The 57,671-nt window shown below is 58.1% G+C and carries 47 protein-coding genes and 2 pseudogenes (1 of these 49 running past the window's edge); 31 read left to right on the forward strand and 18 right to left on the reverse strand.

What is annotated here, in order from left to right; genetic code table 11:
- The 5 genes and pseudogenes from ACVWYZ_RS08230 to ACVWYZ_RS08250 form a co-directional block, all read left to right on the forward strand.
- Positions 1–192 (forward strand): annotated as a pseudogene (locus tag ACVWYZ_RS08230) (RNA-guided endonuclease TnpB family protein); the annotation flags it as partial.
- An 84-nt stretch (positions 193–276) separates the two neighbouring features.
- A complete protein-coding gene (locus ACVWYZ_RS08235; protein WP_457466759.1) occupies positions 277–1,617 on the forward strand; it encodes an NAD(P)/FAD-dependent oxidoreductase in 1,341 nt (446 codons plus the stop codon).
- 106 nt (positions 1,618–1,723) lie between these two features.
- Entirely contained in the window at positions 1,724–2,590 is an 867-nt protein-coding gene (locus ACVWYZ_RS08240; protein WP_457466760.1) for an LmeA family phospholipid-binding protein, read from the forward strand.
- Positions 2,591–2,814: 224 nt separating this feature from the next.
- On the forward strand, positions 2,815–4,410 hold the full coding sequence (locus tag ACVWYZ_RS08245) for a hypothetical protein (RefSeq protein ID WP_457466761.1): 1,596 nt from the start codon (positions 2,815–2,817) through the stop codon (positions 4,408–4,410).
- A gap of 77 nt (positions 4,411–4,487) precedes the next feature.
- Entirely contained in the window at positions 4,488–5,405 is a 918-nt protein-coding gene (locus tag ACVWYZ_RS08250; protein ID WP_457466762.1) for a methylenetetrahydrofolate reductase, read from the forward strand.
- Here the strand turns inward: ACVWYZ_RS08250 and dapB are convergent.
- From dapB to rpsL, 6 genes are all read right to left on the reverse strand, one after another.
- On the reverse strand, positions 5,402–6,262 hold the full coding sequence (gene dapB, locus ACVWYZ_RS08255) for a 4-hydroxy-tetrahydrodipicolinate reductase (protein WP_457466792.1): 861 nt from the start codon (positions 6,260–6,262) through the stop codon (positions 5,402–5,404). The genes ACVWYZ_RS08250 and dapB overlap by 4 nt on opposite strands.
- A gap of 121 nt (positions 6,263–6,383) precedes the next feature.
- Complete coding sequence (gene rpsJ, locus ACVWYZ_RS08260) at positions 6,384–6,701, reverse strand: 30S ribosomal protein S10 (protein WP_011432557.1); 318 nt, start codon at positions 6,699–6,701, stop codon at positions 6,384–6,386.
- Between the two features lie 124 nt (positions 6,702–6,825).
- A complete protein-coding gene (tuf, locus tag ACVWYZ_RS08265) occupies positions 6,826–8,055 on the reverse strand; it encodes an elongation factor Tu (protein WP_457466763.1) in 1,230 nt (409 codons plus the stop codon).
- 31 nt (positions 8,056–8,086) lie between these two features.
- Entirely contained in the window at positions 8,087–10,210 is a 2,124-nt protein-coding gene (gene fusA, locus ACVWYZ_RS08270) for an elongation factor G (protein WP_011432555.1), read from the reverse strand.
- A gap of 152 nt (positions 10,211–10,362) precedes the next feature.
- The gene (gene rpsG / locus ACVWYZ_RS08275) at positions 10,363–10,833 is read right to left on the reverse strand and encodes a 30S ribosomal protein S7 (RefSeq protein WP_011432554.1); all 471 of its coding nucleotides are present in this window, start codon (positions 10,831–10,833) and stop codon (positions 10,363–10,365) included.
- 83 nt (positions 10,834–10,916) lie between these two features.
- The gene (gene rpsL, locus ACVWYZ_RS08280; RefSeq protein ID WP_011432553.1) at positions 10,917–11,324 is read right to left on the reverse strand and encodes a 30S ribosomal protein S12; all 408 of its coding nucleotides are present in this window, start codon (positions 11,322–11,324) and stop codon (positions 10,917–10,919) included.
- 209 nt (positions 11,325–11,533) lie between these two features.
- Between rpsL and ACVWYZ_RS08285 the strand changes: the two genes are divergently transcribed.
- Positions 11,534–12,238, forward strand: coding sequence for a ComF family protein (locus tag ACVWYZ_RS08285; protein WP_457466764.1), 705 nt, complete (start codon positions 11,534–11,536; stop codon positions 12,236–12,238).
- Here the strand turns inward: ACVWYZ_RS08285 and ACVWYZ_RS08290 are convergent.
- From ACVWYZ_RS08290 to ACVWYZ_RS08300, 3 genes are all read right to left on the reverse strand, one after another.
- Positions 12,216–13,241, reverse strand: a complete 1,026-nt coding sequence (locus ACVWYZ_RS08290; RefSeq protein WP_457466765.1) for an HD-GYP domain-containing protein — start codon at positions 13,239–13,241, stop codon at positions 12,216–12,218. The genes ACVWYZ_RS08285 and ACVWYZ_RS08290 overlap by 23 nt on opposite strands.
- 194 nt (positions 13,242–13,435) lie before the next feature.
- The gene (locus ACVWYZ_RS08295) at positions 13,436–14,374 is read right to left on the reverse strand and encodes a prohibitin family protein (protein WP_457466766.1); all 939 of its coding nucleotides are present in this window, start codon (positions 14,372–14,374) and stop codon (positions 13,436–13,438) included.
- 85 nt (positions 14,375–14,459) lie between these two features.
- On the reverse strand, positions 14,460–15,263 hold the full coding sequence (locus ACVWYZ_RS08300; RefSeq protein ID WP_414413669.1) for a prohibitin family protein: 804 nt from the start codon (positions 15,261–15,263) through the stop codon (positions 14,460–14,462).
- 248 nt (positions 15,264–15,511) lie between these two features.
- Here ACVWYZ_RS08300 and ACVWYZ_RS08305 point away from each other — a divergent pair, with 248 nt between their 5' ends.
- Complete coding sequence (locus ACVWYZ_RS08305) at positions 15,512–15,787, forward strand: hypothetical protein (protein ID WP_457466767.1); 276 nt, start codon at positions 15,512–15,514, stop codon at positions 15,785–15,787.
- A gap of 182 nt (positions 15,788–15,969) precedes the next feature.
- On the opposite strand, the gene ACVWYZ_RS08310 is transcribed toward ACVWYZ_RS08305, so the two are convergent.
- Positions 15,970–18,246: a ComEC/Rec2 family competence protein gene (locus ACVWYZ_RS08310; RefSeq protein ID WP_457466768.1), complete on the reverse strand. Its 2,277-nt coding sequence runs from the start codon at positions 18,244–18,246 to the stop codon at positions 15,970–15,972.
- Positions 18,247–18,517: 271 nt separating this feature from the next.
- Between ACVWYZ_RS08310 and cphA the strand changes: the two genes are divergently transcribed.
- The 3 genes from cphA to ACVWYZ_RS08325 all read left to right on the forward strand — a co-directional run bounded on the left by cphA (position 18,518) and on the right by ACVWYZ_RS08325 (position 22,731).
- Positions 18,518–21,214, forward strand: a complete 2,697-nt coding sequence (cphA, locus tag ACVWYZ_RS08315; protein WP_457466769.1) for a cyanophycin synthetase — start codon at positions 18,518–18,520, stop codon at positions 21,212–21,214.
- A 322-nt stretch (positions 21,215–21,536) separates the two neighbouring features.
- Positions 21,537–21,737, forward strand: coding sequence for a hypothetical protein (locus tag ACVWYZ_RS08320; protein WP_011432545.1), 201 nt, complete (start codon positions 21,537–21,539; stop codon positions 21,735–21,737).
- A gap of 139 nt (positions 21,738–21,876) precedes the next feature.
- Positions 21,877–22,731, forward strand: coding sequence for a prepilin peptidase (locus tag ACVWYZ_RS08325; protein ID WP_414521757.1), 855 nt, complete (start codon positions 21,877–21,879; stop codon positions 22,729–22,731).
- A 269-nt stretch (positions 22,732–23,000) separates the two neighbouring features.
- On the opposite strand, the gene ACVWYZ_RS08330 is transcribed toward ACVWYZ_RS08325, so the two are convergent.
- The 3 genes and pseudogenes from ACVWYZ_RS08330 to ACVWYZ_RS08340 all read right to left on the reverse strand — a co-directional run.
- On the reverse strand, positions 23,001–23,399 hold the full coding sequence (locus ACVWYZ_RS08330; protein WP_414388491.1) for a DUF6883 domain-containing protein: 399 nt from the start codon (positions 23,397–23,399) through the stop codon (positions 23,001–23,003).
- A 78-nt stretch (positions 23,400–23,477) separates the two neighbouring features.
- Positions 23,478–27,440: a magnesium chelatase subunit H gene (locus ACVWYZ_RS08335; RefSeq protein WP_457466770.1), complete on the reverse strand. Its 3,963-nt coding sequence runs from the start codon at positions 27,438–27,440 to the stop codon at positions 23,478–23,480.
- A 241-nt stretch (positions 27,441–27,681) separates the two neighbouring features.
- Positions 27,682–27,849, reverse strand: a pseudogene (locus ACVWYZ_RS08340) (tyrosine-type recombinase/integrase); the annotation flags it as partial.
- 293 nt (positions 27,850–28,142) lie between these two features.
- Between ACVWYZ_RS08340 and ACVWYZ_RS08345 the strand changes: the two are divergent.
- The 12 genes from ACVWYZ_RS08345 (at position 28,143) to ACVWYZ_RS08400 (ending at position 41,108) form a co-directional block, all read left to right on the forward strand.
- Positions 28,143–28,463, forward strand: coding sequence for a hypothetical protein (locus ACVWYZ_RS08345; protein ID WP_457466771.1), 321 nt, complete (start codon positions 28,143–28,145; stop codon positions 28,461–28,463).
- 20 nt (positions 28,464–28,483) lie between these two features.
- Positions 28,484–29,323, forward strand: coding sequence for a VWA domain-containing protein (locus ACVWYZ_RS08350; RefSeq protein WP_457402124.1), 840 nt, complete (start codon positions 28,484–28,486; stop codon positions 29,321–29,323).
- 11 nt (positions 29,324–29,334) lie between these two features.
- Positions 29,335–30,099 carry a protein phosphatase 2C domain-containing protein gene (locus tag ACVWYZ_RS08355; protein ID WP_414388693.1) on the forward strand — a complete coding sequence of 255 codons (765 nt, stop codon included), beginning with the start codon at positions 29,335–29,337 and terminating at the stop codon, positions 30,097–30,099.
- Between the two features lie 7 nt (positions 30,100–30,106).
- Positions 30,107–31,759 (forward strand): hypothetical protein, encoded by a 1,653-nt coding sequence (locus ACVWYZ_RS08360; protein ID WP_457466772.1) that lies wholly within the window; start codon positions 30,107–30,109, stop codon positions 31,757–31,759.
- Positions 31,760–32,017: 258 nt separating this feature from the next.
- The gene (locus ACVWYZ_RS08365) at positions 32,018–32,242 is read left to right on the forward strand and encodes a hypothetical protein (protein WP_414329510.1); all 225 of its coding nucleotides are present in this window, start codon (positions 32,018–32,020) and stop codon (positions 32,240–32,242) included.
- Positions 32,232–32,567: a putative toxin-antitoxin system toxin component, PIN family gene (locus ACVWYZ_RS08370; RefSeq protein WP_414329508.1), complete on the forward strand. Its 336-nt coding sequence runs from the start codon at positions 32,232–32,234 to the stop codon at positions 32,565–32,567. Before ACVWYZ_RS08365 ends, ACVWYZ_RS08370 begins: the two co-directional genes overlap by 11 nt.
- Before the next feature lie 203 nt (positions 32,568–32,770).
- Positions 32,771–33,061: a nucleotidyltransferase family protein gene (locus ACVWYZ_RS08375; RefSeq protein WP_457466773.1), complete on the forward strand. Its 291-nt coding sequence runs from the start codon at positions 32,771–32,773 to the stop codon at positions 33,059–33,061.
- Positions 33,051–33,389: a HepT-like ribonuclease domain-containing protein gene (locus ACVWYZ_RS08380; RefSeq protein WP_414343083.1), complete on the forward strand. Its 339-nt coding sequence runs from the start codon at positions 33,051–33,053 to the stop codon at positions 33,387–33,389. Before ACVWYZ_RS08375 ends, ACVWYZ_RS08380 begins: the two co-directional genes overlap by 11 nt.
- A gap of 47 nt (positions 33,390–33,436) precedes the next feature.
- Positions 33,437–33,709: a hypothetical protein gene (locus tag ACVWYZ_RS08385; protein ID WP_457466774.1), complete on the forward strand. Its 273-nt coding sequence runs from the start codon at positions 33,437–33,439 to the stop codon at positions 33,707–33,709.
- Positions 33,710–34,090: 381 nt separating this feature from the next.
- Positions 34,091–35,962: an excinuclease ABC subunit UvrC gene (uvrC, locus tag ACVWYZ_RS08390; protein WP_457466775.1), complete on the forward strand. Its 1,872-nt coding sequence runs from the start codon at positions 34,091–34,093 to the stop codon at positions 35,960–35,962.
- Positions 35,963–36,172: 210 nt separating this feature from the next.
- Positions 36,173–39,382, forward strand: coding sequence for a PAS domain S-box protein (locus ACVWYZ_RS08395; RefSeq protein WP_457466776.1), 3,210 nt, complete (start codon positions 36,173–36,175; stop codon positions 39,380–39,382).
- A gap of 49 nt (positions 39,383–39,431) precedes the next feature.
- Entirely contained in the window at positions 39,432–41,108 is a 1,677-nt protein-coding gene (locus tag ACVWYZ_RS08400; RefSeq protein WP_457466793.1) for an NAD+ synthase, read from the forward strand.
- A gap of 232 nt (positions 41,109–41,340) precedes the next feature.
- Here ACVWYZ_RS08400 and ACVWYZ_RS08405 read toward each other — a convergent pair whose 3' ends face one another.
- Together ACVWYZ_RS08405 and ACVWYZ_RS08410 are read right to left on the reverse strand one after the other, a co-directional pair.
- Positions 41,341–41,493, reverse strand: a complete 153-nt coding sequence (locus tag ACVWYZ_RS08405) for a chlorophyll a/b-binding protein (RefSeq protein WP_011429120.1) — start codon at positions 41,491–41,493, stop codon at positions 41,341–41,343.
- A 117-nt stretch (positions 41,494–41,610) separates the two neighbouring features.
- The gene (locus ACVWYZ_RS08410) at positions 41,611–42,495 is read right to left on the reverse strand and encodes a penicillin-binding transpeptidase domain-containing protein (protein ID WP_457466777.1); all 885 of its coding nucleotides are present in this window, start codon (positions 42,493–42,495) and stop codon (positions 41,611–41,613) included.
- Positions 42,496–42,614: 119 nt separating this feature from the next.
- Here ACVWYZ_RS08410 and ACVWYZ_RS08415 point away from each other — a divergent pair, with 119 nt between their 5' ends.
- From ACVWYZ_RS08415 to carA, 9 genes are all read left to right on the forward strand, one after another.
- Positions 42,615–42,839, forward strand: a complete 225-nt coding sequence (locus ACVWYZ_RS08415; protein WP_011432873.1) for a photosystem I reaction center subunit IV — start codon at positions 42,615–42,617, stop codon at positions 42,837–42,839.
- Between the two features lie 50 nt (positions 42,840–42,889).
- Entirely contained in the window at positions 42,890–43,759 is an 870-nt protein-coding gene (locus tag ACVWYZ_RS08420) for a DNA-formamidopyrimidine glycosylase (protein WP_457466778.1), read from the forward strand.
- Positions 43,760–43,820: 61 nt separating this feature from the next.
- A complete protein-coding gene (locus tag ACVWYZ_RS08425) occupies positions 43,821–44,429 on the forward strand; it encodes a pentapeptide repeat-containing protein (protein WP_457466779.1) in 609 nt (202 codons plus the stop codon).
- 89 nt (positions 44,430–44,518) lie between these two features.
- Entirely contained in the window at positions 44,519–45,115 is a 597-nt protein-coding gene (locus tag ACVWYZ_RS08430; protein WP_457466780.1) for a response regulator, read from the forward strand.
- A 141-nt stretch (positions 45,116–45,256) separates the two neighbouring features.
- Positions 45,257–52,621, forward strand: a complete 7,365-nt coding sequence (gene hpsA, locus ACVWYZ_RS08435) for a hormogonium polysaccharide biosynthesis protein HpsA (RefSeq protein WP_457466781.1) — start codon at positions 45,257–45,259, stop codon at positions 52,619–52,621.
- A gap of 63 nt (positions 52,622–52,684) precedes the next feature.
- Positions 52,685–53,428 carry a prepilin-type N-terminal cleavage/methylation domain-containing protein gene (locus tag ACVWYZ_RS08440; RefSeq protein WP_414357416.1) on the forward strand — a complete coding sequence of 248 codons (744 nt, stop codon included), beginning with the start codon at positions 52,685–52,687 and terminating at the stop codon, positions 53,426–53,428.
- Positions 53,429–53,499: 71 nt separating this feature from the next.
- Positions 53,500–54,591 carry a PulJ/GspJ family protein gene (locus ACVWYZ_RS08445; RefSeq protein ID WP_457466782.1) on the forward strand — a complete coding sequence of 364 codons (1,092 nt, stop codon included), beginning with the start codon at positions 53,500–53,502 and terminating at the stop codon, positions 54,589–54,591.
- A gap of 40 nt (positions 54,592–54,631) precedes the next feature.
- Complete coding sequence (locus ACVWYZ_RS08450; RefSeq protein WP_457466783.1) at positions 54,632–55,174, forward strand: pilus assembly FimT family protein; 543 nt, start codon at positions 54,632–54,634, stop codon at positions 55,172–55,174.
- A 61-nt stretch (positions 55,175–55,235) separates the two neighbouring features.
- Positions 55,236–56,438: a glutamine-hydrolyzing carbamoyl-phosphate synthase small subunit gene (carA, locus tag ACVWYZ_RS08455; protein ID WP_457466784.1), complete on the forward strand. Its 1,203-nt coding sequence runs from the start codon at positions 55,236–55,238 to the stop codon at positions 56,436–56,438.
- 49 nt (positions 56,439–56,487) lie between these two features.
- On the opposite strand, the gene ruvC is transcribed toward carA, so the two are convergent.
- The 3 genes from ruvC to ACVWYZ_RS08470 all read right to left on the reverse strand — a co-directional run.
- On the reverse strand, positions 56,488–57,036 hold the full coding sequence (gene ruvC / locus ACVWYZ_RS08460; RefSeq protein WP_457466785.1) for a crossover junction endodeoxyribonuclease RuvC: 549 nt from the start codon (positions 57,034–57,036) through the stop codon (positions 56,488–56,490).
- Positions 57,011–57,529 carry a CDP-diacylglycerol--glycerol-3-phosphate 3-phosphatidyltransferase gene (pgsA, locus tag ACVWYZ_RS08465; RefSeq protein WP_457466794.1) on the reverse strand — a complete coding sequence of 173 codons (519 nt, stop codon included), beginning with the start codon at positions 57,527–57,529 and terminating at the stop codon, positions 57,011–57,013. The genes ruvC and pgsA overlap by 26 nt, the downstream gene beginning before the upstream one ends.
- A 78-nt stretch (positions 57,530–57,607) precedes the next feature.
- Positions 57,608–57,671: the 3' portion of a nucleoside hydrolase gene (locus ACVWYZ_RS08470; protein WP_414382892.1), read on the reverse strand. Its footprint extends 872 nt past the window's final position; the window shows 64 of its 936 coding nt (coding positions 873–936); its start codon lies off the right edge, out of view; the stop codon is at positions 57,608–57,610.

The following is a 57,671-nucleotide window of genomic DNA, read 5'->3' on the forward strand; positions in this document are numbered from 1 at the left end:
TTTAAGTGTGGACACTGTGGATGGGAAGGGGATGCGGATTTGAATGGTGCGAATGTGATTGCGCTTTTGGGGGCTGTCGTAAACCAGCCTAGAGGCTCGTGGTTGGCTTGCCAACTGCAGGGCTACCGTTCGCGCCAGCGGGCCGGAGGCCTTAAGCCCGCCCTGTACTGCGAAGCAGTCAGGGTTGGGTAGTTTACCACTTGTCCTGCGACCGGTCGCCTCAGCGGTACCGAGCACTTCGGCGTTGCCCAGCAAGATGTTCTTCCCATTGCTCGTATGAGAAAGGGCCTTTATCCTGCCAGCACCTACGATCCTGCCTGCCCGGTCGGCAGCTACTGGGACAGCACGATAGCAGATCCCGGTTGGCGGCATCCGGCACCTTTGCAAGCGCAGGTGGGCGCGGAGGTGGTCATTGTGGGGGGAGGATTGACGGGGCTATCGACGGCTCTGCACCTGGCCCGCGACCATGGCATTTCTGCCTGCCTGCTGGAGGCGGGATCCCTGGGTTGGGGGGCCTCGGGACGCAACGGTGGCTTTTGCGGGGTGGGGTCGAGCCACCTTACCCACACCCAGATGGTGCGGCGGGTGGGGCTGGCGGAGACGGAGCGCTACTACCGGGATCAATGGCAGGCAGTGGAAACCGTTCAGGAGCTGGCGGCCAGCGAGGGCTTCTCCCTAGAGGCTCAGGGACAGGGCTGCTATGCAGTGGCCCATCGTCCACAGGCATGGTCGGAGTTAGAGGCCGAGTACCAGATCTGTACTCAGGTGGCGGGCTACCCGGCCCAGCTCCTCAACCCCAAAGAGCTGCGGGAACGCGGCTTCAACAGCCAAGAGAACCACGGCGCTTTGCACATCGGGGTGGGGTTTGGCCTCAACCCCCTCAAGCTCACCCAAGGACTGGCCCAAGCGGCCCACCGGTGGGGGGCGAAGCTGTACAGCGGCAGTCCGGTCACGGCCTGGGGAAAGGTGGGATCCCAACACATCTGCCACACGCCGGGAGGAACGGTGCGCGCTCGGCACTTGGTCATTGCCACCAATGGCTACACCCCAGAGGCCCTGTATCCCCAACTGGCGGGATCCCTGCTGCCGGCACTGTCCAACATCCTGGTCACCCGACCTCTGACGCCTCAGGAGCAGAAAGCGCAAGGGTGGTGGAATCCGACGCCACTCTACGACATGCGGCGGCTGCTGTTTTATTACCGCCTACTGCCGGATGGGCGTTTGCTGTTTGGGGGGCGGGGCGGCACCCGCGATACCCCGACGGAGCGACGGCAGTTGCGCACTTGGATGACCCGACAGCTCTATCGTCTTTTCCCTGCTTGGGAAGGGGTGGAGATCGAGTATGCCTGGAATGGACTGGTCTGCCTTTCTCGACAGTTTCACCCCCACATCGGCCCTTCGCCGGCGGATCCCAGCCTATGGTATGGCCTGGCCTATCACGGCAGCGGTGTAGCCACGGCGGTGTGGGCGGGCAAAATGCTGGCCCAGGAGATTGCCGGGATCCCTTCTCAGATGAGCGCTCTGTTTCGCCAGCCGCCCCGCGCTTTCCCTTTGCCCTGGTTACGGCTGCACTATCTGCGGCTGGGGTATCTCTGGTGGCAGTTGACGGATGGATAGCCTCTCCAAGTGTGCGGGGGATCCCTCTGTTCGGCGGAGAAGTCCTGCCCTAGTCTGGTTGTAGTTGGGTGGAAACCATCGCTTGTCGTTGCTCCTGAGGTATCCAGTGCTGCTCACGTCTTGCCATCGGCCTGCTCCAGATCCGTCTCCTCTCGAAGCCCAATCGGCAGCCTGTCGCCGCCAACGGCTCTCGCAAGCGGGGCAGCGGCTAGGGTTTGCATTGCTGCTCAGCCTACCCACCATGTTTTGGCCTTGGCCCGGATTTGCCCAAATTGCCGGATCCCTTCTCAGCCCTTTGGTGGCGGCTTGGATCCGTTCTGAGGTGCAGAGGGTCGATAACCTGCAAGTGCAAATTGTCGGCTCTGACGCCCAGATTTTGAATGGGCAGATCCCTCAGGCCCAGGTGTCGGGAGACAACCTCAGCTATCAAGGCTTTCAGGTCAGCCATCTGCGGCTGCGGGGCCAGGATATTCGCCTCAATGTGGGCGAAGCCATCCAGGGACGGAGCCCGCTGCAGCTATTGGCCCCTGTGCCGGTGCAGGTGAGTTTACGCCTCACCGAGGAAGACCTGAACCGCACCCTTCAGGCTCCCCTCATCCAAGCCCAACTGGCCCAGGCCCAGGTGCAGTTGCCCGTTGGGGGCCAAGTGGTGCCCTTTCTCATCCGCCAGCCTCAGGTCACGCTGGAACAGGGTCGGCTGCGCATCCAGGCTAACCTGACCACTCCGGAAGGGGTGGAAGCGCCGGTGACGGTGCTGACCGGCCTAGAAGCCCAAGGCCCCAACCGGTTGCGGCTGGTCAATCCCCTTTGGGTGAGCGAAGGCCAAGAGATCCCCATCCCCGGCCTGGCCGATTTCCCCATTCAGTTGGATCCGGGCGTGCGCATCGACCGCTTGGAGTTGCAGCCCGGCCAAATCCTCTACGAAGGGATCCTGACCATTTACCCAGAAGTCGCAACCGTGCCGCAGGGATAGTTCGCCTGGGCAGGACGGAGACCTTTCCCGTTCAGCAACGGGTGTGATCGGGATCAATCTCAAAGGGTGTGCCTCTGGGCGAGGATCCCTCTAGCAACCGGAGGGAAAGGGATCTTGCTGGCCGTTTGCGTTGGTGCCCCGTCGGGAACCGCACCGTCCACAAGACGAGAGCGGCATCGACTCCCTTCGGTAGCCGGGCAGGAGTGGTGTATTGAGGTGAGATCATGATCCAGCCATCCAACTGCAAACTCGACCCCTGGGTCGCGGTAGCGGCGCGGAGCACTTGCGGCTGGGCGCTGCTGCTGATTTTGTCGGTTGGTTTTTTGGGGGGATGTGCTGACGACCCAGTTTCCACGGTGCCTCTGGACGGCACGGCTGCCGGCACCCGCACGGCCACTCCTGAGGGCCGAACCTTCTCCGATATCTCGCCCGGTCGGGATCCCCGTCTGAAGCATCTTTGGGCCAGCTTTGTCATCAGCCCCCAGCAATTGCAATCTGCCCGCGAGGCTTCTGTCTCTCTCCATCCGCAGGCCATTTTTCCCTGCACCGACTGCGAAAGCCTGCCGGGATCCCCGCCCCCCACTGCTTCCCCCGCTCCAGGCACCTACCGATCTGACCAGCTCACCTTCTCCTTCCGGGTTGAGCCCAATGAGACGTCCACCCGCCTCAGGGGTAGCTTTCACCTGGATACCACCACGCCTCTGATCCACCCCGGCGCAGGGGTGCGCTTGGTAATCCAACGGGCTTTCTGGGGGGAAGACCCGCTGGAACCGCTGCCACCTCCCCAGGACTTTCACCCTCAGCAGATCATCCGAGGCCAGTTCCAGGAGCGCAGTTGGATCCTCCCTTTCTCCCTGCCGCATCCCCCTGCCGGTGAGGTCTTGCCGCCGCTGCGGCTGGAGGTTGTTCTCACCTCGCCAATCCCACCCGATTCCGCCCCCTTTCTGCGGGGTAGGCCGCTGCCGCCACCTCCGGGTCGGCTGTATCACGGGGTCGCTTGGCCGGGCATTCCCACTTGGGATCAACTCCTCGCCTATCGCCAGGCCATCGGTCAACCCCCCGCCTGGGCAGCCGTGGATCACCTCTGGGATCCCCGCCAGGACTTTCCACAGCAGTTGGCCAGTCGCCTGCGGGAAAGCGGCTCAGTCCCCTACCTGCGCCTGCGGCTAGATCCAGCCCAACTTTCTGCCTTGGCCAATGGGGATCACGATGAGACCTTGCGCTCTTGGGCCCGCGGGATCCAGCGCTTTGCCACCCCCATCATCCTGGCCGTCGTTGTTGGCGACGGGGATCCCGAACGCGCTCGCGGTAGCGGTGGGGAGCCCTTTGGTGGGACGGAGTCCTCGCTGCAACAACGGGCTTACCAACACCTGATGCAAACCCTGCGCTCTGTTCGCGTTAGCGGGACGGAGTCCCCGGCCAATTTGCTCTGGGTGGTGGAGCTGGACGGAGAAGATGCCAAGGCCGTGTCCACCTGGGCTCGGTTCCCTGAGATGGACTGGCTGAGCCTACAGGTAACGGGGGATCCCGCCGCTTTTGAACCGCTGTACCGCCGCCTTGAGGCCCTCAACCCGGAAGTGCCTGTGGTGATCCGCGGGCCAGCCCTGGGCTCGGAAGCCTCTCAACCTCTGCTGGAAGGTCTGGAGGCGCAGCGCTGGCCTCAGGTGATCGGCTGGAGCTGGGCCTTGAGCGGAGACGGGATCCCTCCTGCAGCAGCACAGGATTGGCGGCAGCATCTGCAACAGGGGGATCCCAAGATATGGCTGGGGGAAATGCGGGTGCAACTCCCGCCCAGCCCCCTTCCCTCGCCCAAGCTCTGAGAAAGGGCGCCCTGTCTGGAAAAACCTCCCGGAAAAGTCGATAATAAGCCAGCCGTTTTACCTTTCCTTCAGGAATTGTGGCCCTGATCCCCTCATCACCTCCCCTGTCCCGCTTCGCCCAGGCCATCCAGCGGGGGGAATTTCTGCTCACCGCCGAGATTACCCCCCCCAAGGGATCCGACACCAGCACCCTGCTGTCTCTGGCCCAGCAGCTCAAGGGGCGGGTGCATGCCATCAACATTACGGACTCCAACCGAGCCATGGCCCGCATGAGCCCGTTGGCAGCTTCGCTGCTGTTGCATCAGGCAGGCGTTGAACCGATCCTGCAGTTGGCCTGTCGGGATCGCAACCGCCTGGCCCTCCAGGGGGATCTGTTGGGGGCCTCAGCTCTCGGCCTGCGCAATGTGTTGGCCCTCACCGGGGATCCCATCCACATCGGCGATTGCCCCGATGCCCGCCCCGTATTCGATCTGGAGTCGGTGCGCCTGCTGCAGCTTATCCAACGGCTGAACAATGGCCTCGATTGCAACGGCAAACCTCTCCCGGATGGGGGCACGCATCTGTTGCCGGGGGCAGCAGTAGAACCCCAATCGGGCAGCTTTTCCGGCCTGGAGCGGCGCTTCCACCGCAAGCTGGAAAACGGAGCCCAATTTTTCCAAAGCCAGATGGTTACCGACTTTGAGCAACTGGAGCGCTTCATGGATAAGTTGGGCCGTCCCGCCGGCAAGCCCATTTTGGCCGGCATCTTTTTGCTCAAGTCGGCCAAAAATGCCGAGTTTATCAACCGCAACCTGCCAGGAGTGAAGATCCCAGACGGGATCATCCGGCGGCTGGCCAACGCCGCCCACCCCCTCGAAGAAGGGATCCGCATTGCCGCCGAACAGGTGCGTCAGGCCCGCCAGATCTGCCATGGGGTGCATCTGATGGCCGTCAAAGCCGAGCACCTCATCCCCCGCATTCTGGATGAGGCCGGGATCCCTCCCCTGACCGGCTAGCTCAACACTTGCTCCAGCCCGTAGACCAAACCTTTGAGCTGCAGCACCTTGCGGATCCCCAGGATCACTCCCGGCATAAAAGCTATCCGATCCGTGGTGTCGTGTCTCAACGTGAGGGTTTGCCCCATCCCACCAAAGATGACCTCCTGGTGGGCAATCAACCCCGGCAGACGAACGCTGTGAATGGGAATGTTGGGGCCAGAGAGCCCTCCCCGCGCACCGGGGATCAGCTCTTTTTCTTCCACTGAGGACTCCGTCCCGCTGTCGCGAACGGGCGGGTTAAAGGTTTTGCCCAATTGTCCCAGCCGTTGGGCCGTCTGCAGAGCCGTGCCGCTGGGGGCATCCGCTTTGCGGTTGTGGTGCAGCTCGATGATCTCGACATGGTCAAAATACTGCGCTGCCTGCAGCGCCATCTGCTGCAGCAAAATCATGCCGATGGCAAAATTGGGCGCGATTAAACAGCCCACACCCGACTTGTCCGCCAGATCCCGCAGCCGCTCCACCTGCTCCGGCGTCAGGCCCGTCGTCCCCACCACCGGACGCACGCCAAAGGCAATGGCCGAGCGAACATGTTCAGAGGCCGACCGAGGATGGGTAAAGTCCACCATTACGCCGCGGCTGCTGCGCTGCGACAACCTCAGCAACTGCCCCGGCAGGTCGTCGGTAATCTCCACCCCCAGGGATCCCAGGCCCAGCACCTCGCCAATATCCGAGCCCAATTGCGAGCGGGCTACTGCCCCCACTAGGGTCATGTCGGGCGTCTGGGCAACGGCCCGCACCACCTCCCGCCCCATTTTGCCCAAGGCCCCCACCACCAAAACCGGAATGGGGGATTGGGCCGCTCCTGGAGTTGCCAACCCCTGAGAGGGGTCTGCACCACTATCGCGATCGACCGGATCAACCGATGTTGTCACCCGCTGCTGCCCTCATCCAAGCTCTACGCAACAACTGGGAAGGAGAGGGATCCCTGCAGATCCATCACAGCTTCACCTCAATATCTACTCCTGCCGGCAGATCCAGCTTCATGAGAGCATCGATGGTTTTGGAAGAGGGGGAATAGATGTCGATAATGCGCCGGTGGGTGCGGGTTTCAAAATGTTCCCGCGAGTCCTTGTCGATGTGGGGGGAGCGCAGCACACAGTAGATGCGGCGCCGAGTAGGCAAAGGAATCGGGCCAACCGGCACGGCGTCGGTACGACGAGCCGTATCCACGATTTTGTCGCAGGAAGTATCCAGCAGCCGATGATCGTAAGCCTTCAGGCGGATACGAATTTTCTGTTGAGTCAAGGTAGGCATGGCCGGAGAGCAATCCAGAAAAAGGGGGACTCAAAAAAGCTGGCAGGGAAAGTGCTCCGCGCCACTATCGCAACTGAGTTGGTCTGGGGCCGTCGGCACTCAATCCCTGCCAGGAAAAAGCAGCTTACTTCAGGATCTTGGAGACAACACCCGCTCCGACAGTACGGCCACCCTCGCGGATAGCAAAGCGCATCCCCTGCTCAATGGCGATGGGCTGGATCAGCTCCACCGTCATCCTGACGCGGTCGCCGGGCATCACCATCTCTGGCTGGGATCCGTCATCAGCCGTGAAGGAAGAGATGGTGCCGGTTACATCGGTGGTGCGCACATAGAACTGAGGACGATAGCCGGCAAAGAAGGGCGTGTGGCGACCTCCCTCCTCTTTCTTGAGGACATACACCTCAGACTCGAAGCTGGTGTGAGGAGTAATGGTCTTGGGCTTGGCCAGCACCATGCCGCGCTCCACTTCGTTCTTCTGAATGCCCCGCAACAGCACACCAACGTTGTCGCCGGCGATCCCTTCGTCGAGGGTTTTCTGGAACATCTCCAGGCCGGTAACGGTGGTAGAGCGAGTTTCTCGCAGGCCCACCAGTTCCACCGTTTCGCCCACCTTGATGCGACCCCGCTCGATCCGGCCCGTGGCCACCGTACCCCGACCGGTAATCGAGAAGACATCCTCCACGGCCATCAGGAAGGGCTTGTCCACATCCCGCTCCGGCGTGGGAATGTAGGAGTCTACCGCATCCATCAGCTCATAGATTTTGTCCACCCAAGGATCTTCGCCCCGCTGGGTTTTGGGGTTGGCAGTCATCCGTTCCAGAGCTTTCAGCGCCGATCCTCTAATGATGGGGATGTCGTCGCCGGGGAAGTCGTATTTGGAGAGGAGCTCCCGCACTTCCAGCTCCACCAACTCCAGCAGCTCTGGATCGTCCACCATGTCTGCCTTGTTCAGAAAGACCACCAAGCTGGGCACCCCTACCTGACGGGCCAACAGGATGTGCTCCCGTGTTTGGGGCATGGGACCATCAGCTGCAGACACCACCAAGATGGCCCCATCCATCTGAGCCGCGCCTGTGATCATGTTCTTCACGTAGTCGGCGTGGCCGGGACAATCCACGTGGGCGTAGTGACGGTTGGCAGTCTGATACTCGACGTGGGCGGTGTTGATGGTAATGCCGCGAGCTTTTTCCTCTGGCGCTGCGTCGATCTCGTCGTACCTTTTGGCTGTGGCCTGACCCAAAGCAGCCAAGGTGGTGGTGATGGCAGCCGTCAAGGTGGTCTTGCCGTGGTCAACATGGCCGATGGTGCCAACGTTGACATGGGGTTTGGTGCGTTCAAACTTAGCGCGTGCCATGAATCATCACTTCCTTTTTGGTTTCAGTCAGCTACTCATTTCCTTTGTTTTTGGCAATGATGGCTTCGGCGATACTGCGAGGAACTTCCTCGTAGTGGCTGAACTCCATCGTGAAGGTGCCTCGACCTTGGGTCTTGGAGCGAATGTCGGTGGCATAGCCAAACATCTCCGCCAAGGGAACTTTGGCATTGACTTTGGTAATGCCGCCTTCTGTATTCATCCCCTCCATCTGGCCGCGGCGGGCGTTGATGTCCCCGATGACATCCCCCACAAAGGCTTCAGGGACTTCCACCTCGACCTTCATCATCGGCTCCAGCAAGGTAGGGCTTGCCCTGCGAGCGGCCTCCTTCAGAGCCATCGAACCGGCGATCTTGAAGGCCATTTCGCTGGAGTCCACCTCGTGGTAGGAGCCATCCACCAGGGTGGCGCGGATGTCAATCAGGGGATAGCCCGCCAGCACACCGGATTCGCAGGCTTCTCGGATCCCTTGCTCGGCTGGCCCAATGTATTCTTTGGGCACAACGCCACCCACAATCTTGGAAACGAACTCAAATCCTGTACCCGGCTCCGCCGGCTCTAGGTCGATAACCACATGGCCGTACTGGCCGCGGCCACCACTCTGGCGAACAAACTTGCCTTCCACGCGGCTAACCGGCTTGCGAATGGTTTCGCGGTAGGCCACCTGTGGGTTACCAACATTGGCTTCTACGTTGAACTCCCGCAGCATCCGATCCACCAAGATCTCCAGGTGCAGCTCGCCCATCCCAGAGATGATGGTTTGATTGGTCTCAGGATCCACAGACACGCGGAAGGTGGGATCCTCCTTGGCCAGGGCCTGCAGGGCCTTGGAGAGCTTATCGATATCGGCTTTGGTTTTGGGTTCTACAGCCACCGAGATCACCGGCTCTGGGATGAACAGTGACTCTAGGATCACCGGCGCATTTTCGTCGCAGAGGGTGTCCCCAGTAGTGGTGTCCTTGAGGCCCACCACAGCTCCCAGATCTCCTGCCCGCAGCTCATCCACGTCCAAGCGTTCATCCGCCTTCAGCACCACCAGCCGCGAGATTCGCTCTTTCTTGTTTTTGGTGGAGTTGAGCACATAAGTACCTTTGGTCAACACCCCCGAGTAGACGCGAATGAAGGTGAGATCCCCGTACTTATCGCTCATCAACTTGAAGGCCAGTGCGGAGAAGGGCTCATCGTCGCTGGCGCGGCGGGACACTTCTGATCCATCCGGCAGCACCCCCTTGATGGCCGGAATATCCACAGGCGAGGGCAGGTAATCCACCACCGCATCCAGCAGCATCTGGACTCCCTTGTTCTTGAAGGCAGAGCCACACAGCATGGGCACAATTTGGCCGCTGATCGTGCCTTTGCGCAGACCCGCCATCAAGTCGGCTTCGCTCAGATCTTCTTCGGCGAAGTACTTCTCCATCAGAGCCTCGTCCGTCTCGGCCACTGCTTCCACCAGCTTGGCCCGATACTCCGCCACGAGATCTTTCATCTCCTCGGGGATGGGGGCCGGACGAATGTCTTTGCCGATCTCATCCATATAAATGCGGGCTTGCATCCGCACCAAGTCAACAATGCCGCAAAACCCGTCTTCGGCACCGATGGGCAGTTGGATGGGCACAGCATTGGCCTTGAGGCGCTCCCGGATCTGGTTGTAAACCTTGAGGAAATTGGCCCCCATGCGATCCATTTTGTTGACGAAGGCAATGCGGGGCACATTGTAACGATTGGCTTGCCGCCAGACGGTCTCAGACTGAGGCTGCACGCCGCCCACCGAGTCAAAGACGGCGATCACCCCATCCAGCACCCGCATGGAGCGCTCAACTTCAATGGTGAAATCGACGTGCCCAGGAGTATCGATGATGTTGATGGTGTACTCCGGTGCGCCGGAGAGGGGCTGGGAAGGATTGGCGGGATCCCGCTTAGTCCAACGGGTGGTGATGGCCGCAGCGGTGATGGTGATGCCCCGCTCCCGCTCCTGGGCCATCCAATCGGTGACCGCAGTTCCGTCGTGAACTTCGCCAATTTTGTGCACCAGACCGGAGTAGAAGAGAATCCGCTCTGTGGTCGTGGTCTTGCCAGCATCGATGTGAGCCGCGATGCCGATGTTTCGGACTCGTTCTAGGGGAACTGTGCGTGCCACGTCAACCTCCCAATCCTCGTCGCCCTGCGACTTGGGCAAACTAAAAAATCCTTTACAATTCTAATCTTTTTTGCCGATTTTCTCCACCTCACTCGAACTCTGGGTGGGCAGAACAGGGATCCCAAAAGTCTCCACTGCTCCACCAGGCTAATTCAGTAGCGGTAGTGGGCAAAGGCTTTGTTGGCCTCGGCCATGCGATGCACCTCTTCCCGCCGTCGAATGGCGCTGCCGGTTTCGTTGGCTGCATCGATCAGCTCATTGGCCAACTTGGCGGCCATGGTGCGACCTGGACGAGTGCGCGAAAAGGTCACCAACCAGCGCAGCGCTAGGGAAGTGCCCCGTTCTCCTCTCACCTCCACAGGCACCTGATAGGTGGCTCCGCCCACCCGGCGGGCTTTTACCTCTACCAATGGGGTGGCGTTGCGAACGGCATTTTCCAGCAAGGGCAGCGGGTCTTGGCCGGTGCGCTCCCGCACAATGTCCAGAGCTTCATAGAGGATCCTGGCAGCCAGGGATGCCTTACCCCTCATCATCAACTTGCGGATCAGCATGGTAACCAGACGGCTCCCATACTTGGGATCCGGGGGCACATCACGACGAGGGGCACGGTTGCGGCGAGACATAGGAGCTGGGTTGCTTGTTCAGATGGGGATGGCAGAAAGAAAGATGACGAGTGGGATATGGAGGATTGAGGGTGAGGGCAAAGCTATTTTTTCTTGCCGGCGGCGGCTGGAGCTTGGCCCGGCTTGGGCCGTTTCGCCCCGTATTTGGAGCGGCCTTGTTTGCGGTCTTTGACCCCTGCAGCGTCGAGGGTGCCCCGGATAATGTGGTAACGCACGCCGGGCAAATCCTTAACCCGCCCACCGCGAATCATGACCACAGAGTGCTCTTGTAGGTTGTGGCCGATGCCGGGAATGTAAGCGGTGACCTCAAAGCCAGAGGTGAGGCGAACGCGAGCCACTTTTCGCAGCGCTGAGTTGGGCTTTTTGGGCGTTGTCGTGTACACTCGGGTGCAAACCCCCCGCCGCTGTGGACAAGCCTTCAGAGCAGGGGACTTGGTTTTGCGAGCGGCAACACTGCGCTCCTCGCGGATCAGTTGCTGAATGGTGGGCATGAGTTGGCAGAGAAGGTCACGGCTTAAATTTTAAATTATCCGGTTGAATTATCCGGCGATATCGAATCCTAGCAAGGCGGGATCCCGGCGTCAACTTGGGGATGGACTGCTGGGCTGTTAGCCTGGCCGAGTCTGAATTTCGGCCTCGTTCCCCCCTTGCCTCAGCTTTTTAGGAGACTCTGCACACCAGAAAGGATCCCTAGCAGACGATGGGCTGGTTAGATTGGTGGATTGTGCCTCCATGTCCGCTTTGCCAACGCCCTGCCAAGGCCGTGTTTTGTCAAGACTGTCAGAGACGGTTGCAGGCGGAACGCCTTGCCACCTGGCCAGTCACCACTGATCCTTGGCCGCTTTACGCCTGGGGGATCCACCGGGGGGCGCTGCGCAGGGCTATCTACTGCCTGAAGTACGAGGGACAACGGCGCATTGGCTCGGTTTTGGGAGAATGGCTGGGATCCCGCTGGGTGGAAAGCCGACAGCCGTCTTCAGGCTCCCGTAGGGCCTATGGCTTGGACTATACGGTGGTGCCCATCCCGCTTCATGCGGAGCGCCTGCGGCAACGGGGCTACAACCAAGCCGCCTTGATCAGCCAAGCCTTTTGCCAGCGGACAGGTCTGAGACATTGGCCTGAGGCTCTGGTGCGGGTGCGGGCCACAGCGGCTCAACATGAGCTCAACCCGCTGCAACGACAGCACAACTTGGCCGGGGCCTTTGCCCTGAAACAAGTTCCGGCCACACCGGTGTTGCTGGTGGATGACATCTACACCACCGGCTCTACCGTTCAAGCCGCCCAGCAGGTGTTGGCCGCTGCCGGGATCCGTGTAGCCGGGGTAATCGTTGCCGCTCAAACCCCAAAAGCCGCCTCTCCAGACTGGCCCGGCCCTCCAGACCCTATCCCGCCTCCACCAAATTAAAGGCGGTGACAAACATAAAGTCACAAAACTCGCGCACCAAGTTCGGATCCCGCCAGCCCTTGCGGGTTTCCTCCCGCAGCACTTCCAGGGCCTGTTCGGCGGTCAGGGCCGGTTTGTAGGGGCGAGAGGAGATCAGAGCGTCGAAGATGTCGATCACCTGAAAGACGCGGGCCAACAGGGGAATCTCTTCGCCTGCCAGCCCATCCGGGTAGCCGCTGCCATCCCAACGCTCGTGGTGGTGGCGGATGATCGGCAGCACATCCTGCATGGTGCGCAAGCCCCGACAAATGTCTTCGCCGATCAACACATGGGATTTCATGATCTCCCATTCTTCCGGGGTATGCTTGCCCTGCTTGCACAAAATCGCATCCGGGATCCCGACTTTGCCGATGTCGTGCAGGTAGCCGCCCCAGCGCAGGGCCTTGATCTGTTGACGAGACAGCCCCAAGTAACGGCCAAACTGTTCCCCCATGGCCACCAAGCGTTCGCAATGGTCACCCGTGGTGGGATCCCGACTTTCCACGGCGCGGGCAATGGCAAACAACACCTTGGCAGCGTGATCCAGGTCTTCGTTCAAGCGCTTTTGGTGGATGGATGAGCGTACCCGCGCCAGCAGCTCCACGTGATCGAAGGGCTTGGTCAAAATGTCGTCGGCCCCCACCTGCATCCCCATCAGGCGATTGGAGCGGTCGGTCAGGGCAGTGATCAGCACAACGGGGATCAGGCGGGTCAGCTCATTGGCCTTCAGTTGCCGGCAGACATCGAACCCGCTCATGTTCGGCATCAGCACATCCAACAGCACCAAGTCTGGCCGAAGCCGCTCCACAGCCTCCAAAGCCTCTTCGCCGTTGGTGGCCTCGCTCACGCGGAAGTGGGCCGACCGCAACAGCTCACCGATGTAGAGGCGGCTGCTGGCCTGATCGTCCACCACCAAAACATGATCCGCCTCCGCCAGCTTCGGGTTTAGACGGGGAAAGGGGGTGTGAGTCAGGCGGGAGTTCATGGCGGCCAAAATCTAGTCTTGCATCGAGTACGAGCTTTCCCCCTCAGCCGGATTCGGCGCAACCCCACAGGGGATCCCAGTCCAAACACTTGGCGGTAGGATGCCAACAAACTCAAACGGCATCCCTCAGCCCTCGTATCTAGACACACTCTACACCCAGGTTTTTAAGACTGTACTCCGCAACTTTGCTGAACCTACTGCCCTCTTTGCAGGGCTGCCTGATGGGGATCCACATTGAGAAACACGGTGGCATCTCCCTCGACGCGGATGATGCGCAAACGGGGCAGCGAGCCCGTCGGGTTTTGGATGCGCTCTTGCAGCTTCTCGTAGAACAGCAGATCCGCCAGTTGCGCGTTCTGCGCTGCCGCTTGTCCTTTCAGCTCAATGGCCCGCTGGTTGGCCGCCGCCAAGATCAGCAGCCGCTCGGTCTCTTTTTCCTGAATTTGCGCCCGCACTGCCGCCGTTTGTGCTGTAATCGAGGCCACCTGTTTGCGTTCAATCGAGTCTCTTAAGGCTTGTGGGAAATTGGGGTTGCCCAGAAACAGGCCCTCCACCTGCACCAGAGGCAGGGTTTGGCCATCGCGGTTGACAGTAGGCATCTCTTGGCGAATCAAGTCCAGCGCTCGTTGTTCGATGGCAGCCCGCTGGCTTTTCCGGTAAAAGTCTTCCGAATTGAAAGAGGCGGAGATATCCCGGATTTTGGAGCGCACCACCGGCACCACCACCGTGGAAAGATAGTTCTCGCCGATGCTGGCGTGCAGCTCGTCCAAAGTGGCGAGGTTGGGCTTGAGGGCAATGGCCACATCGATGGCAAAGGCTTGTCCATCGGCGGTGTTCACGGTGATGGCGTTGCTGATGGCATTGGCCGAGGCAGGGTCGTTGGTAAACTCCCAAACGCGGGTGAGCACGGTGTAGGTGATCGGCGTCTCGATCCCTGGAATCCGGAAGATGACCCCCGGCAATTCTACCCGCCCCTTTTGCAGCCCGGAAAAGGTATTGAACACTACAGTGGCATGTCCGGGCAAAGTGACGTACAGGCAAGCGCGGAGCACTCCCAGGGCCGCCAAGACGGCGATCCCTCCTACGGTTAACCAACCCACTCTGCTTTGGGGTGCTTCTCCTGTTGGATACATGGCGGCTGCTCCCGTTTTAGGGTCGGTGAGAAGAGCTGAGGAAATTGGGGACAGGCTAAAAGGATTGATTTCCTAATTGAGTTATCTATTTGGTGATCAAAGTTTCCAGACGGGATCCCAGTACCGCGGCTTTCACCACCTCTAGGTACTGCGGATTTTGGGTGAGGGCCTGTGCTTTGGCTCTCAATTGACCGGCTTCTGCCTCCGCTTGAGAAATGATGGCGCGGGCATCTTGGCGGGCCTGCTCGATCTCAAATTGCTTTTGCGCCAGTTGATTTTCGGCAATGGTTTTTGCCTCAATGGCCGCTACAAAATCAGGATCGAAATCCACATCCCGCAGCAGAAAATCCAAAACCTCGATGCCGTATTCCTTCAGCAGAAGAGCCACCCGTTCGCGGATTTGGCCCTGGAGCAGCGGACGCTCCGTGGAATACAGAGCCTGGGCAGAAAAGCCGCTGGTCTCATTCAGAATGACCGACCGGACGATGGGGGCGATGCGATCCAGGTAATTTTCCCCCAGTTGCGTATAGACCTTGGGGGCGTCCACAATGCGAAACTGCAGCGTCGCCTCAGCTGCAATCTGCTGCCCATCCTGAGAAAGGGCCACCAGCCGCGGCGCGTAGGCAGTCGGGTCGTTGTCCTTCCAGGTGAGGGCCTGCGTTTTTACATCGAAGGTAACCGTGCGCGAGACAAAAGGCGGCACCCAATGGAGACCAGGCTGCAAAGCCATCGGGCTCACCCCCCCTCCCCAGGTGAACACCACCATATTTTCTCCGTTGCCCACCAGTCGCAGCGGCCTGCCCATCGCCACCAGGATCAACACGGCTCCGGCAAGGGTGGCCTTGGGCAACCAGCGACCAACTCGCCTTTCCCAACCTTCTGCTCGCATCTCCCCATCTCCTGCGCATGCAGCCATTCTCGCGGCTGTGGGGAAATGAGGCTGAGAAATCGCCGCTATCTTTTAAGTTTTCTCCAGGGATCCCGCGAGAGATCCCGCGCTTGCTTACCCACTGTTCTCAACGATGTCGAGAACTCTACAAAGTTTACAAAAGATTACTTCATACTTTGCAAAGACCCGTGACGGACAAGCGAAAAGGGAAGAAGATTAAAACATAATAAAGATTTGGGTTGCCGTTCATGCTACCTACTGTCAACTACGAGCGGCGGGACATCCAAGTGCCACTCTCGTGCATCCCCGTTGCCGCCCGGGCCTTGATCCGGCAGGGGGTATCCGTCTGCTGGCGGGAAGAAAGCCTGTCTGCCTTGATTCGTCTGGGATCCAAAGGAGCCGCCGACCGAGCCGCCATTCTGCTGGTGGAAATGAGCCTCATGGGCCAACCGGAAGAGCTAAAAAACTGGCTGGAGATGTGCTGGCAACTGCCCGCTTGTTTCAGGGAACCGCTGCAGGTGTAGGGGTACCCTCTGTGGACGAATGCGGGATCGGCTTCTGTAGCTATTCCTCTGTAGCTACTCTGAACATGTCTAAGACATCCCCCGCCGCCTTGCCCTGCTAGCCTCTCTCCCACTTTGTTTGGGAAGCTGCAAGCTTTTTTGCTCGAATTCTACCGAGTTTGTACCCCAGACTACAGCGCTGCTCAATCCAATTGTGACCTCAAGGTTTGCACTCCCCGCCGCGACCAGCTTACCGCTCCAGACCGATCGGCTACGTAGAGGGGTCGTTGTTTCTGCCGAAACCAGGCAGTCACTGCTTCGCTGACAGAGCCAGAGCTAATGCCCGCCTGCACCTGAAAGCGCTCCAGGAGATCCAAAATCAGGGATCCCCCGTCCCACCACAGCCAGTCGATCTGGGCCGGCATCAGCGGGGATCCGGTTAGCTCGGCTTGCACATGGGTGCCGGCAGAGCCCAGCAGCAGCCAATGGGATCCCTCAGCCTCCAGTGTCAACACCAGGGGATTGGTGTAGACAGCTTGCAGCCGCAGCCGCTCCGAGAAAGGCATCCGATCGCCTGGCTGCAGCACCTGATAGGGGATCCCGGCAGCTTGCACAGCACTGAGGGAGCGCAGGTAACTTTCGGAAGCCGCATTAGCCCCTCCCCCATCCCAGAATTGCCCAATCGCGTTGGCGGGACGTACTCCTTTGGAGAAAGCCGACAGCAGGATCTCCCAGCCGCCATTGGCAGAGCCGACAGAGGTCATGGCCACCGCCCCGTCCAGACGGCGCAGGCCCCGCTGCCGCAAAAAGGGCACTACTGTGCGTTCTGCCAAACGGGGATCCCCGCTGTTGAGCAAGAGGTGGCGCCCTTCCGCTTGAATGGCCAGGATGGGAATTCGTCCACTGGCCAGGGCGGTGATCTGAACGGCTGGCCCCGGCCACATCCTTGGACCCAGGAGGATGGCGGCCATGATCAGGGCTGTGCCCTGCCAGCGGAAAGCCCGTTGCCACCGTGGCCAAAAGGTCACGGCCACCAGCGCGCCGTAGAGGAGCAAGCACTGGAGCAGAGAAACTCCGCCGGTGTAGTAGGAGCTGAAGGGCCAACCGGCTATCCAGTTCACCCAGTTGATCAAAGGCGTGAGAAGCAGCCCTAGGGGCCTTGCCAGCAGGGATCCCAGCCCCGGCCAGAGCAAAGCCCCAAACGCCACCCCGAACCCCGCTACCAGCAGCGGCACTAGCAGAATCAGCAGCAGCGGGTTGGCCAGCAGCGAGTAGGTGGGGATGCGGCCAAAGATGGCCACCTGCAGCGGCAAGGTCCAGATCTGGGCGGCCAGAGGAACGGCCAAGGCGGTGGCCACTGCCGGGGGCAAAAAGTCCAAGCGGGAAACAATGGGAGCTGTCCCCACCAGCAGGCCCAGGGTGGCGGCGAAGCTGAGCTGGAACCCCAAATCCGTAATCCACATGGGCTGATAGATTAGCAACACCACCGCCACCACCAGCAACGTGCCCAGCGGATTGAGCCTAACTTTTCCCTGCAGGCGCGGCTCCGTCAGCACCACCATGGCTGCTGCCCCCATCAGTGCTGCCCGCAACACCGAAGGGCTGAACCCCGTGAGGGCGATATAAAGCCCCAGCACTGCCAGAATGATCCCCTGCTGCAGGCGCACCGCCAGCCGGCGCGTCAGGACAAACACCACCCCCACCAACAGCGACACATGAAACCCAGAGGCGGCCAGCGCATGGGCCATGCCGATTTCCCGGAAGGCATCCTGCAAGTCGAAATCCAATTGGGCGGCCCGGGATCCCAGCACCAAGGAAGCCAACAGATTCCCCTGCCGCTCTCCTAGCCCGGCGATGAACGCTTCCCGCACCCGCCGCCGCAACACCCAGCCCCCCCAACCTCTTCCCCCCGGCTGCAGGATCACCTCACGGGCGCTGAAGCCGGCAAAAGCCCCCTGGCGCTGCAGGTAGGCTTGAAAATCAGAGCTGCCCGGGTTCAAGGCCGGACTGGGAAGGTACAGGGATCCCGTCAGGCGCACCCGTTGGTTGGGGTGGAGATCCTTGTCCTGGAGGGCCTCAGGGCCGGTGGTGACGTAGAGCTTGCCGCTGACCTGGCGGGTCGTGGAGTCGGCGTTGAGCACCTGCTCTGCTCTCAGCCAAAATTGCCGCCGTTCGCTGCGGGTGGGACGAGGTTCCGAGAGGACGGTGCCCACCAAGTTCATCTGCTGCTGGGGGGCCAACAGACTGATATCCGTCGGCCCGGGAAAAGGCTGCCGCCAACCCAGGTAACCCCAAGCCAGACACCCCACCAGCCCCATCGCCAGCCAAGTGCGGGCCAAACGCAGTCGCCGCCGGCACAGCAGGGATCCCGCCAGCCCCAATCCCAGAGGGATCCCCCAGCCCCACCCGGCAGCCTGGGGCCAAGCCCGCACCAGCAGGCCCAAGATCCAGCCCAACCCCAGCAGATAGGTTCTTTCCATGTGCCCCAGACCCGTCTGCCCCCCACTGTACCGATGTGGTCAAGCGGGATCCATTGCGTTGTCTTAACCTTGCTCGCCTGCCGAAAGAATTGTACCGAAAGAATTGTATTAAAGGATACTCTTTCTCGACCTTGGCAAAGGGAGTGTAGATTAGGGCTGGTCGCGCCAGCGGGATGTAGTCCTTGGCAGTTTCCTGCGCCGGCATCCTGAAAACGACCCTAAAACGACCCTAAGTTATCTGTCCCCTTCCCCGCTGTTTCCCCTAGACCCTATGCGCATCCGATCCATCCGCGTTCTCAGTGGCCCCAACTACTGGAGCATCCGTCGTCATAAGCTGATTCAAATGCGGCTTGATCTGGAAGACTTGCAGGAGCGACCCACCAACACCATCCCGGGTTTCAAAGAAAGGTTGGAGGCCCTGTTGCCGGGACTGTGGGAACACCAGTGCTCCCGCGGCTGCTATGGGGGATTCTTGCAACGGGTGGAAGAGGGCACCCTCATGGGCCATGTGGTGGAGCATGTGGCCTTGGAACTGCAGACTCTGGCCGGCATGAAAGTGGATTTTGGCCGCACCCGCGAAACCTCCACCCCCGGCACCTACAACGTCGTGTTCGAGTATCAAGAGGCAGAGGCCGGGCGCTTTGCGGCCAAAGCTGCAGTCTACCTCTGTCAGGCTTTGGTGGATGGAGAAGACTACCGCCGCGACCTAGAACTGGACATTCAAGAGTTGCGAGAGATCCGAGAGAACGTCCGCTTCGGCCCCAGCACCCAAGCTTTGCTGGACGAGGCCGCCCTGCGCGGGATCCCCTATCTGCGCCTCAACAAGGGATCCCTGGTGCAACTGGGGTACGGCGTCTACCAAAAGCGCATCGAAGCCACCACCACTGAAAAAACCAGCATCATTGCTACCGACCTGGCCGCCGACAAGCAGGCCACCAAAGAACTGCTGCAGGACATGGGGATCCCGGTGCCCAAGGGCTATACGGTGCGTCGCCGCAGCGAGTTGGCAGCCACCATCGAGGATGTCGGGGGCTTTCCGGTGGTGATCAAGCCCCTTAACGCCAACCACGGCAAGGGCATCACCGTCAACATCAGCAGCCTGGAAGCCGCCGAGATCGCCTACGATGCCGCCAGCCAATACTCCGATGTGGTGTTGGTGGAAAAGCACCTGGTGGGGGATGACTACCGACTGCTGGTGATCAACAACAAGCTGGTGGCTGTGGCCAAGCGGATCCCAGCCTATGTGGTGGGAGATGGCCGCTCCACCATTCAAGAGCTGATCGACGAAGTCAACAGGGATCCGCGGCGGGGGTTTGGCCACGAAAACGTGCTGACCCAAATTAGCGTTGATGACATGACCCTGCGTATCCTCGAAAGCAAAGGCTACACCCTGGATACGGTGCTGCCCAAAGGAGAACATTGCACCCTCAAATCCACCGCCAACCTGAGCACCGGAGGCATCGCCGTCGATTGCACCGATATCATCCATCCCTACAACGCCTTCATTGCCGAACGGGCAGCTCAGATCATCGGCCTGGATGTGGCGGGCATCGACCTCATCTGCCCGGACATTGCCCAGCCCGTCAACGAAACCGGTGGCGGCATTGTCGAGGTGAACGCTTCTCCGGGTTTGCGCATGCACCTGGCCCCCAGCGAAGGGATCCCGCGCAATGTGGCTGAGCCCATCATCGACATGCTCTTTCCCCCCGGCAGCCACACCCGCATCCCCATCCTGGCCGTCACCGGCACCAACGGCAAAACCACCACCACCCGCCTGATCGCCCACATCCTCAAAGGCATCGGCAAGCGGGTCGGCTTCACCACCACCGACGGCGTTTACATCCAAAACCATCAAATTGCCAAGGGAGACATGACCGGCCCCCACAGCGCCCGCCTGGTGCTCAGGGATCCCACCGTAGAAGTGGCGGTGCTGGAAACGGCGCGGGGCGGCATTTTGCGAGAGGGGCTGGGGTTCCCGGAATGCGATATTGGCGTGGTGCTCAACGTAACCTCAGATCACCTGGGGTTGGGGGATATCGAAACCCTAGAAGACATGGCCCGCGTCAAATCCGTCTTGGTGGAAGCGGTACACGAGCGGGGCTACGCCGTCCTGAATGCCGACGATGGCCTGGTGGCAGCCATGGCCGCCAATGTCAAGGCGACAGTGGCCTATTTCAGCATGAACCCGGAAAATCCCCTCATTCAAAAGCACATTGCTTCCGGGGGCATAGCAGCTGTCTATGAAGAGGGCCACATCTCCATTTTGAAACGGGGCTGGAAACTGCGCATAGAAGATGTAACCAAAATTCCCCTCACCCTCTCTGGCAAGGCCAGCTTCATGATCCAAAATGTGCTGGCCGCCACCTTGGCAGCCTTCCTGCACGGGGTTTCCATCGACGACATCCGCATGGCGCTGGGCACCTTCACCAGTTCTGTGGCCCAAACCCCTGGTCGCCTCAACTTGTTCGATGTGGGGGGCTACCAAGTGCTGGTGGACTATGCCCACAACCCGGCAGGTTACGAAGCCATTCAAAGTACCCTGGAGCGCTGGGATTGCCAACGAAAAATTGGGGTTATCGGCGGGCCTGGGGATCGGCGCAACAGCGACCTACGAGAGCTGGGAGTCTTGGCAGCGCGCATGTTCGACCGAGCCATTGTCAAAGAAGATGATGACCGGCGAGGACGGGAGCCAGGCGAGGTGGCCGCCCTGATCCGGCAGGGTTGGGAACAGGAAAAGGCAGGGGATCGTCTGCAGGAAATCTTGGATGAGGCAACTGCTATCGAAACCGCTCTGGAGAAAGCCGAACCCGGAGACCTGGTGGTGATCTTTCCGGCGGATGTACAGCGCACCATCCAGATCATCACCCGCTTTCAAGACAAGCTCAATCCCAAACCCAGTTACCGTGGCTCCTCCTACAGCATCGGCCCAGATTTGATCTCCCCCAGCCCTGACGTCAAACTGTCTTAGGCTGGCTGCCGACAACTCCAGAGTGCTCTATGGCCTCCATTCCTGGACAGACATCGAGAATTGAGTGGGCGGAGGTGACCCATAAGTCCTCGGCGGCGATATCCTAAGTTTAGGCTGGCGGGGGCGGGTGACTTGTCTTTTGGGCAGCAGCAGGTGTTCGGCTCAGGGGATCCTCGGCTTTTCAGAAGCCTTAACCGTTCTAAAAAAGTCTGAGGGATGGCAGACAGAACTTTGGGGATCCCAAAAGGTCTAAAGACTCCGTCCCGCCGACGCGATGGGAATGTCGTTAGGGTAGTTGTGAATTTGGCAAGGAAAACAGCTCATGGACAGCGCTCTGCTTCAAGCGGCTCGCCAGATTTATCAATTTCATCTGCAGTATCGACCGGAAGTGCTGGAGCAACCCCCGCGGGGAGTAGTTATTCACCGCCGTACCCTGCGAGGGGATCTGATCTTTTCCGAGTTCCCCATCCTGCTGCCCCAGGAAACTTTTATTCCGCTGCAGCAGTTGGAGCCGCTGCGGTGAGGCACGAGGTCGGCGCTGACAGAGCAGATCCCCCCTTCCTCTCCTGCTTTTGGGAACTCCGTCCCGCCGACGCGATGGGAATGGCTGCCATGCTCGAGGTTCTCCCCTACTGCACAACGCTCACATGATGTGGCTGAGCATGATGTGGCTGAGCAGCGCCGACGCCAACAGAATCTGGGAGCTGCGCCTGTTGGCCTGGGTGCTGGTACTGGTGCTGGGGGCCTGTGTGGGCAGCTTCTTGAACGTGGTGGTCTATCGCCTGCCGCAGGGTCTTTCTCTGCTCCATCCCGGATCCCATTGTCCAAGCTGCAAGACGCCGCTGGGCCCCACGGAGAACATTCCCATCCTAGGCTGGTTGTTGCTGCGCGGTCGCTGCCGCCATTGTGGAGCGCAGATTAGCTGGCGCTACCCTGCCGTTGAGGCGTTGACAATGGGCCTGTTTGCCCTCAGCATCGGCGCTTTGGGGTTTTCTGCCCAAGGGATCCTCACCTGCATCTTGTTGAGCTGGCTGTTGGCCCTGGCGCTCATCGATCTGGATACCTTTTTGCTGCCGGAGGAGCTGACCCGTTCAGGCCTGGTGGTGGGGCTTTTGGCCCGCCTGGCTCTGCCGTGGCTCCAGGGATCCGGATCCCTGGCCGCTACAGGCCTGTCACTGGTGGAAGGGATTGCAGGAGCTGTGCTGGGCCTCTGGCTGCTGGAGGGCATTGGCCTCTTGGCCCGTTGGGTCTTGGGGCGGGAGGCTATGGGCGGGGGAGATGGCAAGCTGTTGGCCCTGATCGGCATGTGGTTGGGCTGGCAGGGGGTGGTGGTGGCCCTTCTTTTGGGTTCCGGGTTTGGCCTGCTGGCTAGCTTGCTGGCCATGACCAAGGGGCGGGCCCGCCTGGGAAAGCCCATCCCCTTCGGCCCCTACTTGGCTATGGGCGGAGGGGTAGCCGCTCTAGCCGGATCCCAACTGGTGGAGGGCTACCTGCGCTGGCTTGACCTGGTGGGGTAGAGGGAACGTCCATTCAACATTGGATACTTCATGTTTCGGGATCTATGACTTCAAACTGATCGGGAAAAAGAATGAGATTAAAATATCGAAAACCTCCTACCAAGCTCAAATCCGGAACCGCTAAATCAACCGCATAGCCTTCAGTGGGATCTGAGTAACATTCCACAATGGATCCCTGAGTTCCAGCAGGAATAGTGGTCTCGCTGAAATACTCCTTGACATCTGCCACAGTTTTGACTCTACTGTATGGCTTGATTCTAGAAGTGGTTTTACTCATCATTGTGTACCTCTAGCCAATTGGTGACCAAACGAGGGATTAAACTTTCCTTATCAACCTGCCACACGGTCACTAAAGTGCCTTTTTTCTGATTGAGGCCCAAAATTTCAATCTTGACTCGATAGCGGCTTCCATAGGGTGTTGGAAACGGATCCCCGGCTAAGGCGCAAGGCAGAGCAGCAGTAACCTGTTGCAGAATGTGAGCAAATCCCACCCTTCTTCCCTCTGGTGTACTGACATCATAGCCAAGCTCTGCAAAGGCAATCCACTTGCCTTGATTTCCAGGATTAGCTGGATTCATAGAGTAATCAACGAACTTGGCAGGATCCACTGCTGCTTCGGAAGCCCTGGGCAAGGATCCGGCCATGGTTGCAGCTTTTGCCGACTTCACGTAAGGTCTAACGACTCCGTCCCGCTGGCGCGAACAGTAGCCCAGACGTCTCACGCTAACCTGAAACAACCATATTAATTACTCCACCCCCTCGATCCGGTCTTCCACTTCCTGGTACAGCTCCTGCAGGCGCTCGATATTGGCCTGGGAAGTCTGCCAATAGCCACGCCCATGCACCTCTAGCAGGGATCCGACAATGCGCCGGAAGGAGTGGGGGTTGAGGTTCATCAAGCGCTGCCGCATGGCCTCATCCTTGATGAAGGTCTCGTTGGTTTCTTCGTAGATCCAGTTGTCCACCGCACCTGCCGTGGCCGACCAGCCCGAAGTGTTGACCAGCCGCTTGGCGATCTCCCGTACCCCTTCGTAGCCGTGCTTGAGCATCCCCTCATACCACTTGGGGTTGAGGAGCTTGGTGCGGGCGTCCAGACGGATGGTTTCGCTCAGGGTGCGGATCTGGGCGTTGGGCGTGGTGGTATCCGCCATGTAGGCCGAGGGGGCCTTGCCGTCGGGGCGCAGGCTTTGCACCAGCTTGGTGGGATCCGCGTCGAAGTAGTGGCTGACATCGGTCAGGCTGATCTCCGAGGAGTCCAGGTTCTGGAAGGTCACATCCACCGTCTTCAAGCTGGCTTCAAAAAGCTGCCGCATCTGCTGGTTAGGCAGATTCGAGCCAAAGGCAAAGGACTTGCGGGATAGGTACATCTCCCGCAGCTCCCTCTCGTCCTCCCAGGAGCTGTTTTCCACCGCCAGGTTGATGTTGGCGGAGTAGGATCCGGAAGCGTTGGAAAAGACCCGCGTTGCCGCCTGCTCCAACGTCAGCCCCAGCTCTTCTGCCTGCTGCAAGGCGTGCTTGCGCACAAAGTTCAGCTCCGGTGGCTCCACCGCTGCGGCCGCCAGCTTCACCGCCCGGTCGATCAGGTCCATCTGGTTAACAAACAGATCCCGGAACACCCCCGAGCAGTTCACCACCACATCAATGCGGGGCCGGCCCAGTTCCTCCAAGGGGATTAACTCCACCTTGTTCACCCGCCCCAGGGCATCGGGTTTGGGTCGCACCCCCAGCAAACACAGCACCTGCGCCAGCGACTCCCCGTAGGTCTTGATGTTGTCGGTGCCCCAGAGCACCACCGAGATGGTTTCCGGGTACCGGCCACCGTTACTGCTCATCTCGCGAGCCAGCAGCCGTTCCACCACCATCTCCGCCGACTGGATGGCGGCTGCCGTGGGGATGGACTGGGGATCCAAAGCGTGGATGTTGCGCCCTGTCGGCAACACATTGGGGTTGCGGATGGGATCCCCTCCTGGCCCCGGCAAAATGTACTCCCCTTCCAAGGCCCGCAGCAGGGATCCCAGCTCATAATCTGCCGTAATTTGCTTGAGGCACTCCTCCAGAAATTCAAACAAGGGCTTCAAAAGATCCGGATCCACCTGGGGGTAGCCCGCTTCTTTTAGGACTGCCAACCAGGGGGCTTGCCGGCCCATGTTGAAAAAGTTGAGCTTGGCCACCCGCGCGACCCGGCCCTGGGCGTCGGTCTGCTCCTGCACCAGCGCCGCCACCGCCTTCTGGCAGGCCTTGTTGATGCGATCCAGCAGCTCCGTATCCGCCAGGTGTCCCCGATCCCGGTTGCGGTAGATCTCATCGATATCCCGGCCCAGGCTTTGGGCGAGAATGCGGGGCAGGCCGAGGATCCCTTCTTCGGGGCGGTCAATGCTGGCAATGCTCACCAGGGTGGCAATCGCCTCCTCTGCTGTGGGGGGCGCTCCAATGACGTGCAGACCACAGGGCAACAGCCGCGACTCGATCTCCATCAGCTGGGCGTAGAGCTTGCCCACCACCGTGTCCCGATCTTCCAAGCTCAACTGGGCGGCGTCCCCCTGGGGCAACTCCACATCCTTGTCCAGGTTCACCAGCCGCGCCTTGTCGCAGATGGCGTTGACGATGGCGATGCCCCGCGCCCCCTCCCGCAGGGTTTGGTAGGAGCCGATCATCTCCCGCAGCTCTTGCAGCCCCTTGTAGAGGCCGGCGTTTTCTGCCGGCGGCGTCAGGTAGCTGATGGTGCAGGCGTAGCCCCGCCGCTTGGCAATAGTGGCCTCACTGGGGTTGTTGGCGGCGTAGTAGTACAGGTTGGGCAGGGATCCAATTAGATTATCCGGATAGCACTCGCCCGACATGCCGATCTGCTTGCCCGGCATAAACTCCAGGGATCCATGGGTGCCAAAGTGCAACACCGCATCCGCCCCCCAAACTTTCTCCAGGTAGGTGTAGTAGGCAGCAAAGCCGTGGTGGGGGCTGGCTGACCTGGAAAAAAGCAGCCGCATGGGATCCCCTTCATAGCCGAAGGTGGGCTGCACCCCGATGAACACATTGCCAAAGTGCTTGCCGTAGATCAACAGATTTTGCCCATCGGTATTCAGGTGCCCCGGCGCTGGCCCCCAGTATTGCTCGATGGCTTTCACGTAGGGTGTCAGCGCCTCGTACTCCCGCACCGACAGTTTGGCGGCCACATTCAGCTCCGGGCTGGCGTACTGGGCCTGGGGATCGTGCAGGATGGACTCCATCAGCTCCTGCGGGGTTTTGGGCAGCTCGGGGCCGAGGTCATAGCCGTTGTGGGCCAGGGCCTGCATCACCCGGTGAATAGAGGCAAATACATCCAAGTAGGCTGCTGTCCCCACATTGCCTTTGTCCGGTGGGAAGCTGAAGACGGTGATGGCGATCTTCTTCTCCAGCTTGGGCTTGCGCCGCAAATTGGCCCATTTAATGGCCCGCGCCGCGATCAGCTCGATCCGATCCTGCATTGCGTGAGCTTTGCCGGTGGCCGCGTCCCGCCCTGAGAGGATGATGGGATCAATGGCCCCGTCCAGCTCGGGAATGGCAATCTGCAGAGCCACCTGCACCGGGTGCAGCCCCAGGTCGCTGGCAGCCCATTCCTCCGTCGATTGAAACACCAAGGGCAGCGCCACCATGTAGGGGCGATTCAGCCGTTGCAGCGCTTCCACCGCCTTGGGGTGATCCTGCCGCGCCGGCCCTCCCACCAGGGCAAACCCGGTTAGCGACACGACCACATCCACAATGGGCGCTGTCTTCTGCGCGTTCCAGAAAAACTCGTTCACTGGCTTGGAGAAATCTAGACCCCCGGCAAACACCGGCACCACCCGCGCCCCGCGCGACTCCAGCTCTTGCACCATGGCCACGTAGTGGGCATCATCCCCCGTCACCAGGTGGGTGCGCTGCAACACCAACCCCACGCAGGGAGCCAAGGGATCCTTCACGTCCTGCGGCAGATCCTCGCGGGCGTTGTACCAATCCAAATACTCCGCCAGACTGGCAAACATCTGCGGCGCCAAGGGGTGCCAGATGCCCATCTCCAAGTAGGTGACCGGCTCGGCAAAGGAGAGCTGCCCCCGCATCCCCGGCAGGTAGCGATCCGCCAGCATCAGCAAAAAGTTCTCCAGGTTCTCGCGGGATCCCCCCAGCCAGTACTGGAAGCTGAGCATGAAGTTGCGGGCATCCTGCGCCTTGTCGAAGGGCAGATACTTCAGCACCTTGGGCAGGGTCTGCAGCAGCTTCAACATCCCCTCCTGGAAGTTGGATCCCTGCTGGCGCTTGCGCATGAACTGGGCAATGGCGCTCTTGGACTGTCCCAGCTGCGCCATGGAAAAGGATCCCATCTTGTTCAGGCGCATCACTTCCGGCATGGAAGGGAAGACCACCACCGCATCCAGCCGCTCCCGCAGGGGCTGCACCGCCTGCACCACCTTCTGGGCAATGTCTTCGATAAAAATCAGGGATCCGATAAAGACATTGGCCGTTTCCAGATCCCGCCGAAAAGCCTCATAGCCCGCGGGATCCCGCAGCTCCTCCACCAGGTAGCCGGCCAGCTCCACCGCCAGCTTGGAGTTGTGGGCATTGATGCGCTGCGCAGCCGCCGTCAGGGCACTCTGATATTGCGGCTCCAACACCACATACACCACCTTCATCAAGCGGCGATCCCCTACCTCGGCAGGGGTAACGTGGCGGGTGATGGGCTTAACCAGAGTAAACATGCGGTCGCTCTCCGTCGTGCAATGCAAAAATTGGGTAAACCGGGGAAAGGATTCTGTCCTGCTAACGCGAAAGGACTCCGTCCCGCTGACGCGATAGGCAGGATCCCCTATTGTCTGTTTCCCGTTCTACCAGAGAAACGGATCCCTGCTGGGAGCATGGCGGCAGGGTCGTAATAATTCGCAATGATCGCTGAGGTACTGTAAAGGGGAAGAGGATCCCTTCCCCAGAGAGCGTCCCCTTCTAAGGATCCAATGGACTTCTCACCCCGCGCCCGCCTTTATTCAGCACATGGGTGTAAATCATGGTGGTTTTGACATCTTTGTGGCCCAACAATTCTTGGACGGTGCGGATGTCGTAGCCGTTTTGCAGGAGATGAGTGGCAAAACTATGGCGGAAGGTGTGGCAAGTAAACTACCCGACTCCGTACCGCTTTAGCGATACAGAGTAGGCTTTTAGTAGCCCTGGGCCTGCTCTGCTCTACCAGAGAACAAAACAGGCCCGAACCTCTAGGCTGGTTTACAGCAGCCCCAATCGACCGTTACCAGTGCCTTAAATAACCGTTGGAGGTAATTATCGCTCAAAATGTTGACTATACAGACAAATTAGGGCAGCATTACACTAGGCAATGGAAAAGTCTGCTTCTTAGGTGATTATCAGTCATCTAGCTGCAGAAACACATGTTAGGCGACAGGGAGCTTTTAATGACGACCGAGTTGCTCTATCACCAACCAGTGGCACTGATCGCCATCGCGCTGCTTGCATGCACGGTGATCGCTGCGGGCTCGGGGTACAAACTCGGTCGCAGAGGACGCCAAGCACAAAACGAGCTGACGCGAATTCAGATCGGGAGCATTCAAGCGGCAACCCTGGGACTGCTTGCCCTTCTTCTTGGATTCACCTTCGCCATGGCGCCGTCCCGATTCGAGTACCGGAAGCTAGTTCGCAAAACGGCGGCGTTGTTTGCCGAGACGTTATGTGAAAGTGCGGCTCTGCATTCTACAAGTCAACAATTAATAATGTAATAATCTGAAAGGAAATCGCAATGCCATATCAAGCCGAAATTAGTCGAGCCAATCCGAGTTGTTTCTTGTTCCTCATTGACCAGTCGGGATCGATGTCAGACCCGTTCGGTGGTAGTGGGCCAAACAAAAGAAAAGCGGATGGTGTCTCCGATGCAATCAACAAGCTGCTTCAAAACTTAGTCATCAAGTGTGCCAAGAGCGATGGAGTTCGAGACTATTACTATGTTGGCGTAATTGGTTATGGTGCTTCAGTCGGTTCAGCCTTTATGGGCTCTCTCGCTGGCAAGGATTTATCACCCATTAGCCAAATCGCAAATTCACCGGCTCGAATCGAGGAGCGTAGCAAGAAAGTGGATGATGGAGCCGGCGGGCTCGTGGAACAGACTATCAAGTTCCCAATTTGGTTTGATCCCGTCGCTAACGGAGGAACTCCAATGTGCCAAGCATTAACGCAGGCCAAGACGATCGTTCAAGACTGGATTGCCCAGCACCCTTCCTGCTTTCCTCCCATTGTGATAAACATAACAGACGGTGAGGCGACAGATGGAAACCCTTCTGATGCTGCAAACGAAATCAAATCATTAGCGAGCTCTGATGGTAACGTTTTGCTATTCAATGTTCACTTGTCTTCTCAGAAGGCTAATCCTATTGAATTTCCAGACTCCGATAGCGGACTGCCCGATGAGTTTGCCCGCTTACTCTTCAGTATGTCGAGCATACTGCCAACACACATCCAGAATGCAGCAAAACAGGAAGGATATCATATCTCGGAGGCAAGCCGTGGGTTTGTTTTCAACGCTGATATCGTTTCGGTAATTCGTTTCTTGGATATTGGAACGCGTCCAAGCAATCTGCGCTAGTTTTGGAACCTATGAGACTCTCACTACACCATTTCTGGCTGCAAAAGCTTGGCAATGAAGAAGCCGATTACGAGGACGCTTTCGCCCCCAAAATAGATGGCATAATCGATCAGGAGACTTTTGCAATAGCTATTGCCGACGGTGCAACTGAGAGTTCTTTTGCATCCGATTGGGCTAAGATGCTCACTCGTGCTTTTGTCAAAGAACGCTTCACGAACATCCAGGCTCTGCAGGCCCGCACGGAAATATTATCGAAGCGATGGCACACTTTTGTAAACCGTAGACCATTGCCTTGGTTTGCAGAAGAAAAGGTTCGCCTTGGAGCCTTCGCAACGCTGCTCGGCGTCGAACTCACCTCAAACTCAAACGATTCAAACGAATCGGGATCTTGGTCAGCAATAGCAGTCGGTGACAGTTGTCTCTTTCAAGTCCGCAATGATGATCTTGTCCTCTCTTTTCCCATTTCCAGCGCAAGCGAATTTGGAAGTTCTCCGACTTTGCTTTCCACCAATTTGGCCCGCAATTCGCAACTCTGGGAGAAAGTCAAGCGCCAAACTGCAGAATGGCAATCAGGCGATCTCTTGCTACTTGCCACAGATGCCCTCGCGTGTTGGTTCCTCACCGAGCATGAGAACAATGAAAAGCCCTGGAACATTCTCTACGGTTTTACCGAGAATTCGTCGCCTCAGGAATCATTCAAAGCGTGGGCGAATGATGCGCGTCGTTCTACCCGCCTGAAAAATGATGACATCACCTTACTCTTAGTGAGGCTCTGAATTTGTTATGCCATTACCAAGAGGCGATGAATACTTAGCTGCAGTTCAAAACCCCAGCACAGCTTTCAGCGATCCGGAATTAAAGGTTTCCATCCCAGAACCTGATCAGTTCGGAATTCCTAAGCCTTACTCCGGAGGGTTCACAACCACATTTCATCTCCAAAATCATTCGCAACATTGGGCAGTCCGCTGTTTCACCAGAGCCATTCCAGATTTGCAGAGACGCTATGAAGCTATTGGACGGTTCCTGCAATCCTGTGCAGACGGTTTTTTTGTAAAGGCCATTTGTCTTAATGAAGGAATTAGAGTTGGCAGCCAGTGGCATCCCATCATAAAGATGCAGTGGCTCGATGGCGATACTCTGAACACCTTCATCGACCGCAATATCTCTAAGCCTGGAGAGATTTCTAAGCTCATTCCAGAGTTTGTCGCTTTGGTGGAACGTCTCGAAAGCCTCAAAGTAGCTCACGGGGATCTCCAGCATGGTAATATTCTCGTCAAGCAAGGGAAGCTCTACCTTATTGATTATGATGGATTCTACCTCCCCGAACTCTCCAGCCTTAGGACAAATGAGATCGGACATCTTAACTATCAGCATCCTTCAAGAACCGCTGCTCATTACAATTCAACGATAGACCGGTTTTCGGCCATCGTGATATATCTCGGTCTTTCAGCGGTCGCCGCTTCGCCCCCTCTCTGGCGCAAGTACAACAACAGCGAGAATATCCTATTTCGCTCAAATGACTTTGCAGATGTCGAGTCATCTCCACTTCTCATTGACATTTCTAGAATCTCCCAACTTGCCCCTCTTGTGGAGAGATTCAGGGTCGTTTGCAGGCTCGAATTCGATAAAGTTCCGTCTCTTGATCAGTTCATTTCTGGCAACTTCACCTTTCCAAAGATCACAGTCCGCCCTCCCGCTCCAGCCGTTACTGTTCCCCAAAGGCGCAGCCAGTATCCAGTCATTGACGCTTCTCTTTCTGGCTCACTCTCAGAACATATCGGCGACCGGGTGGAAGTAATCGGACTGATTACCGATTACCATTCTGCACAAACTAAGCACGGACAACCTTACATATTCCTCAACTTCGGTTCTTACCCACACCAAACCTTTACACTTGTTTTGTGGTCGACTTCCCTGGCTGAGTTCCGCCGTGATAAAGTTGATCCTCTTTCTCTCGTTCACAAGTGGGTCAAAGTTACTGGCGTAATTGGTAGGTATCGGGACAGACTGCAGATGACAATTGAACTTCCGTCTCAAGTTCAAATATTGTCAGGCGAGGAAGAAGCTCGCCAATGGCTTGGAGTCAAGCCGTCTGTATCTCCATCTCCACAGATTCGACGCCCAATCTCACAACCTGACGAATCAGTTTTTAATACTATCTATTCGGGCAAACGTGCTACACCTGTTGGTACTCCGTCATCGACCACATCTCCGTCAAAGAAATTTGATTCTTCCCATTTTAATACTATCTATTCGGGCAGACGTGCTACTCCTGGTGGTACTCCGTCATCGACCACATCTCCGTCAAAGAAATTTGATTCTTCCCACGGCATCCTTGGCGGATTAATACTCGGAATCGTCGGTGCATTAGTTTTGGGTTTCTGGGGTTTCGTGGCAGGCGCCGTGCTCGGTTACCAAATTGGCAAGCGATTATGAAAGGACAACACACTCTATGAGCTGGCGATTCAGAAAAATCTTCCGTTGGGGTCCATTCCGCACCACTTGGACAAAACGAGGCTGGGGATCCTGATGCTTTTGGGGCTGATGGGTTACCCAACATAACAAGTCACTGCACCCGACTTGATGCTAATCTTTGAACAGTACCCAAACCTACTGGCGGCGGGTGAGTTTAGCCGTTAGCCAGCGCGACTTAATCTCAAGTGTAATAATATCCAACATCGAGGAGTTGGAAAGATGAACACAGTGATTACCATTCCTCTGGATGCAGATACAGCGAGACTTTACAGTCAAATTCCTGCTGACCTGCAAAGAAAGTTTCAGTTGTTACTTAACCTTTGGCTGCGCGACCTCATCGTACCACCGCGTCCCCTTCAGGTTGTCATAGATGAAATTAGCCAAAAAGCACAGGAGCGTGGCTTAACTCCTGAGATACTGGAATCTCTGCTGAATGTCGAATGAACCATGCTTTGTTTTTGATACCAATGTTGTTATCAGTGCGCTCCTGTTGAGATGTTCTGTCACTCGTCAAGTCTTTGACAGGGCAACACAGAGAGGCAAATTGCTTATCTCACGTGTGACCGTTGAAGAATTGAGCGATGTCCTGCGGCGCAAAGGATTTGAAAGGTATATAACCGAGGAAGAACGGATGGAGTTCTTGAGCACTTTTGTTAGAGATGGCGTCTTGGTGGAGATTGTAGAGCGCGTGGCGACGTGTCGTGATCCCAAAGATGACAAGTTTCTTGAACTGGCTGTTAATGGCAAAGCAAGATGTGCGTGCCGTTAGATGTACCCAGAGACAAGATGATGAGCAAGCTCAAATGCCCTCATTGCGGGAACCCAGGGATCCCTGTCCTCTGCAAGGTGTGCCTCGGCTCAACTGTGCCTGCGACCTGCAAAGCGTTATGAATCTTTGTTTGAGTCGTAATTGAGAGGAAATAGGTGAGCTATAATTCCTAATGGACTTTTCTTTTCATTGCAGGTTGGGTAATGCAAAAACAGGAAGTCCTTACATTACTGGCAAATCACCAGAACACTCTGAAGGACTTTGGCGTAAAGTCTCTAATGCTCTTTGGTTCAGTAGCAAGGGATGAAGCGCAAACAGACAGTGATATCGATCTGCTAGTAGAGTTTGACCGTCCAGTTGGATTGTTCACTTTTGTACGCTTGAAACGATATCTAGAGAAAATTTTAGAGAGTCCGGTTGATCTAGGTACGCCTGACTCCCTCAAGCCCTATCTGCAAGAATCCGTTCTCCGGGAGGTGGTTCGTGCCTTCTAGAGATTGGCAGAACAGAGTAAGAGACGTGCTAGCTGCGATTGAAGAGATCCGAGAGTTTATAAAAGACATCACGTTCGATGAATTTCAAGTCGATCGAAAGACAGTTGGGGCAGTTTTGTATAATCTTGCAATTATTGGTGAAGCAGTTCGCGGCATTCCACCAGAGGTGGAGGCTTCGCATCCTGAAATTCCATGGGACGAAATGCGGGGAATGCGGAATATTGTGATCCATGAGTATTTTCAAGTGAGTTTGTCCATCATCTGGCAAACGATTCAAGAAGATCTTATTTTATTAGAAACCTCTCTTCGACAATTGATAAACCCTTAAGAGAAATGTATAATGTCGGAAGTAACAGCAGCATTAGACCTCACCTCATGCCCGGCTCCGATCCAGCGCGCCCATTTACTGTGGTGGTTGCCGACAACTTCCACGATGTGGAGAAATATAAAGAGTACGAGTACGGAAAGTTTGAGACCCTCGAAGCCGCAATTGCCGCTTGTAAGCGTATCGTCGACGAGTTTTTGATTGAGGCTTTGCGGCCCAGCATGACTGCTGACGAGCTCTACAGCGAATACACTTCGTTTGGAGACGACCCGTACATTGTTGGCTCGGAGGAGCCGGAAGTTTCCTTCTCAGCCCGTACCTAAGCAAAGGCGCGGTGTCTGGAGTTATGTGGATCCCAATCTGCACAAAACGCTGATGAGGATGAATCCGACAAATTGCCGGAGCAGCATCGGAAATAGAGGCAATTAAGTTAGATGAGGATCCCTCTGGGCCAGGATATATGGTTGTTTCAGACTGCAGGAAAGCAACTTGGGGATCCCAGGTTCCCCTAGTCTGCTTCGGGAGACAGATAAGGGGTATGTTTGTGTTGGCCGGTTAGAGATCGAAGGCAGGGCAAATGTCCCAGACTTATTCGGAATGACTATACCTCTACAGGGGCTGAAGTCGGTGTTGCCAGGGAAAGTCGTATCATTGCTAGATTGAAGTCATGGGATCCCTGACTCTACCCGGTAGAACTGAACTTTATGACTGTCCCTCTGATTCACAACCGTGACGTTCTAGAGAGCCGTCTCAAGGAGATTCCTGCTGAACCCGGCGTATATTTGATGCGAGATGCCACAGATCAGATTCTCTATGTGGGCAAGTCCAAGAAGTTGCGCTCTCGCGTGCGATCTTATTTCCGCTTTACCGGCGACCTGCCTCCTCGCATTCAGCGCATGGTAGCTCAGGTTTGCGAGATCGAGTTTATCGTTACCGATAATGAAAGTGAAGCTTTAGCCCTAGAAGATAATCTGATTAAAACCCATCAGCCCCCCTACAATGTTCTTCTCAAGGATGACAAAAAGTATCCCTATTTGTGCATTACCTGGTCAGAGCCTTATCCCCAGCTTTACATCACCCGCCATCGTCGCCTTGATCGGAATCAAGATAAATATTACGGCCCCTACACGGATGTTGGTCTATTGCGCCACACCCTTGGACTGGTCAAACGGATTTTTCCCTTGCGCCAACGGCCCAAACCTCTGTACAAAGATCGCACCTGTTTGAACTACGACATTGGGCGCTGCCCCGGAGTATGCCAAGGCTTGATCAGCCCAGAAGAGTATCGCAAGACGCTGGCTCAAGTGGCCATGATCTTCCAAGGCCAGACAGATGAGCTGATCCGAGAGCTGCAGGAGAAGATGATCCAGGCCGCCGAACAGGAAAATTATGAGGCAGCCGCACGATATCGGGATCAAATTCGTGGTCTGGAACAATTGGGAGAATCCCAGAAGGTTTCTTTGCCCAATTCTACCGCCAGCCGTGATGCTCTGGCCTTAGCCATGAACGATTCGCGAGCTTGCATTCAGTTGTTTCAGGTGCGAGCGGGCAAGTTGGTGGGGCGACTGGGGTTTGTGGCCGAAAACCGCGGTGACGACCCAGGCCTTATCTTGCAGCGGGCTTTACAAGAGCATTATCAATACTGCGATCCGGTGGAAATTCCCTCTGAGATTTTGACCCAGTATGAATTGCCCGATCACGATTTTCTGGAGTCTTGGCTGAGCCAGAAAAAAGGCCGCAAGGTCAGCCTCATTGCTCCCCAACGGCAGAGCAAAGCCGAGCTGATCGAGTTGGTCGAGCGGAATGCCGAACTGGAGCTAACCCGCGCCCAGCGCCTGGCGGATCGGGATGCTGTGGCCTTGGAGCGCTTGGCAGAGGTCTTGGATTTGCCGGATGTGCCCCGTCGCCTAGAAGCCTACGATATTTCCCACATTCAGGGATCCGATGCTGTGGCCAGTCAGGTGGTGTTTATCGATGGCCTGCCTGCCAAACAGCACTACCGCCGCTACAAGATTCGCAACCCTGAGGTGCGCCCCGGTCACTCCGATGATTTTGCCAGCCATGCAGAAGTGGCCCGGCGTCGCTTCAGCAAAATGACCCCTGAGGATCAGCCGGATTTGGTGCTCATCGACGGGGGCAAGGGGCAGTTGTCGGCAGTCATGGCCGTCTTGGCGGATTTGGGGCTGGATCACCTGCCGGTAATTGCCTTGGCCAAACGAGAAGAAGAGATCTTTCTGCCGGGGGATCCCGTGCCCTTGCGGTTGCCGGCCCAAGATCCGGCTCGCTTGTTGTTGCAACGCCTGCGAGATGAGGCCCACCGATTTGCTCTCGCCTTTCATCGCCAGCAACGGAAAGCGCGTCAACATGCCTCTACGCTGGACGAGATCCCCGGCTTGGGCAAGTATCGGCAAAAGCTGCTGATGGAAGAATTTCGGTCGATTGCCCGCATTCAGGTGGCTTCAGAAGACCAGTTGGCTCAAGTGCCCGGCATTGGCCCGAAGATTGCCCGACAGATTTACCGCTACTTTCACCCAGAAACTCAGGCGGAATCCCCGGAGACAGCGCAGGTGGAGTAGTTGAGAATCCGCGCAGGGATCCCTGCTCCCCCAGCACTCGGTGGGGTGATATCCACAGAAGCCTGAGCACCCTTCCTCGCCCGTGATTTTACGAGATCACGGGGGAACTTGTAGTGCGGAAAACATCGCTCAAAGCAAAGATGATACATAATCTCAGGGGCAGGCGTTCTTAGTGCCCTAGTACTGCTTGCGAAAACATAGGGGATCCTGATGTTGGCCGGACTCGATGTGCTCCTGGAGAATGCTCCCATCGGGATCTTTCGTGCGGATCTGCAGGGACGGTACCGGTTTGCCAATGCCAAGCTTGCCGAGATATACGGCTATACTTCCTCTGCCCATTTGATGCGCCATCTGTCGGATTTTGGCCATCATCTCTATGCTGACGCTGCCGGTCGTCGCCGGTTTTTCCAGGATTTGCTTGCAGGCAAAGTTGGCGACGGGAGAGTGGCGCAAGAGTTTTTGATCCACAGTCGCAAGGGCTTGGACTTGTGGGTGCGAGAACAAATTCAAGTCGTCCGCAATCCAGCAGGGGATCCCCTCTATTTTGAGGGGTATGTGGAAGACATCACGGCACAGAAGCGGGCTGAACAAGCGCTTGCAGAGAGCCAACTCCGCTACGAAAGGCTGGTTTGCGCTATTCCACAAGCCTTGATGATTTTTAGCCGAGAAGGCCAATGCCTAGAGCTGATTTCTTCCCCGGAGAATACTTATTTTGCTTCACTCTCAGCAGAGCATATTCAGGGAAAAGCAGTGCAAGAGCTGTTCGACTCTGAAGTTAGCGACCAACTCCGGAGGCTGATTGACCGTTGCTTGAGCAGCGGATCCCAGCAAACCTTGGAATATCCCCTAACCAACTCAGCGGGAGAGCTCCGTTACCAAGAAATTTGCATAGTTCCCTACGGAGCAAATTGCGTGCTTGGCTGCATTCAAGATATTACCGAGCGCAAGCGTCTAGAGCTGGCCTTGTTGGAGATTCAACAGCGATTCTGGGGAATTGTGGAGTCCTGCAATTTGGGCATCTCTCTGCTGCCTCTTGAGCCAGAAGCTAGTCCGCATGGCATGAACTCAGCCCTCAAGGATATAACAGGATATTCTGCAGAGGAATTGAAGGCTTTGCCTCTGGAGGCTTGTATCCCAGACTTGGCCGATGTTGAAACTCTAAAAAAACTTTGGCAGGAGTTGGTTGATGGCCGGCGCAGTCATTATGAATGGGAACATCGCTACACCCGAAAGAATGGCCAAATCATCTGGACAAAGTCCCAGGTTTATGTTGTTAGAGATGAAGAACAAAAGCCTCTATTTGCCGTTTACTTCCTGGATGATATTAGCGAGCGCCGATCCATCAAATCTGCTCTTGAGGAAATTCAAAACCAATTGCAGGGGATCTTCAACTTCTGTAGCCAAGGGATTGCTCTGATGAGCTTGGATCCTGATCCCCGGTATCTCAGCCTCAACCCGGCAATGGCAGAGATTACAGGGTACAGCGAGGAAGATTGGTCGGCTCTGAAAGCGGAAGATTACACTCCCTATCCCGAAGACCGAGAACGGGGCGAGATACTCTGGAATGAATTGATTGCCGGATACGCTAGCAACTATGAATATGAAAAGGTGATCCGCCGTAAAGATGGCAGAGAGATCTGGGTTCGCCTGCAACTGTCTGTAGTGCGAAACGCTCAAAACGAGCCTCTGTTTGCCATCCAATTTCTAGAAGATATTTCCGAGCGAAAAAGGGCCGAAACTCACCTGCGAGAAAGTTTGGCCGATCTGGCCCGCAGCGAAGCACGTTACCGCGCCCTTTACGAAGTGATTCCAGACATGATTCTGCAGGTGGATCGGCAAGGGCTAATCCTGTCCTACAAGCCCCCCAAAGGATTTGCATCGGCCTATCCCGATGACCGCTATCCTAACCAGTACATTCAGGATCTGTTTCCAGAGCATTGGAAAATCTACTTTGCTCCCTTGTTGGAGAAAGCCTTTCAAACGGGAGAAATTCAGGTTATTGAATATCCGCTTCCTCAAATTTCTCAAGACGCGGCGGAAGCATTGCCGGAATATCGTGAGGCCCGTCTGTTGCCCTTTGGGCCGGATGAGGCCATTGTTTTGGTGCGCGATATCACCCTGCGCAAGCGCCTGGAGCTGGCCCAGCAAACACGAGAAGCTGAATTAACAGCCCTGGTGCAACAGCGAACCCAGCAACTGGAACGCAGTTTGCAGTTTGAATCGATTCTGCGCCGCCTTACCCATCAGATACGGGCAACTCTGGACGAAAAGCAGATCTTGCAGACGGTTGTGAACGAGCTGGGGAAATTTTTGGGCGTTCTTTTTTGCAATGTCGGCCTTTACGATAGCCGCCGAACCTACTCCCTGATCAGCTATGAATACACGACGCTTTCGACCTCTGAGGTTGGGGCTCGGGTTTGGATGAGAGATTTTCCCCTCTTCTACGAACAGCTATGGCGAGGCTGGTGCTTTCAACTGTGCGCTCGGGATCGCCAACGGGATCCCGACACTTTGCCCCCCTATCTGACCAAGCTGGCCTGCCCCATTGCGGACGATCAGGGCATTCTTGGGGATCTGTGGCTGGCTCGGCCTCCTGAGGAGAGTTTTAGCGATTGGGAAATCGATTTGGCCCAGCAAATGGCGGCCCAGTGCGCGATTGCCTTGCGACAGGCCAGGCTCTACCTCAGCAGCCAGGCTCAGGTGACGGAATTGAAAAAACTCAGCCAAATTAGGGATAACTTCCTGGCCGCCGTCTCCCATGAGCTGCGCACTCTCCTCAACAGCATTAGCCTCTCGGTTCACCTGTTAAGGTTAAGCCATCAAACCTCCCCCCTTACCCCTAAGCAAATTCAATATCTTGAGGTTCTGGAGCAGGAGTGCAAGCGAAAGATCTCCCTAATTAACGATCTTCTGGATCTACAAACTTTGTTGGGCGATAGGCTTACGCTGCCCTCTGAGAAGGTTAACTTGCCTTTCCTTTTGGCACCTCTCATCAATCGGTTCCAAGACCAGATGCGCAAGCGGCAGCAAACTCTACAAGTTCACTGGGATCCCCACTTGCCCTATTTGCACACCCATCCTCGCCTGTTGGAACGCTTGGTCTGTGAGCTTTTGACCAATGCCCACAAATTTACGCCCGCCGGCAAACACATTGTCCTAGAGGCTGTTGCTTTAGGTTCCGACCGCTGGGAGCTGCGCTTGACCAACACAGGCACCACCATTCCCCTCGAAGAACAAGAACGCATTTTCGAGCAGTTTTATCGCATCCCCCACTCGGATCCCTGGCAGCAGGGGGGAACAGGCTTGGGATTGGCTCTGGCCCAAGCCATTGCCAACCACTTGGGTGGCTCTTTGCAGGTGGAGAGCACCGCCCACCAAACTACCTTTGTTCTTCGCCTGCCTGTAGCCAAATCTTGTTGACGATTCGGTTTGGGCCACTTATGGTGAGATTTACCATATGGGGGGCAGGGTGAAGGTAGCGCTGTTGCAACTGAACTACATCGTCGGCGATCTAAGCGGAAATGCCGAGCGCATCCGTTCAGCGGTTGAGGCAGTGGCGGCGGCGGGAGCAGAGTTGGCCATCACCTCGGAGCTGGCGTTGCTGGGATATCCACCCCGCGATTTGTTGCTCTACCCGGCCCTGATCGAGAGAGCGAACCAAGTTTTGCAGCACTTGGCCAGTCGGCTACAGGCCAGCATTCCGGTGGTCGTGGGATCCGTGCAGCCCAATCCTCTGCCTGAGGGTCGGCCCCTTTACAATGCTGCTGCCTGGCTGGAGGGGGGCCAGATCCGCCACTGGTTTCAGAAGTCGCTCTTGCCCACCTACGATGTCTTCGACGAAGATCGCTATTTTGAGCCGGGATCCCAGCCCCAACCCATCGAGTACCGTGGCCGCCGCCTGGGCTTTACCATTTGTGAAGACATTTGGAACGACCGCGATTTTTGGCAGCACCGCCGCTACCACTGGGATCCGGTGGAACAGATGGCCCGCTGCGGTGCCGACCTGCTGATTAACCTCTCGGCTTCCCCCTTCAGCCTGGGCAAACAGAAGTTGCGGGTGGAGATGCTGGGATCCCTGGCCCGCAAGCACGCCCTGCCCATTCTCTACGTCAATCAGGTGGGGGGCAATGATGATTTGATCTTCGATGGGGCCAGTTGCGCCCTGGATCGCTGGGGTCGGGTTGTGGCCCAAGCGGCTGCCTTTCAGCCGGATCACCTCATCCTGGATGTGGACGAGTTGACGCAGTCTCCCAACCCAGACCAGAGCCCACCGACCGCGGGATCCCGCTGGCCGACCGAACCAGAAGCCGAGCTGTACGAAGCCTTGGTTTTGGGCACCCGCGATTACGTCAGCAAATGTGGCTTTCGCGAGGTGCTATTGGGCCTGTCGGGAGGGATCGATTCTGCCGTCACTGCTGTGATCGCCGCCGATGCCTTGGGGCCGGAGCGGGTGCTGGGGGTGCTCATGCCCTCTCCCTATTCCAGCCCTGGCAGCCTGACCGACGCCTACCAACTGGCGCAAAACCTGGGGATCCCGACCCTGAAGCTGCCGATTCAGTCCATCATGGAGAGCTACCACCAGCTTTTGGCAGAGCCCTTTGCCGGCCTCCCCCCAGACATCACGGAAGAAAACCTGCAATCTCGCATTCGCGGCACCCTCCTCATGGCCCTTTCCAACAAGTTCGGGCGGCTGCTCCTGACCACAGGCAACAAATCAGAGCTAGCAGTGGGCTACTGCACCATTTACGGGGATATGTCCGGCGGCCTGGCGGTGATCTCCGATGTGCCCAAAACCTGGGTGTACCGCTTGGCCCGCTGGATCAACCGACAGCAGGAGCGGATCCCGCTTGCTACTCTGACCAAGCCCCCCTCAGCGGAATTGCGACCCGGTCAACAAGATAGCGACAGCTTGCCCCCCTACGATTTGCTGGACAAGATCCTGCAGCGGCACATCGAGCAGCATCAATCCGGCCCCGAGTTGGTGGCTCAAGGGTTCGATCCCGACACGGTGCAGCAGGTGCTGCGGCTGGTTCAGAATGCCGAGTTCAAGCGACACCAAGCTCCCCCTGGGCTGCGCATCACCGATCGCGCCTTCGGCACCGGCTGGCGGATGCCAATCGCCAAGCGGCAGGAAGGGATCATCTAATGGAACTAGTGGGATACCCTCACACCAGCTCCTCCGTCAGAGGGAGAAAGGGAAAGATTCGGCGCTGTCGGAATTGCTTGGAGTAGTTGGTGCCCGCTCAAGCTTTGTTGCCATTCAGAACGGCTACAACTGGTGCAGTCACGCTTCCTGCTCAATACCCTGCTCAATACAATAAAGGGCCTGCAAGCCAGCAGACCCAAGGAAAAGCCAAAAGGCGGTAAGTTGAGGTCTCTTAGATCAGGCCCAGCCAGGAAGCAACGCCTTGGCCCGTCACCGCTTCGATGACAATGGCCAACACGAAGCCAATCATGGCAGCCCGACCGTTGAGGCGCTCGGCATACTCGTTAAAGCCAAACTTGGGCTCAGACAAATTGGGATTAGACATGAGAACCTCCAGGGTAAATGGGAACGACAGGGAGTGGGATCCGTAAAGAGCGAAAAACGAGAACGGCACTTGACCTTCAGTATAGTTTGCATTTCTTCATGATCGCAAGCAAGGTGGTCACCCGCTGCCAATGGCGGCGATGATCTGCCGCGCCAGGGGAATGGCCGCCTCATAGGCTTTGCCCTGATGCAGGTGCAGCACCAGCGTCCAGTTGGGATCCGGCAGGGGCCAAAAGGCCAGCAACCAGGCTTGAAAATCTTCTGCCCAGAGAATTGGTCGTCCTCGTCGTTGAGGATTGAGGATGGTGCCAGACTTGGCTGCCACTGGGATCCCTTCTGGGGCAATGCCGCGACAGGTGCCCGCTGTTGCCGCCAGGCTCATGCCAGCATGGAGAGCCTCCCAAATCCACTCCGGTAAAGAGAGGGCAGGCAGAGAGACCTCGCCAGAAAGGGGTACACCTCGGCGGGCAATCACGCCCCCATAAACCAACAGCTCCCAGGGATCCACCGGCCCAGCCAGACCGGTCGCCAAGAGCGGAGCCGGAGTTGTATTCTGCACACTCCCTAGGCCGAAGCGCCGCAGCCACTCCACCAGGGTATTGGCCCCCAGCTCCCAGCCCAACTGGTAAAAATGCACGTTGCAAGAGTGGGCCAGGGCCTGGCGCAAGTTCAAAGCCCCATGGCCGCGGGGATCCCAGCAGGGTAGGCGGCCCAACCCCAGTTGCGGCGGCGGATCCCACCAACCCGGGCAGTGGATCAAGCGCTCGCCGGAGCTGATCCCGGTCTGCAGAGCAGCGGCGGCAACGGCGCATTTGACGGTTGAGCCAGGGCTGGCCCTGATTCTGGAAGCCTGCTCCGGCTGCCAAACCCTTGTTAAACGACCGGTGTTCAGGTTGAGGACGGCGGCAAAATCGCGCGGATGGGGCAGCCCTGCAGATTTCCCCTGCAAGCCCCAGGTCAAAGCAGAACCCAACAGCCAGGCTCCACAGGTGCGACGGTTCATCTGCTGTTGGCCCCGAAAACCCAGCCAGACAAAAGCGGATCCCTGTTACAAAAATTCGGAAATCGCAGCCTTCTCACGGACTAGGGTAATCTGAGTTCAGGTCAATGGAGATAACCCTCATGGCAATTCAGCGTGGTGCCAAAGTTCGTGTGCTGCGGAAAGAATCCTACTGGTACCGGGATGTGGGAACGGTTGCGGCGGTGGATACCAGCGGCATTCTCTACCCGGTGATCGTCCGCTTTGACAAGATCAACTACTACAACATCAACACCAACAACTTCCGCGAAGATGAACTGGAAGTGTTGGAAGCTCCCAAAGCCAAGGCCAAAGCTGCGGCCAGCTAAACCAACAAGGGTTCTGATGCCGGGGACTGTGTTCTTGAGCAAGTCGTTCTGTGCCTGAACTGCCGGAAGTTGAAACGGTTCGGCAAGATTTGCAACGCCTCACCCTGGGGCCACGCATACTTGCGGTGGAGGTGCTCCTGGCCCGCACCATTGCCTACCCTGCAAGGGAGACGTTTGGGCGGGGCTTGATCGGCACCCGTTTTACCCAGTGGCAGCGGCGAGGAAAGTATCTGCTGGGATCCCTGGATTCGAGAGCTGTTCTGGGCGTGCATCTGCGCATGACCGGGCAGTTGCTCTGGGTGCAGGGATCCACCCCTTTATCAGCTCACACTCGTGTTCGTTTGGCCTTCGAGGAAGGGTGGGACTTGCGCTTTGTGGATCAGCGCACCTTTGGCCAGATGTGGCTGGTGCCTGCCGGTGTTGAGCTGGAGGCGGTGATCCCCACCCTGCAGACTTTGGGGCCGGAGCCCTTTTCGCCAGCTTTTTCTGAGGCCTATTTCCAGGCTGCCCTGCAGAAGAGCCGCCGTCTTATTAAAACCGCGCTGCTGGATCAATCGCTGGTAGCCGGGGTGGGCAACATTTACGCCGACGAAGCCCTGTTTCTGAGCGGCATTCACCCTTTGACGCCAGCAGTTCAGCTTTCGGATGTGGCCAAGGCACGCCTGCGAGAAGCTTTGATCGAGGTGTTACGGGCCGGGCTGGAGCAGCGGGGCACCACCTTGCGGGATTACCGGGATCTGCATGGGCTCAACGGCAACTATCAAGGGCAAGCGTGGGTGTACGGTCGGGAAGGGGATCCCTGTCGCCTCTGTGGCACCCCAATTCAGCGGATGAAGCTGGCAGGTCGGTCGGCTCACTTTTGCCCCCACTGCCAGCCACTCAAAACCCCCCTCTCCCTTGGGGAGAGGGGTTGGGGGTGAGGGGGAGCGCTTGGGCTCCGGAGCAGCTACCATCGCCAGTGCAGGGGATCCGGTGAAAAGAATGGCATGGCTCCGGTTCACAAAGCTCTGGGGTGGGGCGAGTTTGCTCGGCTGGGTGGTCTTCCCAGGGGCTGCGGCCTTTGCCCAACTGGAGTTGGATGCCCAACTGGGCCGCTCCCAAATTGTTTTTCCCAGCAAAGATTGCCCCGCCTGCAACCTAACGGGGGCAGAACTGCCGGGAGCTGACCTCAGTGGGGCCAACCTGAAAGAAGCGATCCTCAGACAGGCCAATCTCCAAGCTGCCGACCTCTCCCAAGCAATCCTCAATCTGGCCGATTTGAGAGGGGCCAACCTGAGCGGCTCGGATCAAGCGGGGGCCTTCTTGTGGGAAGCGGATCTGGCGCAGGCCAACCTGCAGCAGGCGGATCTGACGGGGGCCAATCTCCAGGTGGCCAACTTAAGCGGGGCCGACTTGCGTCGAGCCATCCTCACCGGCGCCGACCTCACAGGGGCCAAGTTACACAATGCCGATCTGCGGGGGGCCGACCTGCGAGGCGCTTTTCTGGAGGGGGCAGACCTGACGGGCGCTCTGTACAACGCCCAAACCCGACTGGATCCCGCCTTCAACCCTAGTGCTTGGGGCATGGTTTTCGTGAAAGAAGGATCTTGACCAAGAGTTACCGCTTGCTCCGCCATTTGATTTGGGATCCCCCCTTGGGCAGATTAAAACCAGCACCCCCTCAGCTGGGATCCCCTGCCATGACTTCCCCTGTCCGCGTTCTCATTGCCGACGATCATCCCCTCTTCCGGCTGGGGCTGAAGTTTGCCCTGCAAGCGCAAGGATTTGAGGTGGTGGCCGAAGCCGAGACGGGATCCCAGGCCGTCCACCATTGTCGCAGTTGCCCCATCGACGTAGCCATTTTGGATGTGCGCATGCCGGATGGGGATGGGATCGCCGCCTGCCAGCAAATCACCGAGCTGGGCCTGCCGGTGGTGGTGGTGATGATGACCACCTTTCAGGAGCCGGGTCTGATTGAGGCAGCCCGCCGCGCCGGGGCCAAAGGCTACCTTTCCAAAGAGACCGACCCGGCGGAATTGGCCCGCGTCATCCGTCAGATTTTGTCCAACCCCGAACGAGACTGGCTGCCTGCCCGACAGGAGCTGCCCAAGCTCACCCCCCGCGAGCTGTGTGTGCTGCAACTGATGAGCGAGGGCTTGGCCAACAAACAGATTGCCCGCCGTCTGGGCCTAAGCATCGAAACCGTCAAAGAATACGCCAGCACTGCCTACCGCAAGCTAGACGCCACCGACCGCGTCACCGCCCTGCTCAAGGCGCAGCAACTGGGGATCTTGTGAATTGGAGAAAGGGCTTGGGGATTCCCCCCGGAGGTGGGGATTTGCGGCGGCCATGATCACCGCCATACTGTTGCTAGCTTGGCATCTTGACAAGGGATCCCTGGGGTGCCGCCTTCCCCTTCACGTTGTCCGAGATACGGTATGTCTGCTCCTTCCACGCTGCTGCTCAAGCTCACCCTGCGCTTGCTCGCCTCTTTGAAAGCACGGGTGGATCAGCGCAAGATTCGAGAGCGGGGCTTTGTCCTGCCGGTTGCCATTTTGATCGTGCTGGTCTTGAGCTTGGTGACGGTGGGGCTGCTGACCCGCTCCACTCAGCGCAGCATCCAAACCCAGGTGGAACGAGCGGGGCAAACCATTAGCCGACAACTGAATACGGCCATTGACCGGGCTAGAGCTAAGATCGAGTACCTAGTTCGGGATCCCCGCCTGCCCAACAGCGCCCCGACGGATGCGCAATTTGCCGCAGCCCTCATCAACGATGGGGCAGGGGGTCTGCTTCCTCGGGATCCCGATGAGCCCTACATCCTCCCCGACGAAACTCAGTTCGTGATCGCCACCAACATTCAGGTGGAGGATCCGCAAAATCCGGGACAAAACTTGAACGTCCGGGTTCAGGCGCCCGCTTGGTGGTTCTTGGCGGATACCGACAACAATGGCATCAATGACTCCGTAACGGTTTATACTATTCTGAACACCCGTCGGGCTGCCGGCAACGACTTTGAGGCTAACCTGACGGATACCGAGCGGGCGCGGCGGCTGCTGATCCGCAGTGGGCCACTGCAGGGTTCGGCCTTGGCGGGGTGTACCGATTCTCCGGCTGAACAGACGGTCAACCCCAACGTGGGAGATTGGTTCCAGGTTGGCTCTGCGTTGTACAAGCCCTTTCAAGTCTATGCCGTCACCTTGCCTATTGCGGGTGCCGACTCCACCACCCGTGCCATTTCAGCTTTGCAATTTCAGCAGGATCGGCGGAGGGATCTGCTTAACAAATGGGGAGCCTTCAGCCGCGGCGATGTAGAGTTCTTCTTCACCCCCGGCTACAACTGGAACGGCGCCATCTACGCTGGGGGCAGCCTCTTTTTCCGGTATGGCTCCAACAACTTGTTCCGGGCTTTCGCCATCAGCTCGGAGGAATCCTGCTTCTACATGCCCGCTGACAACTCTGAGATCACTGCCTTCGGAGAGTTGGTGGCAGGGGCCATTGGCTACGCCGGCCAGCAGGTGAGCGATACTCTGATTTTCGATGTTCACTCTGGCGAGCAAAACAAAGCGCCAGAGGTGCTGGCTCGGTTGAACAACCAAAATTTTGACTCGGTGCAGAACCAGGTAGAGCCAGAAAATGTGGCGCTGGATCCGCTGGAGCTACAGCTTTTTGGCCGCATTCGCACCCGCGGATCCTATGCCCAAGATGCAGCAGGATGGGCAGATTCTCCTCTCAACGCCAAAAAGAGGGAGAACCCTGGCCGGATTAAAGCAGGCGGCTTTCGGTCCGACCAGACCTGCCCGCCCTACGTGGACGATGTGTATCGGGCCGACAACCGCTTTGGCCCCAAGGCCAGCTATGACCGTCCACCGGTCGAACCTAACCAGGCAAGGGGCTGCGATGTGGACACCTTTGCTCAAACGTCTGGTGTCAGTGCCGGTAGCCCGATTCCTGCTAATGCCAGGAACAACCAGAATGAGTCTTTGACCGAGGACAACCCACCCCCAGGCGCCCTTTCCGAGGTGGGCTTGGATGGCTATTGGGAGCGGCGGGCCCGTGTGGAAGGCTTGCGGGTGATCGTGGGCCAGCGGCTGGAGCTAACCCGCACCGATTCTTTGCCTTTGCCTTTGGTGCCGCCCGGGGATCCCAACGATCCCACCAAGTTGCAGCCCATTTTCATCAGCAACGAGGCGCGGCAACGCCTGACGCTGCGGGATAACCCGGCGGCAGTGCAGGCTACAGCCGTTTACCACTACAGCCACAGAGATGGCCGCTTTCCGATAGCCTGCCTGGCTACGGTGGCCCACCCAGGCTCTCCCTGGAGTTTGCAGCGGGCTTCCACGTTCCCCACAGGCAACCAAGCCAATCAATTGGGCATCAACTTCTTCACCGGGCAGGGCACCAATGTCTGGGAATATGACCCAACCCCGATGCAGGCTCGGCTAGCTCCGGGCACCCCCTTGTGGACGGCCCTCACCAACCTGGCCAATTTTGCCGGCGATCCTGACGGGGCCTATCCACCCAGGCAAGAAGCGGGCCGCATTCACCCGGATCCGTTTATTACGGCTTTTGGCAACTTCTCCGAGCTGCGGCGGGTTATTGATATCGTCAACCGAGGCACCTCTGTTGACCAATTGAGCCTGGCCGACCAAACCACCCTGCAAACGGCAGGCTGCATGGTGGGCATGTTGGCGGACAACATCCTGCGCATTCGGGATGCCGCCAATGCCAGCAATCCTGATCCCACAGCTCAAACCCTCTGGAACGACATTCAAGCCAGCCGAGCTGGGAACCGAGAGGCGGCCAATCGGTTTTATCTGCCGCTGCGCTACATCTTCCCGACCACCAGTTTCAACCAGACGGATACCCTGGAAACGGAGCGGCGCAGCGCTTACTCCTTCCTTCCGAGCACAGTCAGCTATCAGGCTGTAACCAACTTAAACGAGGTTGCTCTGCAGCCCCGCTCCGGAATTGGCAACTGGGCTTTGCCCCATGCACCGGCCAATTGCACCGCTGCCGGCCCCAACAGCAACCAATTTGAGCTAATTCGGATTGGCAACCAGTGCCATCGCGTGCCCTTCAAGGATTCTGTCTTCTACGATGGCCGCGAGGCGATGGCGGTGCGGGCGCTGAACATTGACCTGGCGCTACTGACCAACAATGTCCAAGGTCAGAACAGGGGGCTGATCAACGGGGATACCTGGCTGCCTGCCGGCATTGGCGAAAACCGCGAAGGGGGTATCTTCTACGCCTTCCGGGAAGATGCAGTGCGGGAAGATGCCATTGCCCGCCCACCCTTGGGCACTTTTGATAGCTACCTAACCAGCTGGCACAACGCAAACGCCCGCGGCACTTTGGGCAGCGCCGGTATTATGAACGCCGGTCAGCCAGGTCGCGGCACGGCTAACAACCAAACGGTCTGGGATCCCCCTGTTTCCAATCCAGGTGGACTCAGCCCCAAACCGGTGGACTACTATGCCGATCCGGATCGGCGGCCCTACGGCTTCCGGCTGCGCAACGGGGCGGTGCTGGCCCGCGGCGGGTTCAACCCTAATGACGCGATTTTTGGCCTCTCCTTCGTTTCCGACAACCCCGTTTATATCCAAGGGGACTTTAACCTGCATCAGACGAAGAGCGGCGAGCCCCTGGAGGAGTTTACCACTCGCCTTGCCTTCGGAGCAGACGGTCTTTACAGCAACTTCTACGGGCGGCGGCGATCCCGATCCAATGAAGACCGGGAAGACCGGCGCTTTGCCCGGGCGGCGGAGGATCTTTGGCGGCCCAGCGACGTGTTGGGCGACTCGGTGAACATCCTCTCTGCCGATTTCTGCGATGGCAGCATTGATGATGCCTTTGTCCAGGATGGCACCCTCAATGGCGGCGGCGTTAACTACAACCCCGGGCAGGACTACAACGGTGGGCGGGCATCAGCCCCTCGGCGGTGGGATTACTACGGCTGTCTCAGGGGTGAGAAGGACAGGGATAACCTGGGATTCAACACCTCCTTCCTCAACCAGGCCCTGGTAATCCGCGGCAACAACTGGCCGGCTCCGGATCCCAACAGCGCTGGCGTTCTGCGCTTCGACAACACGAACGGGGCCCAGAACCTGGGCGACAACCTCAACCAGCCGGGTTGGCCGGATGTGTTTGCCCGCGACACCATTCTGGCTCCCTTCGACAACGCCGATTCGGATCCCAATAACGATGACAGAACGGCGGGCGGTGGCGTGCCGGCAGTGCGGCCCTTGCGGGCACCCGATGTGGGCTATGCCAACTTCGGCACCCGCATCTCCGCTTTGGGCAACCCGGTGCTGGATACCTCCCGCTGGGTGATGGTAGCTCCACCTGGGCCTTGCCCGAGCCCTGGTGGCTCTGGGTTGCTGGCCGAGTACTACAACGGCTGGATAACCAGCCCGCAGAACCGGTACAACCGCGAAACAGGGTTTGCCACCAGCGGAGCCGTAGGCCCCCTGCCCGGAAACGCCCAAGAGGCCAACCTGCCCTACCTGCGGGCAGTGCGCTGGCCGGATCCGGTGTTCCCGGCGCAAGGAGTACCTAATGCCATTGGTCAGTACAACAATGGCTATACCACCGATGCGCCTACCTGTAATCCAAGTGGCACCAACGACCAACGCTGGGCCTGCGTGCGCAATGCTATCGATAACCCGACCAACCTGGCCCCCTTTGCCCGCAGCGGCAGCGGTTTCCCTGGGTGGGGCGGCTTCCAGTACTTTTTTGGCACTAGCACATTGCTGAACTCTCACTCGCCTTTCAAGCGTTTGCTATATAGTAACTTCCCCACTTGCAACGGCTCTTTGTCTGACATCCTGCAGCCCCTCTGCCGTTTGTCACTACCGCCTGGCAGCCCTGATCGGCGGGATCGCGGCGATTGGTTCTGGATGCCCAGTTGTGGGGAGCCCGATGGCAACAACAGCCTGCCGAACCTGCCCATCGACGCGGATGACCTCAACTTTCCAAGTCACTTCAACTTCCAGCGCTCCTGCTGGCGGCGCAGAAGTGGTGGGACAAACAGCGGCAACAACAACGGCAACGACTTTTTCGTGGTGCGCTGGGTAGGGGAGCTGTATCCCCGTTGGTCGGGCCTGCAGAGCTACCGCATTCTCAACGGCGACGACGGCGTGCGGCTGATCATTCGACGGCGGGACGGCTCCAGTGCCACTTTTGTCAACAATGGAGCCTGGAACGGAACTCCGCTCAGCCTAGGGCCCAATGCTGCGGGTGCCGAAGCCTGGCAGGATAGCGGCGGTAACCTGGTCACCCTGCGATTAGAGCTGGAGTGCGCGGATCCATCCCAGCCCTCGCCCTACTTGGTGGAGATCCAAACTTACGAAAATACCGGCGGTGCCTCCCTGCGCTTTGCCACCCGCGATGGCAGCGAGTTGGAAGACTACGACCTGCGGTACCTGAAGCCGCTGCAGGGGGTGAACCAACCTTGCCAGCCGGATCAGACTAAACCTCTGGTGGCCAATCAGAAGTACTGCAAAGTCACCCTCAACTGCGATCCCATCTGGACAGGCTGGACTCCTGCGTGTGACCCCAACATCTGTCAGCAAACCACTATTACCCAAACCAGAACTGCCACCTTGCCTGCCGGTTGCCCTGGCACTCCGCCAACACCGCAAACTCGGACGATCACCTGCTACCCTCAGTACAACTACGGGCCTTGGTCAGATTGGACGCCTCAGTGTACCCCGCAGCAGCAGTGTAGCGGCACCAGCATCACCCAAACCCGCACCCGCACGGTAACGCCGCTCTGTCGCAGCCAAAGCCCCTTTGTCGAAACTGAACGCCAAACCATCACCTGCCAGCCTCCGGGGGCTACCTGCACCTACACAGGCTGGACTCCTCAGTGTACGGTGGCCAACGGCGGCCTGCAAGTGACCCAAACCCGCACCAAGACCTGCACGTCGAGCTGCGGAACCACCACTACTATAGAAACCCAAACGGTCACCTGCCCGGCCATTTGCAATGACTACACCTTTGGGCCTTGGACTCCTGACTGTAGCAGTCTTACCATTGCCTGCGGCACTAGCCAGCCGCTCAACCAAACCCGTACTGGCACCAAAGGCCCCAATAACAGCCCCACCTGTCCGGCCAACAAAACCGAGAGCCAGACGATTACCTGTACCGGCAAGCCCTGTGGGCCAGGTACCTTTGCCCCTGAGGCTCCCGGCAAGAGCCCCTTCGGCGAGTGGATGGCGGCCAAGCCCAACACGGTGGATTTGCGCCCCGTCTGGGAAATCCAAGCGGATCCGGAGCCGGAGACCATTGGCGTGAACATGGTGGCCGCGGCTTCTGCCGAAGGCGTGACGATCGCTCTGCAGCCGGAGCTTTCCCCGGTGCTGGAAGTGAAAGCCGGGGCGCCCAAGCCACCCAAGTGGCCCAACCCTGCCGAGGCTCTGCAGGCGGCCTTCAATTGGATGTTTGGCGAACCGGCCTATGCTGCCCGCAATGGCCTGAAGGGCAATTTGCCCTCTCAGATAGCCAACCCCAGCAAAGAGCCGGGCATCCGCCCTGCTGAGAATATTGGAGCTAAGATTTCTGGAACTCCTGCTGTGGGTACCGATGACTGGGCCCGGCAACTGCGGCGGCAACTGCTCAACGGCAGTGGAGAAATTCGCTGTGGCGATGAACAGGTCACTCCCTCAGACGGTGGCTTCTGGGTGCCGGGGGTATTTCGCCCCAACTTCAACGACCGCTTCAAGTACACCGCCTACACGGGTGCCAGCCGACCCAGCACTCTGCGTACCTCTCCTAAAGGTGCCGATCCTACCTTCGAGGATCTCAACAAGAATGGCATTTGGGATCTGGAGGAGCCTTCAAATGTTTTGGAGCGGGATCCACTGTTTGGGTTAGACTTGCCGGATCGGCCAGAGCTAGAGATCCAACCCCAGATGGCGCTCAACCCTTACGCCCGCGTCAACAAAAGCGCCGCGATCCAAGCCTACACTCCCGCGTCCAAGTATGCGGACGGATACTACATTAACCACAAGGGCAGTGAAGATATTCGCAATGGCCTCTGCTTCTACGTCAAGCCCAACGGCAACACCATCCAGGTTCAGATCGACCGTAACGGCGGCGATGGCGATGGCCTGGTCTGGGTGGATGTGGAGCCGTACACTCTCAGCATCAATCAACCCACCACCGGCTTTGCAGGCAGCAACCCCGTGCTGGGGGTGATCCTGGACGAGGTGACCCGTCGGCCCATTCCGATCCCGCGCTTCCAGGAGCTGGCCCCAGCCGCAGCCGACTTGAACCAGCGCCGCCGCAACGACAACGGCACCCAAAACCGGCAGCTCCAGCCGGCCAGGGAAACGCGGGTAAATGCCATTGCCATCAGCGGTGTGATCCCGTCTCGGCTGGATCAGACGGGCGGGGGCATGCACAACTTCCTGCGCCTCAACGAGCTGTGGAGAGATGTCAACCTCTTTTTCAGCGGCTCGATGATCCAGCTCAACTACAGCACCTATGCTACCGGCCCCTTCCTGCAGCACAGCTTTGAGCCACCCGATCTGGTAGCCGATCCAACCTTTGTGCGGGGCTACGACTACTACTACCCACCCAACCGCCGCTTCGGCTACGACGTGGGTCTGCAAATTGCCCGTCGTCCCAGCGCGGTGTCGGCCCGCTTCCAATTCCCCTCCAATACCCGCACCGAGTTCTTGCGAGAGCTGGATCCTCAGGATCCGTATGTGCGGCGGCTGCGCTGTGCCTTGCAACAGCAGCCAGGTGTTCCTCTACAGGCTGCTGCTCAGATTGGAGGCTGCAACGAATTCAACTGATATTGACTTCCCAAGCTGGGGGTAAATTCAAAGTAGGGGCAGCAGGCAAACACGGGAGGGGATATGAAAAAGTGGCGGCTTTTGCGGCAGCAATTGGAAGCAGAGGGCTTCACTCTCATAGAGGTCTTGGCCTCCGTGATTATCGTGGCTATTGCCATGACTGCCCTTGCCCCTGCCCTTACCTTGGTTGCCTATCGGCGGGCCATGACCGAGCGCGTGGAGGTAGCCAATCAACTGGCCCAGGCCGAGGTGGATCGGATCCGCACGCTGGTTGACCTGGAGCTGGCCGCTAACCCAGTTGCCTTTCAGAACCCGGCTCAGTTGGCCCGTCTGCCCAGAGTTGGAGCGAATCCCCTGGCAAGTACCCCAGCACCGGCCACTATGGATACTAACGGGGACAATTATTCGATTCGCTTGGCTCAAATTCAGTTGCCAGGACGCAACCCTGAAGAATATGTCATTCAAACCTTTCGCAGTGGTGGTGGAGATTGTATTGACCGACGCAACAACACCGTGATTGCGGGGGTTCCCTGCACCTTCCTGATAGGGGTGAGGGTTTACCACCGCTTTTCTTTTGACCCAGCGACCCGACAGGCCCTTCCTGGGTTGCGAACCGAGTCGGTCTCCGCCAATCAGAACTTGGCCAATGCCGATGTGTGGCTCTTTCCCATGGCCAGCTCGATTGTGGAAGTCAACCTGGCTGCCAATTTGGGGGATGTTTGCCGCGCCGTTTTGGCCGACGTTCGAGCCAGGGGTGGGATCCCAGCCAGCAACTGTGAGGCATTTCCTCTGCCCGGCAGCCCCTAGCTCATTGCCCTGAGGCGGATTGGCAGGATCCCTCTCTGGATTTACAAGATATAAGGTAGTGGTGTTTCCCTATGTTCAAGGTCTTACGCCGGAGGGTTAATCAGAGTGCGGGGTTTACCCTCATTGAGCTGCTGGCTGCGCTGCTGATGGCTTCGATCTTTCTGCTGGCCACCGGCATGATCGTCATCGAAACCATGCGGGTGGATCGGGAAGAGACAGGGCGCACCCAAGTGCAGGCGGAGCTGACGCAAGCCATGCGGTATATTCAGCAGGATCTGGCGGAAGCTCTCTACATTTACAACGATGCGGAACAGCCCAACGGTAATGGAACGCCGGATCTCATTGAGCGGCTTTACACTCCTGGATGGATTCGCCGCCCCGATGGTGCCGTTCCGGTTGTCGCTTTTTGGAAGCTGAATCCGATCCCACGCGATTGCTATCAAGGCCCTCCGACGTTGCAACAAATCCGAGAAGGCCGAGTAACTTTGAAGGAAAGACCTTCAGGCATTTCCCAATCTGATTGGGAAAACATTCGCAGCCGCCGCAACATCTACACCTTGGTTGTGTATTACTTGCAGCGCAACTACAACAACGCCGGTAACCCAGACGGCAGCACCCCCTGGGAGGGTAATGCGCGCATTGCTAGGTTTGAGTTGCAACCTCTTAATGACACATGCACTGAGCGCAGCCGATTTTTTGTCGAGGATCCGGATCCCTTCCGGGAAGGCTTTCTGGTTTGGCCCTCTGAGCAAGCTAGGGCTCGCCAAACTCCCATTGCTGGGGCAGGCAATCAAGGTAATCGACTGGTAACTCTGGTCTCCAACATCTTCAGCAGCCGGCAGGACAGCCCCCAGGTTGCTCCCCCTTGCCCACAGGGCTATGCCTTTGGAGGAGGCCGACCCAACGGGGTTACCTTCTCGGGGTTGGGGGTCAATCAGAACGATGTGGGTTTTTATGTCTGTGTCCGGCGCGGTGGCTCTGCGAGCCTTCCCCAAGATGTGATTGTGAACATTACAGCAACCGCTATGGAACGCTCCAACCCTGGTTTGTTCCGGCGCTACATTCAAGATGCGACGAGTGTCGATGCGGAACAGGTGTCGCGGTACTTGACGGCGATGCAAACTCAAGTTTTGGCCCGTGGTGTGTTCAATCGTCAAGCCTAGTCAAGCCCATATGACTTGCCCAGAGGGGGGATTCCTGCCTATGCTGGCCTCGGTGAGCGGATCTAGACGGATTGCACCTGCCCAGACAAGGGGCTTTACGCTGATAGAAGTCTTGGCGGTTATTGTCATCATCGGCATCTTGGCTGTGCTGGCCGTTCCCTCTGGGATCAACATCTGGGCGCGGATCCAGCTTGAGGATGCGCAGAACAGGGTGGAGCGAGCCTTGCGCACTGCCCGCACCAACGCCAGGGCTTCTCTCCTGGGCCGAGCTTGGGTGGTGCAGGTGGACAATTCGGATCCGATCGTTCCGACTCTGGTCATCCAAGATGGGGAGGGCCTTTGCGATGAACCCACCCCTTGTCAGCGAATTCGCCTGAATAATTTTGTAACTGTAGCCAACACCTTCAATGACGGAAGGGCGGTTTTTGAATCCGATGGCCGGGCCCGTCAACTGGGTCGCTTTGTAGTCAGCAGCACCTACTCTCAGGGGGAAAACCGCTGCGTGGTGGTGAGCACCTTGATAGGCACCATCCGCAAGGACAACGACCCGGCTTGTGCGGGCGGAGCAGATGCGGAAGACTAGCCAGCCTTGCAACCTCCTTGAAAGGGGGTAGGATGGTCAGGCCGATGTTTTTGGGTGGAGCATGGCTTCTCCTTCCCTGATCCCTCAGGAAAAAACTTTCCCTTGGCAGGCTCGTCAGCCTGCTTTGCTGGTGCTGGCGGATGGCACTTCCTTTGCCGGTTGGTCTTTTGGGGCGCCGGGCACGGCGGTGGGCGAGGTGGTGTTTAACACGGGCATGACCGGCTACCAGGAGGTGATCACCGATCCCAGCTACCGGGGGCAGATCATTACTTTCACCTGCCCTGAGCTGGGAAATACCGGAGTGAATGAGCTGGACGAAGAATCGGCTCGGCCCCAAGTAGCAGGGGTGATTGCCCGCAATGTGTCTCGCATGGTCAGCTCCTGGCGGGCTACATCCACCCTCCCCGAATACCTGCAACGATATGGGATCCCGGCCATTGCTGGGGTAGATACGCGGGCTTTGGCACGGCGGCTGCGCTCTCAGGGGGTGATGAACGGGGCCCTTTCCACGGAGACTTTGGATCCCCAGGTTTTGTTGGAGCGGGTGCGCCAGGCTCCTTCCATGCAGGGGTTGAGCTTGGTGGCGGAAGTTACTACTCCCCAACCCTACGAGTGGCTGGAGCCTACGCCTGCCGATTGGGACTATGGGCGCAGCCAAGGGATCCCGATCCCGGAGCCGCCCCTGCGGGTGGTGGCCTTGGATTTCGGCGTTAAGCGCAACATTCTGCGCCGCCTTACCCGCTATGGCTGTCGGGTGATGGTGTTGCCGGCCAATGCCAGCCCGGAGCAGATTTTGAGTTACAACCCCGATGGGATCTTCCTCTCCAATGGGCCAGGGGATCCCGCCGCTGAGACGACTGCCATCCGCACCACGCAAGCGCTGCTGCAAACCGGGAAGCCCCTATTTGGGATCTGCCTGGGCCATCAGATTCTCAGTTTGGCCCTAGGGGGATCCACCTACAAGCTCAAGTTTGGCCACCGCGGCCTCAACCACCCTTGCGGGTTGGAGAAGCAAGTGGAGATCACCAGCCAAAACCACGGGTTTGCGGTGGATGCCGCTTCGATCCCCGCCGATGGGGTGGTAATCACCTACCTCAACTTGAATGACCGTACCGTGGCCGGGATCCGCCACCGTCACCTGCCCCTGTTTTCTGTGCAGTATCACCCGGAGGCCAGCCCCGGCCCTCATGATGCCGATCACCTCTTCCGGGAGTTTGTGGAGCTAATGCTGCAGCACCGAACTTTTTTAGCTACTCAACGCTAACATCTTTCACCTCCTGCCGAAGGCAGGGGATTGACAGGGAGGGGATCCCTCAAGAGAAGCGGTGGTGCCAGACTGTGATGGCAATCGCCAAGGCATCGGCGGCATCATCCGGGCGGGGCAAGCTGGGCAGGTTGAGTTCCCGGGCCACGGCAGCTTGTACAGCCTGCTTGTCGGCGCGTCCGTAGCCTGTCAAACTTTGCTTGACTTGGGCGGGCGTAAACTCCACCGGCAACAGATGATGCTGGGCCAAGGTGAGCAGGATCACGCCACGGGCTTGGGCGATGGCAATGGTATTGCCCATTTTGTAGAAAAAAAGTTTTTCCAGCCCCACCTGATGCGGGCGCAGTTGGCGCAGCAACTGGCTCAAATCCTCGTGCAGCGTTTGCAGCCGCTCCGGCATTGAGTGTTGGCTGGGGGTGCTGATCACCCCATAATCCACAGGTTTCAACCCCGCAGATCCCGCCAGAATGCAACCAAAACCCATGGTTCCCAGACCTGGATCTAGGCCGAGGATGCGCTGCTCAGGTGGGGTGTCTCCTCTGTCGGCGAGGGGCGTGGGGATCTGACAAGGGCTATGGCCTGCCGGGTGACTGCGCATGATGGGGATGATCGGTGTGCAGGTAGGTCAGGCCCGAGATCAGGGTGAGAACCACCGCCACCCAAAAACAAGGGATCCCTCCCGGCCACCCCAGAATCAGCAAAGCAATGGCCAGGATTTGGGTTACCGTCTTGGCTTTGCCCCAGAAATTGGCACCGCGGATTTGGCTTTGGTTGACCCGCCAGCCGGCGATGGCCAGCTCCCGCCCCACCAGCAAAAACACGCCCCAAGCGGGGATCCGCCCCAGTTCCAGCAGGCCCAGCAGCGGCGCCAACACCAGCAGCTTATCCACCAGAGGATCCAAAAACTTGCCCATATCGGTTACCAAGCCATAACGGCGGGCCAAATGGCCATCCAGCCAATCGGTTGCCGCCGCCAACAGGAACGCCCAGAGGGCCAACCTCTCCCCCAGTGGGGATCGCAGGCTCAGCCCCAGCAGAATAAAAGGGATCCCTGCCAGCCGCAGCAGGGTGACGGCGGTGGGCAGGTTCACCCACTCCAGCTTGTCACGTTGGACGGCGCTGGGATTCTCCACCTTCGGATCTGGCCTCAAGGATCAGAACTATCAGAATTATCGGTAACGGCCCAGGCGCTCGGTGAGCAGGTGGTAAAACCCCTGGGCATCCACCCCAAAA

The sequence above is a fragment of the Thermostichus sp. MS-CIW-37 genome, assembly GCF_054060065.1.

What these genes read in the sequence shown, in the direction of transcription:
- ACVWYZ_RS08235 (WP_457466759.1), top strand. Translation starts at nt 277, where the DNA reads ATGAGAAAGGGCCTTTATCCTGCCAGCACCTACGATCCTGCCTGCCCG.
- ACVWYZ_RS08245 (WP_457466761.1), top strand. Translation starts at nt 2,815, where the DNA reads ATGATCCAGCCATCCAACTGCAAACTCGACCCCTGGGTCGCGGTAGCG.
- rpsJ (WP_011432557.1), bottom strand. Translation starts at nt 6,701, where the DNA reads ATGCCTACCTTGACTCAACAGAAAATTCGTATCCGCCTGAAGGCTTAC.
- tuf (WP_457466763.1), bottom strand. Translation starts at nt 8,055, where the DNA reads ATGGCACGCGCTAAGTTTGAACGCACCAAACCCCATGTCAACGTTGGC.
- rpsG (WP_011432554.1), bottom strand. Translation starts at nt 10,833, where the DNA reads ATGTCTCGCCGCAACCGTGCCCCTCGTCGTGATGTGCCCCCGGATCCC.
- rpsL (WP_011432553.1), bottom strand. Translation starts at nt 11,324, where the DNA reads ATGCCCACCATTCAGCAACTGATCCGCGAGGAGCGCAGTGTTGCCGCT.
- ACVWYZ_RS08285 (WP_457466764.1), top strand. Translation starts at nt 11,534, where the DNA reads ATGGGCTGGTTAGATTGGTGGATTGTGCCTCCATGTCCGCTTTGCCAA.
- ACVWYZ_RS08290 (WP_457466765.1), bottom strand. Translation starts at nt 13,241, where the DNA reads ATGAACTCCCGCCTGACTCACACCCCCTTTCCCCGTCTAAACCCGAAG.
- ACVWYZ_RS08295 (WP_457466766.1), bottom strand. Translation starts at nt 14,374, where the DNA reads ATGTATCCAACAGGAGAAGCACCCCAAAGCAGAGTGGGTTGGTTAACC.
- ACVWYZ_RS08300 (WP_414413669.1), bottom strand. Translation starts at nt 15,263, where the DNA reads ATGCGAGCAGAAGGTTGGGAAAGGCGAGTTGGTCGCTGGTTGCCCAAG.
- ACVWYZ_RS08305 (WP_457466767.1), top strand. Translation starts at nt 15,512, where the DNA reads ATGCTACCTACTGTCAACTACGAGCGGCGGGACATCCAAGTGCCACTC.
- ACVWYZ_RS08310 (WP_457466768.1), bottom strand. Translation starts at nt 18,246, where the DNA reads ATGGAAAGAACCTATCTGCTGGGGTTGGGCTGGATCTTGGGCCTGCTG.
- cphA (WP_457466769.1), top strand. Translation starts at nt 18,518, where the DNA reads ATGCGCATCCGATCCATCCGCGTTCTCAGTGGCCCCAACTACTGGAGC.
- ACVWYZ_RS08320 (WP_011432545.1), top strand. Translation starts at nt 21,537, where the DNA reads ATGGACAGCGCTCTGCTTCAAGCGGCTCGCCAGATTTATCAATTTCAT.
- ACVWYZ_RS08325 (WP_414521757.1), top strand. Translation starts at nt 21,877, where the DNA reads ATGATGTGGCTGAGCAGCGCCGACGCCAACAGAATCTGGGAGCTGCGC.
- ACVWYZ_RS08335 (WP_457466770.1), bottom strand. Translation starts at nt 27,440, where the DNA reads ATGTTTACTCTGGTTAAGCCCATCACCCGCCACGTTACCCCTGCCGAG.
- ACVWYZ_RS08345 (WP_457466771.1), top strand. Translation starts at nt 28,143, where the DNA reads ATGACGACCGAGTTGCTCTATCACCAACCAGTGGCACTGATCGCCATC.
- ACVWYZ_RS08350 (WP_457402124.1), top strand. Translation starts at nt 28,484, where the DNA reads ATGCCATATCAAGCCGAAATTAGTCGAGCCAATCCGAGTTGTTTCTTG.
- ACVWYZ_RS08355 (WP_414388693.1), top strand. Translation starts at nt 29,335, where the DNA reads ATGAGACTCTCACTACACCATTTCTGGCTGCAAAAGCTTGGCAATGAA.
- ACVWYZ_RS08360 (WP_457466772.1), top strand. Translation starts at nt 30,107, where the DNA reads ATGCCATTACCAAGAGGCGATGAATACTTAGCTGCAGTTCAAAACCCC.
- ACVWYZ_RS08365 (WP_414329510.1), top strand. Translation starts at nt 32,018, where the DNA reads ATGAACACAGTGATTACCATTCCTCTGGATGCAGATACAGCGAGACTT.
- ACVWYZ_RS08370 (WP_414329508.1), top strand. Translation starts at nt 32,232, where the DNA reads ATGTCGAATGAACCATGCTTTGTTTTTGATACCAATGTTGTTATCAGT.
- ACVWYZ_RS08375 (WP_457466773.1), top strand. Translation starts at nt 32,771, where the DNA reads ATGCAAAAACAGGAAGTCCTTACATTACTGGCAAATCACCAGAACACT.
- ACVWYZ_RS08385 (WP_457466774.1), top strand. Translation starts at nt 33,437, where the DNA reads ATGCCCGGCTCCGATCCAGCGCGCCCATTTACTGTGGTGGTTGCCGAC.
- uvrC (WP_457466775.1), top strand. Translation starts at nt 34,091, where the DNA reads ATGACTGTCCCTCTGATTCACAACCGTGACGTTCTAGAGAGCCGTCTC.
- ACVWYZ_RS08395 (WP_457466776.1), top strand. Translation starts at nt 36,173, where the DNA reads ATGTTGGCCGGACTCGATGTGCTCCTGGAGAATGCTCCCATCGGGATC.
- ACVWYZ_RS08405 (WP_011429120.1), bottom strand. Translation starts at nt 41,493, where the DNA reads ATGTCTAATCCCAATTTGTCTGAGCCCAAGTTTGGCTTTAACGAGTAT.
- ACVWYZ_RS08410 (WP_457466777.1), bottom strand. Translation starts at nt 42,495, where the DNA reads ATGAACCGTCGCACCTGTGGAGCCTGGCTGTTGGGTTCTGCTTTGACC.
- ACVWYZ_RS08415 (WP_011432873.1), top strand. Translation starts at nt 42,615, where the DNA reads ATGGCAATTCAGCGTGGTGCCAAAGTTCGTGTGCTGCGGAAAGAATCC.
- ACVWYZ_RS08425 (WP_457466779.1), top strand. Translation starts at nt 43,821, where the DNA reads ATGGCATGGCTCCGGTTCACAAAGCTCTGGGGTGGGGCGAGTTTGCTC.
- ACVWYZ_RS08430 (WP_457466780.1), top strand. Translation starts at nt 44,519, where the DNA reads ATGACTTCCCCTGTCCGCGTTCTCATTGCCGACGATCATCCCCTCTTC.
- hpsA (WP_457466781.1), top strand. Translation starts at nt 45,257, where the DNA reads ATGTCTGCTCCTTCCACGCTGCTGCTCAAGCTCACCCTGCGCTTGCTC.
- ACVWYZ_RS08440 (WP_414357416.1), top strand. Translation starts at nt 52,685, where the DNA reads ATGAAAAAGTGGCGGCTTTTGCGGCAGCAATTGGAAGCAGAGGGCTTC.
- ACVWYZ_RS08445 (WP_457466782.1), top strand. Translation starts at nt 53,500, where the DNA reads ATGTTCAAGGTCTTACGCCGGAGGGTTAATCAGAGTGCGGGGTTTACC.
- ACVWYZ_RS08450 (WP_457466783.1), top strand. Translation starts at nt 54,632, where the DNA reads ATGCTGGCCTCGGTGAGCGGATCTAGACGGATTGCACCTGCCCAGACA.
- carA (WP_457466784.1), top strand. Translation starts at nt 55,236, where the DNA reads ATGGCTTCTCCTTCCCTGATCCCTCAGGAAAAAACTTTCCCTTGGCAG.
- ruvC (WP_457466785.1), bottom strand. Translation starts at nt 57,036, where the DNA reads ATGCGCAGTCACCCGGCAGGCCATAGCCCTTGTCAGATCCCCACGCCC.